The following is a 44667-nucleotide window of genomic DNA, read 5'->3' as shown; positions in this document are numbered from 1 at the left end:
GGCGATCAGCCCCGGCATGTCCTGGTCGAAGGCGATCGGATAGATGTCCTGGTACTTCTTCGGCGGGTTCTCGGCGTACGCGATGGAGCCGTCCGGGCGGTGCGCGAACCACTCGGGGTGCTTCTCCACCCACGGGTGGTCGGGGGAGCACTGGAGCGCGAAGTCCAGGGCGACTTCGAGGCCGAGCTCACCGGCCCGGCGCACGAACGCGTCGAAGTCGTCGAGCGTGCCGAGGTCCGGGTGGACGGTGTCGTGACCGCCCTCCGGGGAGCCGATGGCCCAGGGCACGCCGACGTCGTCCGGTCCGGAGGACAGGGAGTTGTCGGGGCCCTTGCGGAAGGTGGAGCCGATGGGGTGGATCGGCGGGAGGTAGACGACGTCGAAGCCCATCCCGGCGATGGCGGGCAGCCGTTCGGCCGCGGTACGGAACGTTCCGGAGACAGGCGGGGCGCCCTCCTCGACGACGGCACCCTCCGAGCGCGGGAAGAACTCGTACCAGGACCCGAAAAGAGCCCGCTGCCGCTCCACCAGCAGGGGGAGGTCGTGGGAGCGGGAGACCCGCTCGCGCAGGGGGTGACGTGCGAGGACCGCCTCCACCTCCCGGGCGAGCGCGGCCGCGAGGCGGGCGGCCGGGGGGCGCGCTTCGTCCTGCAGCGCGTCGGCCGCGGCCAGCAGGACCCGCCGTTCCCGCCCCGCCGGAACTCCGGCCGCCGCACGCTCGTACAGCAGCGCGCCCTCTTCGAGCATCAGCCCGGCGTCGATACCGGCCGGGACCTTGATCTCGGCGGAGCGCCGCCAGTCCCGCACGGGATCCGCCCAGGCCTCGACGTGATACGTCCAGTGCCCCTCGGCGTCCGGAGTGACGTCCGCGCCCCACCGGTCGCTGCCCGGGGAGAGCTCCCGCATCGGTGTCCAGGGGCCGCGGCGGCCACCGGGTCCGAGCAGCACGACGTTGGCGCCGACCGCTCCATGGCCCTCGCCGAAGACGGTGGCCGTGACCTGGAAGGTCTCACCCGGGACCGCCTTCGCGGGGCGCCGGCCGCAGTCGACGACCGGGTGGACGTCCAGGACGGGCACGGAGGGGGACGTGGGCACGGCGAGGGACGTGGGCACAGAGGGGGACGTGGGCACGGCGGCGGAATCAGGGGTCGTCTGTGGAGCTGACGTCATCGGTCCCTCCTCCGCCGGGCTTGCGTGCAGTCGGTCTGTCCCGCAGGTGCCGCGCGTCGTCACAGGCCCCGGGCGACCGGGGGCGGCTTCGGCCTGCGCGTGGCTCGCGGACGCAGGAAGAGCTCGGCGGCGTCGGCGGCCACCCGCGCCTTGGACTCACCCATCAGCACACACAGCGTGTACGCCGTGTCCTCGAAGCGCATGCGCACGGCGAGGTCGGCGGGGTGGGCGAGCAACCGCCGCTCCCACGACCGGTACTGACGCAGGTGCCGTGCGACCTCGGCTCTGGCAGGCAGCAGCATCACGCTGGTCACCTTCCTGTTGAACCTTCTGACTCATGGTGCACGTGCGAGCACCGAGCGTCCTGTTGGGAATTCAACTACCCAGTTGCCGCTCGTCTCGTGTTGCGCGGATGGAGTAGTGCTCTCACTCTGAGACTGACTCAGAAGCGATCAGTGCTCACGCTTCGTGTTCGGGGCTCGGTCGGTCAGACCGGGGCGGGGCGAAAAAGCTTCGCCGAGAGGAGCCAAGCGCAATGAAATCCGCGATCCCCTGCTACTACCACCTCGATGTCGAGGTCAGCTCGGAGAGGATCGACCAGGTCAGGCGCATCCTGACCGCGCATCTCCGGCACTGGGGGCTGGAAGTTCTCGTCGAATCCGTCTGCCACTGCACCGGAGTGCTGCTCCGCGAGATCGATGAGTACGGAGCCGACAAGAAGACCGTCGTGGAGATGTGGTGGAGCGGGCAGCACCTCATCACCGCCGTGTCGGACAACAACCGGGACCTGCCCGAGCGGCACTACGGGCCGCAGGGCTGTCTCACGCAGATCGCCGCCCTGAGCGACGGCTGGGGCAGCTTCCCGGCGACCAACGGCAAGATCATCTGGTTCTCCCGCCGCGCCCGGGCGCCCGAACGCGCCCCGCTGGCCCCTGCGGCACCCTCCCCCAGCCTGCGCGAGGCGCTGGAACTGCCGCGCGAGGTACGCCACGCCGTCCTCGCGAACCCGGACGAGGCGGAGGCCCCGGTACCCGCCACCGCGGGTGTCCCGGCCGCAGTGGCCACAGCGGCCGCCGCGAGCGCCCACGGACCGGGTCACGGACCGCGTCACGGACTGCGGCCGGACGAGATCCGGACGAGGATGGCGGAGAAGGAACCCGCGGTGTGAACGCCGGACACGCGTGAACGCCGTATCCGTGGAGACGTGACGCGCCGGCCGCGACCGCCCGAGTGAGCGGCCGCGGCCACGCGCCGCTCCCACGTCCGACCCCCAGCCCTTCGGTACGGAGGCAGTTGCGTGCGCACCTGGACCGGCGCCCCCTTTCCCCTCGGAGCCACCTACGACGGCGAAGGCACCAACTTCGCCCTCTTCAGCGAGATAGCCGACCGGGTCGACCTCGTACTGGTCGACGACGACGGCACGCACCAGAACATCACCCTCACCGAAGTCGACGGCTTCGTCTGGCACTGCTACCTGCCGGGGGTCGGCCCCGGCAGGCGCTACGGCTACCGGGTGCACGGCCCCTGGGACCCCGCCGCGGGCCACCGCTGCAACCCCGCCAAGCTGCTCCTCGACCCCTACGCCAGGGCCATCGAGGGCCAGACGGACAACCACGCCGCCCTCTTCGAGCGCGCGCCGCAGGGGCCGGACCCCGCCGACAGCGCGGGACACACCCCGCTCTCGGTGGTCACCGACCCGTCCTTCCCCTGGGAGGACGACAGGCCGCCGCGGCGCCCGTACGCGGAGACGGTCGTGTACGAGACGCACGTGCGCGGCCTCACCCGCACCCACCCCGAGGTCCCCGCCGAGCTGCGCGGCACCTACGCGGGCCTCGCCACCGACCCGGTCATCGACCACCTCACGTCTCTGGGCGTGACCGCGGTCGAGCTCATGCCGGTCCACCAGTACGTACAGGACGGCTTCCTGCGCGACCGGGGCCTGTCCAACTACTGGGGCTACACCTCCATCGGCTTCTTCGCCCCGCACAACGCCTACGCGGCGCACGGCTCACGCGGCGAGCAGGTCACCGAGTTCAAGTCCATGGTCAAGGCGCTCCACCGGGCCGGGCTCGAAGTGATTTTGGACGTGGTCTACAACCACACAGCGGAGGGCAACGAGAACGGCCCCACGCTCGCCTTCCGCGGCATCGACAACGCGTCGTACTACCGCCTGGCGGAAGACGATCCGGCGCACTACTTCGACACCACCGGCACCGGCAACAGCCTGCTGATGCGCCACCCCAACGTCCTGCAGCTCATCATGGACTCGCTGCGGTACTGGGTCACCGAGATGCACGTCGACGGATTCCGTTTCGACCTGGCGGCCACCCTCGCGCGGCAGTTCCACGACGTGGACCGCCTCTCGGCCTTCTTCGACCTGGTCCAGCAGGACCCGGTGGTCAGCCGCGTCAAACTCATCGCCGAGCCCTGGGACGTCGGCGACGGCGGCTACCAGGTCGGCAACTTCCCGCCCCTCTGGTCGGAGTGGAACGGCAAGTACCGGGACTCCGTACGGGACTTCTGGCGCGGCGCCGACCACTCGCTCGCCGAGTTCGCCTCCCGGCTGACCGGCTCCTCCGACCTGTACCAGCACGACCGCCGCCGCCCGCGCGCCAGCGTCAACTTCGTCACCGCGCACGACGGCTTCACCCTGCGCGACCTGGTCTCGTACGACGAGAAGCACAACGAGGCCAACCAAGAGGACAACCAGGACGGCGAGAGCGTGAACCGCTCGTGGAACTGCGGGGTCGAGGGGCCCACCACCGACGAGGCGGTCCTCGAACTCCGCGCGCGCCAGCAGCGCAACTTCCTGGCTACCCTCATGCTCTCGCAGGGCATACCGATGCTCGCCCACGGCGACGAACTCGGCCGCACCCAGCAGGGCAACAACAACGCCTACTGCCAGGACAGCGAGATCTCCTGGATCGACTGGGACCTCACCGACGCGCAGCGCGACCTGATCGGCTTCACCAGCCGCGCCATCCACCTCCGCCTCGCCCACCCGGTGCTGCGGAGGCGCCGCTTCTTCCGGGGGGACACCGCCACCCACGAGAACCAGCCGCTGCCCGACCTGGTGTGGCTGCGGCCCGACGCGCGCGAGATGACGGACCAGGACTGGCAGTGGCCCGACGCGCACGCCGTCGGCGTCTTCCTCAACGGCGACGCCATCGCGGAGCCCGACGCGCAGGGCAGGCCCGTCGTCGACGACTCCTTCCTCCTCCTGCTGAACAGCCACCGAGAGCCGATCGTCTTCCACCTGCCGGCCGCCACGTACGGCGAACGCTGGACGACCCGCATCGACACCACAGACCCCGAGGGGATCGCCGACGAGGTCGAGCACAAGGCGGGCGGGGAGGTCGCCATGGGACCCCACAGCCTGCTCCTGCTCTCCCGGCCCGCCCGCGGAATCCCCGGCCGGGCCGTCACCAGTTGATGCCCGCCGCCACCGGCAGGTGATCACTGCCGGTGGCCGGCAACACCCACGAACTCGCCGGCTCCACGCCACGGACCAGGATCTGGTCGATCCGCACCACCGGGAACCGCGCGGGCCAGCTGAAGCCGAAGCCGCCCCCGGCCGCGTCCTGGACCGAGCGCAGCTGTTGGGTGAGACCGTCGAACGCGCGGTCGTCCGTGGTGCCGTTCAGGTCGCCGAGCAGCACCACCCGCTCGTTCCGCTCGGCGGCGACGGCCTTGCCGAGCGCCTGCGCGCCCCGGTCCCGGTCGGCCGTCCCGAAGCCCGTCCGGGGGCTGACCCGTACGGATCCCAGGTGGGCGACGTACACGGCGAGGGGCCCGTGGTCCGTGGCCACCGTGGTGCGCAGGGCCCGGGTTTCGGCCATCCTCGCCGCGACCGGCTTGGTCTTCGCGAGCGGCCCGTAGTCCGTCGCGGTGTCGACCGGCCGCGTGCCGGCCAGCGGCAGCCTGCTCCACAGTCCGACCGTGCCCCGCACCGCGTGGTGCGGATACGCCCTCGCCAGCTCCTTCTCGTACGTACCCCGCGCCTGCGGGGTCAGCTCCAGCAGCGCCAGCATGTCCGCGCCGGAGGCGGCCAGGTCGCGGGCGGTGCCGACGGGGTCGGGGTTGTCGGCGCCGACGTTGTGGCTGACCACGGTGAGGTCACCGGCCGGCCGGGACGCGCCGCCGAGCAGCCCGCCGAGCGGCCCGCCGAAGAGGCTCAGCCACACCGTGACCGGCAGCAGCAGCGCGACCGCGGCGGAGGCCGAGCGGCGCCACACCGCCCCGGCCAGCAGCACCGGGACGAACAGGCCGGACCACGGCAGGAAGGTCTCCAGGAGGCTGCCGAGATTCCCGGCCCGGTTGGGGACCTTCTCGTGCAGCAGCATGAGCAGGCCGAGCAGCACCGCGATCGCCGCGAGGACGGGGCCGCGCCGCCACGGCCCCGGCCGGGAGGCGACGCGGGCGTCCGCCGTCTCCTGCCGGGTCACCGCCGCATCCTCGGGTCCTGGGTGGGATCGGCGTACATCCGCGGGCAGCGGGAACCGATCGCCTCGGTGCGCAGTTCGTAATGCCAGGGTTCGTTGCGGTAGATCTGGCACAGTCCGTACGCGGAGCCGTGCTCAGACAGCCATGCCGTCGCGTCGGAGCGCCCGATGTCGACCGCGTCGCCCGACACATGAGGCGACGTCGCCGCGGTGGCCACCCAGCGGGCGGCCTCCTCCTCGGACCCGTACTTGGCGACCGCCTCGCGGAAGAGCCGGTCCTGGTCCTCCGGTGAACGCCGGCCGCTGTTGACGTGGAACTCGACGCCGTCGTCCGAGGCGGCCGACGCGGCTCGGCGGAGGGCGTCGAGCAACTCCGGATCGAGCCCGGCCGACCCGCTGAGGGAGGGCCCGGCGGAGAGCGAGGAACGCCAGGACTTCGGTGCCTCGTGGCCGGGGGCTGCGAGAAGCACCGCCGAGACGACCACTGCTGTGATCATGGCGGCGACCAGCAGGCCGACACCGAGGAGCCGACGCGGTCCGCGGAGCGTTGTCCGTGCTGAGGGCTGGGTTCGATTCATGCCGCCAGTCAAGGCAGCGCGGTGTTGCCGAGGCGTATGCCGTTTTCGATACGCCGACGATATGCGCGGGCTCGTAGCCTCGGACCATGCGTGTACTGATCGTGGAGGACGAGCCCTACATGGCGGAGGCCATCCGCGACGGCCTCCGCCTCGAAGCGATCGCGGCCGACATCGCTGGTGACGGTGGCACCGCCCTGGAGTTGCTGAGCATCAACACCTATGACATCGCTGTCCTCGACCGGGACATCCCCGGCCCCTCGGGCGACGAGGTCGCCACACGCATCGTCGCCTCCGGCAGCGGCATGCCGATCCTCATGCTCACCGCCGCCGACCGGCTCGACGACAAGGCCACCGGGTTCGGACTCGGCGCCGACGACTACCTCACCAAACCCTTCGAACTGCGCGAACTGGTGCTCAGACTCAGAGCACTCGACCGCAGGCGCGCGCACAGCAGACCGCCCGTGCGCGAGATCGCGGGCCTGCGCCTGGACCCGTTCCGCCGCGAGGTGTACCGGGACGGCCGCTATGTCGCGCTCACCCGCAAGCAGTTCGCCGTGCTCGAAGTCCTCGTCGCCGCCGAGGGCGGTGTCGTCAGCGCCGAAGCACTGCTGGAGCGGGCCTGGGACGACAACGCCGACCCGTTCACCAACGCCGTGCGCATCACCGTCTCGGCGCTGCGCAAGCGGCTCGGCGAACCCTGGGTCATCGCCACCGTGCCCGGCGTCGGCTACCGCATCGACGCGCGCCCGGACGGGGAACCCCGTGACTAGCGCGGCCAGGCGGCCCGGACTGAGCGTCCGCCTCAAACTCACCCTCAGCTACGCCGGGTTCACCCTGCTCGCGGGAGCCCTGCTGCTCGCCGCCGTGTGGGTCTTCCTCCTGCAGTACGTGCCCGACGACTGGGACCGTCGCATGCTCCACGAGAACCCCAACCGGCAGCTCCTCGTGCGCACCTTCGCCCCGGCGGCGGCCGTGGCGATGGTGTTCCTGCTGGTGTTCGGGCTCGTGGGGGGCTGGCTCCTCGCCGGCCGCGTACTCGCCCCGCTGACCCGCATCACCCACGCCACACGCCTGGCCGCCGACGGGTCGCTCGCCCACCGCATCCGGCTGGAAGGCCGCAAGGACGAGTTCCGCGAACTCTCCGACGCCTTCGACGGCATGCTGGAACAGCTCGAAGCGCACGTCGCCGAACAGCAGAGGTTCGCGGCCAACGCCTCGCACGAACTGCGCACCCCGCTGGCGATCTCGAAGGCACTGCTCGACGTGGCCCGCACCGATCCCCACCACGACACCGGCGAACTCGTCGACCGCCTCCACGCCGTCAACACCCGGGCCATCGACCTCACCGAGGCCCTGCTCCTGCTCAGCCGCGCCAACCAGCGGTCCTTCACCCGGGAACACGTCGACCTCTCCCTCGTCGCGGAAGAGGCCACCGAGACCCTGCTCCCGCTCGCGGAGAACCACGGCGTCACCATCGAGACCTCCGGCGACATCGCCCCCACGACCGGATCGCCGGAGCTCCTGCTGCAGCTGGCCACGAACCTCGTGCAGAACGCGATCGTCCACAACCTGCCCGACCGGGGCACCGTCCGGGTCCACACCGGCGTCCGCCCCACGACGGTGGTGCTCACCGTCGAGAACACCGGCGAGCCCCTCACCCCCCAGCTGGTCTCAACCTTCACGGAACCCTTCCAGCGCGGCACCGAGCGCACTCACAGCGACCATGCGGGCGTCGGCCTCGGCCTGGCCATCGTCAGCACCATCACCCGGGCACACGACGGAACCCTCACCCTCACCCCCCGCCCTGCGGGCGGAATCCGCATCACCGTGGAACTGCCCGCGACACCCCCGGCGGCACCCCCCGCGGGATGACCCGTTGGCCCGCCCCTGGCGCGCCGGAGAGCATGCCGACTGGGCCATTGGCCCACTCGTGCGGGTTCCGGTTGAGCCGGACGGCGACCAGATGGTCTGATGGTCATGTCGATGGCGCTGCGGACTCCGTGGCGCCTTCTTTGTGTCTGTTTGCCGAGAGGGGCGGGAAGCTGTGCTGAAGAGGGTGTTCGTGGCTCCGGATCCGGGGCGGCTTCGCTTGCGCAGCGCCACACGCGCTGTCGTCGGCATCTCCTTGGCCGTGGCCGTGTGCGGTCTGGCCGGACACTCCCTCTCCGCGGCCATCGTCGGAGGGCTCGCGGCGCTGCTCGCGCTCTTCACCGTCACCGACCCGACCGTGCGCGGCCAGGCGGTGACGACCGCCCTGCTGCCCGCGGTGGGCTTCCCCGTGCTGGCCGTGGCCGCCGGACTGCACGACTACCCCCTGGCGAGGGACGCGGCCTTCCTCGCCGTGGTCGGAGCGGGCGTCTACGCACGGCGCTGGGGACCCCGCGGCCACGCTCTCGGGGTCTTCGCCTTCATGATGTTCTTCGCGGCCCAGTTCCTGCACACGGTCCCGGCCCAACTCCCCGAGCTGTACGCCGCCGTACTGCTCTCCCTGTGCGCCTCTTCGACGGTGCGGTTCGGCCTGTGGTGCTACGAGCGGGGCCGCCCGGCGGCGCCTGTGCCCGCGCTGTCGCAGGGGCGAGGCCTCGCCCGGGTGACCACGCGGCAGGCCGTGCAGGCCATGGCAGGAGTGGCGTTCGCCCTCGGGGTCGGACAGGCGTTGTCCGACCAGCGGTGGTACTGGGCGGTCGGCGCCACATGGTGGGTGTTCGTGAACACCGTGTCGCGCGGCGAGACCCTGGTGCGCGGCTTCCGCCGGGTACTGGGCACCGTCCTGGGCATCGTGGTCGGCTTCGCCGTCGCCCTCCCGGTACAGGGGGCGGCCGTGCCGACCGCCCTGGTCGTGGCGGCGAGCGTCTTCGGGATCTTCTACACGGCGGCCGTCTCCTACAGCTGGATGATGTTCTTCGTGACCGCGATGGCCTCCATGCTGTACGGGCTGCTCGGGGTCCTGGACGCGTCGCTGCTGGTGCTGCGCGTCGCGGAGACCGCCGTCGGTGCGCTCGGAGCCGTGCTCGCCGTCCTGCTCGTGCTGCCGGTGACCACCCACGCGGTCACCGACGAATGGATCCGCCGCGCCCTGCACTGCGTGCACGCCTGCGCCGCCGAGACCGCGGCCCGCCTCGCCGGAACCCCGGGAGCGGACCCCGGGCCGCGCGTGGCCGAGCTGGAGGTGCTGCTCGCCCGCGTGCGGCTGGCGGTCTCCCCGCTGGTGCACCCGCTGCACTACAGCAGCGAGAGGAAGGCGCGGGCTCGCGAGGTGCTGGCGCTGCTCGACACCTGCGCACAGGAGGTGCGTTCCCTCGCCGCCGCGGCGTCGGACCCCGTCGCCTCCCACGACGACCGTCTCTCGGCCGCCTGCTGGCGGGTGGAAGTGGCGGTGGAGGCGCTGACGTCCCCGACCGGCTCCCGCCGGGCGGGCGAGCCCCAGCCGCCCGTCCCGCACGCCGCCGGACACCACCCGGCCCTCACCCACCTGCACGGCCTGGAGCGGGCGCTCGCGGCGATGGCCGTGCCCCTGCAGAGGCAGGAACCGGCGTAGCGGACCGCTCCGCGTCAGGCCCGGCACGTGGCCCCGGAGTCTCCAGAAGTAAGGTGCGACCGGACCCGCACGTCCCGCGTACGCACGATGAGGAGGCGATGGTGCTCGGAAAGGGCACGTGGTTGCTCGTGGCCGTGATGAGCGTGGCCTGCCTGGTGTTCGTCGGCCCCAGCGCGCCGAAAGGTGTTCCCTTCGGCAGGCCACTGCCCGTTCACGCGGTCAAGGACATCGTGCCGAACAGGGTCATGACGTGGAACATCTGCAACCCCTGCGAGGAGAGCAACGCCGACCGGGCCGCGGAGATCGCCACGTACGCGCCCCAGGTCATCGGCCTGCAAGAAGCGTGCACGCGTGACGTCGAACAGATCCGGGACTACCTGAAGCGCTTCTACGGCCTGGCCTACCACGTCGAGTACGGGACGGTTCTCCGGGACTGGGGCCGCTGCGGGGGAGTGCCGTGGAGCCCGGGCGCCTTCGGGCAGGCGCTTCTCTCGGCGGCACCGATGGCGGACCCCGTCGGCGTGGAGTACCCGGACGGCGGGTCGGAGGACCGCGGGTACATGGCTGTCACCACGACGGTGGGCGGCCGGCCCGTCCGGGTCTTCAACACCCACCTCGCCCAGCGGCGTCAGGAAGCCGTCAGGGCGGAACAGGTCGGCGTGCTCGCCGGGGCCGTCGCCCGGCACGACCGCGCCATCGCGCTCGGCGACTTCAACGCCGTGCCGGACGCGCCCGAACTCGCCCGGATGTGGGCCGTGACCGAGGGCACGGGCTCCCGGTGCCGTCCCGCGACCGCCGCCACCTGCGAGCCGACCACCGACTGGCTCAGCAAGTTCGACTACGTCTTCCTGCGAGGCGTCGCCCCGATCGACCACGACGTACGCCCCACCCCGTACTCGGACCACAACCTGCTGTACGCCGACGTGGACCCCGCCTAGGGAGCGGTGCCCGCGAGCGTCAGCCGCTGCCGTCGTCCGGATCGTTCTTCGAGGCGCGCCGCCCGCGCGTGACCGCGAGGACGCTGCCGGCGACGGCGATGACGGCGATGGCCAGGGCGATGCTGACGCCGCCCTCCGTGTCCCAGTACACGTCTTCCAGGCTGATCAGGAGCGCCGCCTCGTCGACGACGAGGGCCAGCCCCACGCCGTAGGCCAGCCCCATCCACGCGCGTGCCCGCGCCGAGCGTTCGGCGAGGCCCGCCGCGCCCACCACCGCGAGCAGCAGGATTCCCCACACGTAGTGGTGGATGTGCACGCCGCCGGCCTGCATGTCGCCGACGCCGGCCGCGTCGATGTGGATGAGCCAGGTGAGCAGACGCATTCCGCCGAAGGTGAGGGCGAAGCCCCACCAGGCCAGGACGAAGCCCCGGCGCTTCGGGGAGATGCCGGGCAGCAGACGCAGCCAGGGGGAGGGGCGTTCTCGGTGTCCGGACTCCGGGTGTCCGGAAGGCGCGTGGTCGGACTTCTCCGAGGGGTCCTCCGAGGACTTCATCCGGGCTCTCCCGCCTCTCCGGCCTCTCCCACCGTGAACTTCCCGATCAGTGCGGCCATGGCGTCCGGCGCGCTGTAGTGGGCCGCGTGCGCCGCGCCGGGAAGGTCCACCGCACGCCCGTCGGGGACAAGACCAGCCACCCGCCGCGTCCATGTGCCGGAGGCGATGGTGTCACCCGCTCCCCGTACGACGAGCGTGGGCGCGCGGACCCGGGCCAGGTTCACCTCGAACGACCCCGCCGCGTCCCGCAGCGCGTGGCGGAAGGACGCGGCGCAGCGCAGGGGGCCGGTCACCAGGTAGTCGAACGCGGCCAGCGACAGCAGGCCCAGCGGCTCTCTCGGGGCGTCCGCGACGAGCCGTCCGAACTGGCGCACGCCGGAGACCCCCGGTTCGAGCGCCGGACCGATCAGCACCAGGTGGCTCACCAGGTGAGGGTGGCGGGCGGCCAGGGCGGCGGCGACCTGGCAGCCGACCGAGTTGGCCACGAGCGGACCCGGGACCGAGGACAGCCGCCGGTACCGGCGGGCCAACGCGTCGGCCTGTCGTCCGACGCCGGGTGCGCGGCGCGCGGCGGCCCGCGAGCGGGCGTTGCCCGGCAGGTCCGGCACCAGCACGGTCGCCCCGCTCGCCGCCAGCCGCCGCGCGAGCGGCGCGAAGTACCGCCCCGAGAGCCCGAGCCCGTGCACGAGCACCGTGGCGGGCCGGCCCTCGCGCGGCGGAGGCCCGTATCCGCGGACGTGAAAGCCGAGGTCAGTCATGTGATCCACCTGCCCACCATGGCCTCCCGCATGACCCCGGGCCACTCCGGTGAAGCCGTCGGCCGCCGGGGGCGCGACGCCCCGCATCCGGATCGGCATGTGCACCGGGCACATCCACGGTGGATCAGCCCGCCCGCGGGGCAACTCCGCGGTCAACGGGCGAGAGGCCCTGGCGAGACCTCCGGTCACCCATTGGTCCAGACCGGCTGCTAGCGTCGGCCGCACGAGCGGCGCCTCGGATGCGGCGCCCCGGCGAGAGGGGAACTGGCAGTGGTCGTCGGCAGGCAGGCGGAGCGGGCGTACATCGGATCCTTCACCGCGGCCGGGGGGCCGGGCGTCGTCACCGCGGCCGTCGCCCCGGACACCGGCGCGCTGACCGTCCTCGGCGCCACGGACGCGGTCGCCGACCCGTCCTATCTGGCCCTCTCACCTTCCGGGAACACGCTCTACGCGGTCAGCGAGACCCCGGACGGCGCCCTCGCGGCCTTCCGGACCGCCGAGGAGACGGCCGAGCTCGCCGGGCCGCCCGTGCCGGTCGGTTCGGCGCCCACCCACCTGGCCCTGTACGACGGGCACGTACTCGCCGCCAACTACGGCTCAGGCAGCGTCACTGCCGTGCCGGTGGGCGCCGACGGCACCCTCGCCGCTACGGCGGCGAGCGAACTCCGGCACACCGGCTCCGGTCCGCACCCGCAGCGCCAGCAGGGCCCGCACGCCCACCAGGTCCTCGCCGACCCGAGCGGCCGCTGGGCGGTCAGCGTCGACCTCGGCACGGACTCCGTGCGCGTCTGCGCGTTCGGGGACGACGGCCTCACCCTGCACCGCGAAGTCGCGCTGCGCCCGGGCTCAGGCCCGCGGCACCTCGTCTTCCACCCGCGCGGCGACCGCGCGTACGTCCTGAACGAGCTGAGCCCCACCCTCACCGTCTGCGCGTGGGACGCCGCCGACGGTGCGCTCGGGCCGCTCGGTGAGCTGCCCGTCCTCGCGGAGACCCCGGAGGGGGACGCGTACCCCTCGGAGGTCGTCGTCGCGCCCGACGGGCGGTTCCTGTGGACCGCCACACGCGGCACGGACGTCATCTCGGTCATCGCGCTGGACGAGGAGGGCGACGCGCCGCGGCTGACGGCGACCGTGCCGTGCGGCGGACACTGGCCGCGCGACCTCGCCGTCGACCCCACGGGACGGCACCTGTACGCGGCGAACGAGCGCTCCGGAGACGTCACCTGGTTCACCGTCGACCAGGAGACCGGCATCCCGAGCCGGGCGGGCTCCATCGAGGTACCGGCCGCCTCCTGCGTGGTCTTCGGCTGAGGCGGCCCACACCCGCCGAGGTGCGTCGAGGTACGGCGATGGGCCCGCCCCCACATCGGGGCGGGCCCATCGGCACACAGGTGGAACGCCTCAGTGCACGGGCGCGCCCGAAGGCTGCTGCGGCGTGATGCCGAGCGTCGTCGTGTACTTGGCGAGCGCCAGCTTGCCGATCGCCGGGTACGCGCCGACCGGCTCGGCGACGGAGCAGCCCGCCTCCTTCGCGGCCGCGTCGAGCAGCGCGCCGTCGAGCTCGGGACCGATCAGATACGGCGCGAGCGCCAGCTGGGCGGAGCCCGAGCCGCGCAGCTGCTCGGCGGTCGCCGCGATGGCGCCCTCCTCGTCGAGCGCGGCGGCCATCACCGGCACCGCGAGCCGCGCGGCGAGCAGCATGCCGGTGATCCCGGCGGCCTGCACGGCCTCCTCGCCGCCGACCGTGGCAAGGACGATGCCGTCCGCGGCGGTCGCCACGGTGAACAGGCGGGCGCGGTCGGCGCGGGCGAGACCGGCCTCCGACAGCCGCACGTGCAGCGCCTCGGCGAGCAGCGGGTGGGGGCCGAGCACATCCGTCAGCTCGGCGGGGGCACGGCTGTCCATGACGGCCTGCCGGATACGGCGCATCAGCGCGCTGTCGGGGCCCGCGAGCAGCGGGACGACGACCGCGACGGGCCCGTCCGCCTGTGCGGCCTCCGCCACCTCGGCACCGGCCTTGCGCGCACGCTCCAGGCGGGCGGCGCGCTCGGCCGCCGCGCGCGCGAGCACGGACTGCAGCGAGGGGAACTCGGGGAAGGACGTGACGGTGGCGTCCTCCTCACCGTCGACGTAACCGATTCTGGCGTCGAGACCGGGCAGCTCGGAGCGGGCGATGCTCACGACTTCCTCGGCGAGGCCGCGCGTGGACGTGCTGGGGGCGCCCGGCACGGCGAGAACAAGTGCGGGCGCGCCCTCAGGAGCCGCGACGGGCTCCGGACGGCGGTGCCGGCCCGGCTGACGGGGGCGCGGCATTCGTACAGGCAGGCCGGATGCGGGCCCAGTGGGGGAGCTCATGCGCCCGCATGCTACTGGCTTGCGGGCCGTCCCTGTTCGGGGAGGGTGCAGGTGGGCGGTATAAGTCCGTTTTTGTCTGATGAATTACGTAGAGGTCAACTGTCGTCTTCACTGTGGACGGAGAGCATGCGCGCGTCGTGCGGCAGCCGCAGCCGGTCAGCGGCGATATCGGCCGCTATGCGCAGCGCCCCGTCCAGCGGGTCGCCGGCCGCGGGAACGTGCCGCGCGTGCGGCAGTTGTCCCGCGAGCTCGTCGCGCAGGGGTGCGAGCAGCGGCTCGCCCAGTTTGAACAGACCTCCGGTGAGGGCCACTTCGCACGCGTCCGCGGAGGGGCAGACGGCGGCCGCGGACTCGGCGATGTGACGGGCCGCGGCACGCAGGATGCCGCCCGCCACCGGGTCGTCCACCGCGCAGCCGGCCACCTCGGGCGCGAAGGAGGCGAGCATCGCGGGCCGGTCGGTACGGGGATAGAGCCGGGCCGGCAGATCCCCGGGCGGGCCGAACATGTCTTCGGCGCGCGCGAGGAGCGCCTTCGAACCGCCGGGTCTGCCGTCGTGCGCCCGCATCGCCGCGTCGAGTCCGGCGCGGCCGATCCAGGCGCCGCTGCCGCAGTCGCCGAGCAGGTGCCCCCAGCCGTCGGCGCGGTGCCAGGCGGTCAGATCCGTGCCGATCGCGATCAGGCCGGTGCCCGCCGCGACCACCGCGCCGGGGCGGTCGCCGAGCGCGCCCGCGTACGCGGTGACGGCGTCCGCGGCGAGCGCCGTGCGGCGCACCCCCAGGGTCCGCCCGAGCGCCGACGGCAGTTCGGCGCGGAGGTCGTCACCGAGGCTCGCCATGCCTGCCGCGCCGATGGCGACGGCCGTGATCCGCCCGCCGCCGGCCCGTTCGAGCAAGCCGCGCGCCATGGGCAGGAGTTGTTCCATGAGGTGCCCGGCGTCGATGCCACGCGGGCCGGTGCGCACGGGTTCCGCGGAGCGCACCGGGTCGGGGCGGCCCGTGCCCCGAGGCGCGTGCAGCGCCGCCCGCAGCCCGGAGCCGCCGGAATCGACGCCCAGCGCCCACTCGCCGGACGTCACGGCAGCCGCCAGTCCACCGGCTGCGCCCCCTGCTGGACCAGCAGGTCGTTGGCCCGGCTGAAGGGGCGCGAGCCGAAGAAGCCGCGGTCCGCCGACATGGGGGAGGGGTGCGAGGACTCCACCGACGGCAACTGCCCGAGCAGTGGCCGCAGATTGCGGGCGTCCCGCCCCCACAGGATCGACACCAGCGGCTTCCCGCGCGCCGCCAGTGCCCGTATCGCCTGCTCGGTGACCTCTTCCCAGCCCTTGCCGCGGTGGGCGGCCGGCTTGCGCGGGGCGGTGGTGAGCGCCCTGTTGAGCAGCAGGACGCCCTGCCGGGTCCAGGGCGTGAGGTCGCCGTTCGACGGCGGGGGCAGGCCCAGGTCGCTGCTCATCTCGCGGTAGATGTTGATGAGACTGCCCGGCAGCGGCCGCACGTCGGGGGCGACCGAGAACGACAGGCCCACCGCGTGCCCGGGCGTGGGATAGGGGTCCTGGCCGACGATCAGGACGCGGACGTCGTCGAAGGGCTGCTGGAAGGCGCGCAGGACGTTCGCCCCCGACGGGAGATAGGTGCGTCCCGCGGCGATCTCCGCGCGCAGGAAGTCCCCCATCGAGGCGATCCGTTCGGCCACCGGCTCCAGGGCCTCGGCCCAGCCGGACTCGACGATTTCATGCAAGGGTCGTGGTGCCACGGCGTCACCCTACTGCCGTAACGGCGGGGTCGATCAACCGATGGCCGCGGCCCGGACACAGAGCACGTCCGGCAGGTGGGAGGCGAGCTGCCGCCAGCTGTCGCCGTCGTCCGCCGACGCGTACACCTCTCCGTTGCGGTTGCCGAAGTAGAGGCCGGCCGGGTCGCAGTCGTCGCTGGACATGGCGTCGCGCAGCACCACGCCGTAGTGGTCGTCCTGGGGGAGGCCCGCGCTCAGCGGCTCCCAGCTGCTGCCCGCGTCCGCCGTGCGGTAGACGCGGCATCGGTGGTCGGCGGGGACGCGGTCGCTGTCCGCGGTGATCGGGAAGACGTACGCCGTGCCGCCGCGGTGCGGGTGGGCGACGGCGGCGAAGCCGAAGGTGGACGGCAGGCCCTCGCCGATGTCCGTCCAGTGCGCGCCCGCGTCGTCGCTGCGGTACACACCCCAGTGGTTCTGCAGATACAGCCGGTCCGGGTCGGCCGCGTCCCGCGCGACCTTGTGCACGCACTGGCCGAACTCCGGGTCCGGCTCGGGCAGGAACACCGCGGACACGCCGTTGTTCGACGGGGCCCAGCTCGCGCCGCCGTCCAGGGTGCGGAACACCCCGGCGGTCGACACCGCGACGGTCACGGCGCCGGCGTCGCGGGCGTCGGTCAGCACGGTGTGCAGGCCCTCTCCGCCGCCGCCCGGCTCCCACTTGGAGCGGGTGGGGTGCTCCCACAGCGGACGGACGAGCGAGAAGGACTCGCCGCGGTCCTCCGAGCGGTACAGCGCGGCGGGCTCCGTGCCCGCGAACACCACGTCCGGCTCGGCGGCCGACGGGTGCAGCTGCCACACCCGCTCCAGGGAGGCCCCGGTGTCCTTGGGGAACTTCACGGCCGGCTTCGCCGGCTCCGTCCAGGTGCGGCCGAGGTCGTCGGAGTGGAAGACGGAGGGGCCCCAGTGCGCGCTGTCACCGCCGACGAGGAGCCGGGGGGTGGGGCCGCGGGTGTCGATGGCGACGGAGTACACCGCCTGCGCGTTGAAGTACGGACTGTCGTCGAACTCCCAGGCGCCGCCTCGTCTGCGGCCGATGAAGAGGCCTTTGCGCGTGCCTACGGTCAGAAGTACTTCGGCCATCGTGGCCACCTCCGCGACGTCGTTGTCTCAGGTGTCCGTCAGTCTGCACCCCACCACTGACAGTCACCCTTCGACGTCGTGTTCCCGCAGGTCAACGCCGTGTCCTCAGCCCTTCGGCCCCGGCCCCGCGAGCTCTCCGGCCACCTCCGCGATCGCCGCGGGACCCACCCGGCAGCACCCGCCGACCAGCCGTGCCCCCGCCGACCGCCACCCCGCGACCTGCCCGGCCGCGGACCGGGCGGGGCCCCGCCAGGCCCTGGCCTCCGCGTCCCACCTCTCACCGCTGTTCGGATAGACGACCACCGGCTTCCCGGTGACCCGCGCGGCGAGCGCCACCGCGGCGTCGGCGTCCCGCGGATCGCAGCAGTTCACGCCGACCGCGATCACCTCGTCCACGTCGGCGGCGAGCGCGAACGCCTCGTCCAGGGGCTGGCCCGCGCGCGTGTGCGTGCCCGCGACGCTGTACGACAGCCAGGCCGGTACCCCGAGGCCGCGCACCGCCCGCAGCAGGGCCCGCGCCTCGTCGGCGTCCGGGACCGTCTCCAGGGCCAGGACGTCGGGTCCGGCCTCGGCGAGCGTTTCGAGCCGCGGCCGGTGGAAGCGTTCCAGCGCGTCCACGGAGAGGCCGTACCGCCCCCGGTACTCGGAGCCGTCGGCGAGCATCGCCCCATAGGGTCCCACCGACGCGGCCACCCACACCTCACGCCCGAGCCCGGCACCGGCGCGACGCGCCAACTCCACGCTCCGGCACAGCAGTTCGCGCGTGCGGCCCGCGTCGATGCCGTGCCGCGCGAACCCCTCGTACGTCGCCTGGTAGCTTGCGGTGATCGCGACCTCCGCACCCGCCTCGTAGTACGCGCGGTGGGCGGCCTCGACGGCTTCCGGCGCGTCGGCGAGCAGCCGCGCGGACCACAGGGCGTCGCTCAGGTCGTGCCCCGCGGCCTCCAACTGGTTGGAGAGGCCTCCGTCGAGCACGACCGGGCGCTGAGCGAGGGCGTCGGCGAGTCTCATACCGCCGACGCTAGCCGAGGCGCCGTCGACGGGAAGTGGCAGGCCACCTCGTGTCCGGCCCCGTTCGGTGTGCTGACCTGCGGTTCGACCGTGGCACACACCTCCTGGGCGACGGGGCAGCGGGTGCGGAAGCGGCAGCCGGACGGGGGCTTCGCCGCGGAGGGTGTCTCACCCTCCAGAGGTGTGCGGCGCGTGCCGGGCGCGGCCTCGGGGTCGGGCAGGTTGACGGTGTCCAGGAGGCCGCGCGTATAGGGGTGCAGCGGATGCGCGTACACCTGCTCGGCCGGGCCCGACTCCACGAGCTTTCCGAGATACATCACGCCGACGGTGTCCGCCAGATGGCGTACGACGGCCAGGTCGTGCGAGATGAACAGGTAGGTCAGGCCGCGCTCGCGCTGCAGCTCCCGCATCAGGTTGAGGATCTGCGCCTGCACGGACACGTCGAGCGCGGACACCGGTTCGTCGGCGACCACCAGGTCGGGCGAGAGCGTCAACGCCCTTGCCAGACCGATGCGTTGGCGCTGGCCTCCGGAGAACTCGTGCGGGTAGCGGTGCACGGCGCCGCGCGGCAGGCCGACGGCGTCGAGGAGTTCCGCGACCAGTTTCTCCTGCTCGGTGCGGTGGCCGACGCCCTGGATGACGAGCGGTTCGCGCAGGATGTCGCCGACCCGCATGCGCGGGTCCATCGCCGCGGTGGAGTCCTGGAACATCAGCTGGACGCGGCGCCGGTGCGCGCGCCGCTGTGCCCGTGTCATCCGCGACGGGTCGGCACCCTCGAAGCGCACCGCGCCGCCCGTCGGCTCCTCCAGGCCCGCGACGATCCGCCCGAGCGTCGTCTTCCCGCACCCCGACTCGCCGACCATGCCGTACGTCTCGCCCTTGCGGACCGACAGCGACACCCCGCCGACCGCGCTGACCGTGCCCCGCCCGCGCGAGAACGCGCCACCCTTCAGCGGGAACTCCTTGACCAGCGCGTCGACTTCGAGGAGCACGGCACCCGGGGCGGCGGTGGCGGGCACGGCCGCCGGAACCACCACGTCGTCCTCGGAGACGGCCTCCTCCGGCACCGGGTGGAAGCACGCGAACCGGTGCGCCGCGCCGCGCACGCCGTCGTCCGTGAGCGGCGGCTCCTCGGCACGGCACCGGTCCGTGGCGAAGGTGCAGCGCGGCGCGAAACGGCAGCCCGTGGGGCGTACCGTCAGGTTCGGGGGCAGGCCGGGGATCGTGTGCAGTTCGGTGCCGCTGTCGGCGGCCCGCTCGGGCAGCGCGGCGAACAGCGCCTCGGTGTAGCGGTGGCGCGGACGTGCGAACAGGTCACGGACGGCCGCCTGTTCGGCGACCCGGCCCGCGTACATCACCGCCACCCGGTCCACCCGGTTGGCGATCACGCCCAGGTCGTGCGTGACCAGGATCATCGCCATGCCGAGCCGGGTGCGCAGGTCGTCGACGAGCTCCAGGATCTGGTGCTGCGTCGTCACGTCGAGGGCCGTCGTCGGCTCGTCGGCGATCAGCAGTTTCGGCTCGCAGACCAGCGCCATGGCGATCGCCACACGCTGCCGCATGCCGCCCGACAGCTGGTGCGGGTACGCCTTCATGCGCTCGGCGGGCTGTGGCATGCCGACGAGGCGCAGCATCTCCTGGGCGCGCGCCCGGGCCTCCTTCCCGCCGATGCCGGGGCGGTGCAGGAGCAGTGGCTCCGCCACCTGCGCACCGATGGTCATCGTCGGGTTGAGGGAGGTCAGCGGGGACTGGAAGACCATCCCGATGCTGTTCCCGCGGACGTCCTGAAGGACGGGGGCGGGGGCGGCGGCCAGATCCTGTCCGTCGAACAGGACGCGGCCGCCGGTGATGTCGCCGCCCGGCGGCAGCAGGCCGAGGACGCTCAGCGCGGTCATCGTCTTGCCGCAGCCGGACTCGCCGACGATGCCCAGGGCCTCGCCGGGGGCGAGGGCCAGGGAGACGCCGTCGAGGGCGTGGACGGTGCGTTCGCGTGAGGTGATGTCGACGCTCAGATCGTCGATGGTGAGCAGCGGCTCGGTCATCTCTCGGGTTCTCCCTTTGCTTCCGCGGCCGTACTTATTTCCGCAGCCGTACTTCGAACGCGTCCCGCAGTCCGTCGCCGATGAAGTTGAACGCGGCGACGACCAGCACGATCGCGATGCCCGGCGGGAAGATCAGCCACCAGTAGCCGTTCTGGGTGTAGGTGATGCCGGCGGACAGCATCGATCCCCAGTCCGCCGAGGGCGGCGGAATGCTCAGGCCGAGGAACGCGAGGTAGCTGACGTAGAGGATCGCGTCGGCGATCTGGAACGTGCAGTTGACGATGACCGTGCCGATCGCGTTCGGCACGATGTGCTTGAAGACGGCCCGCGTGCCGCCGCCGCCCATCATCCGCATGGCCTGCACGTACTCGCGGTCGCGCAGCGCCAGCGCCTCGCCGCGCACCAGGCGGGCGGGGGACAGCCACGCCACCGCCGCGATGATCATGACGAGGACGCCCTTGCCGGGGGTGACGATCGCGGCGACCACGACGAGCAGGAACATCGCGGGGATGGCGAGCGCCGCGTCCGTGATCCGCATCATCGCGGCGTCGATCCAGCCGCCGAAGTAGCCGGAGACCGCGCCGTAGACGGTGCCGAAGAGCGTGGCGAGCAGGCCTGCCGCCAGGCCGATCTCCAGCGAGGTCCGCCCCGCGACCATCAGGCGGCCGAGCATGTCGTAGCCGAGGTCGGTGGTGCCGAGGAGGTGGCCGGAGCTGCCGGGCGGGAGGTTCGCCTGCGACAGGTCGGTGTGGACCTGCTCGGTGTCGTACAGCAGGGGGCCGAGGTAGCTGAACGCGAGCAGCAGGACCAGCACCACCACGCCCGTCAGGGCGAGCTTGTTGCCGGTGAACACCCGGAGCGTGCGGCGGGCGAGCGAGGGCGTGGCCCGCCCGGCGTCCTCGTGGCCCGGCGCGGTCGCGGGGGTGACGGTGGTGGTCATGCCACGCTCCGTATCCGGGGGTCGAGGACGGCGTACAGGATGTCGGTGAGCAGCGAGCCGACGACGGTGGCGACGCCGACGACGAGTGTCACACCGAGCAGGACGGGGAAGTCGGACCCCTGCGCGGCGTTCCAGAACAGCAGCCCCATGCCGGGGTAGTTGAACATCGACTCGACGACGAGGGCGCCGCTGAACAGCGTCGGCAGATAGAGGCCGAGGAGCGTCGCGAGGGGGATCAGCGCGTTGCGCAGGACGTGCCTGACCATAATCCGGCGGTTCGACTGGCCCTTGGCCATCGCCGTGCGGACGTATTCCTCGGTGAGGTTGTCGAGCACCGCCGAGCGCATGTAGCGGCTGAACATCGCGACGATGCCGAACGCCATGGTGACCACCGGAAGGATCAACCCCGTGAAGTCGCCGAGGAGTTCGCCGGCCGTCTCGCCCTGCGGGGCCTCCGCCGGGAGGATCGGCATGACCTGCGCGAACAGGATGATCATGATGAGGCCGAGGAAGAACACGGGCGTCGCGTACAGCAGGAAGGCGAGGCCCGTCAGCGCGTAGTCCGACGCCTTGCCGCGCCGTACGGCCTGCAGCAGCCCGAGCGGGACCGCGATGACCACGGCGAGCGCGGTGGACAGGACGGTCAGGAGCAGCGTCTTCGGCAGCCGCTGCTTCAGCAGGTCGAAGACAGGCGAGTTGAGCTTGAAGGAGTCGCCGAGATCACCCGTGAGCAGCCGCTTCAGGTACATCGCGTACTGCGTCGGAAGCGAACGGTCGTACCCCTGCTGGTGGTTGAAGTGCTCGATCTGCTGCGGCGTGCCCTTCGGGCCGAGGATGGCGCGGGCGGGGCCGCCCGGCAGCAGGTGCAGCAGTACGAAGACGATGACCGACACCAGGAAGAGGACGACGATCGCCTGGAGGAAGCGCTTGACCAGAAAGCCGGTGAAGCCGGTGAGGCCGGTGGAGCTGGTCACTTCTCGGCTCCCTTCTTCTTGACGTAGTACCAGTGCTGGGGCGCGAAGGTGACGGTCGGGTTCTGCTCGACCCCGCGCAGGTCGTTGCGGATCACCGAGACCTGGTACGCGGGGTTCGGCATCCACATGACGGGCAGCTGTTCGGCGAGGTACTCGCCGTACTCGTGCACGGGCTTCATGTCGGGGGAGTACTGCATGCCCCGGAGGATGCGGTCGGCCTTCTTGTCGCTGTAGTTGCCGAAGTTGGCGGACGCGCCCGTCGAGAAGAGCTGCTCACCGCTGGGGTTGAGCGGGTAGTACCAGCTGCCGGCCGTCCCGAAGAACGACATGTCCCAGTCGCAGCCGGGGTCCTTCGCCTCGCACGGCACGGAGTTGCCGAGCACCGAGTTCAACGGCTGCTGGCGCACGGTCAGGTCGATGCCGGCCTTGGACAGGGACGACTTCAGCTCCTGCATCATGTTCGTCGTCTCGGTCGACCCCGACTGGGAGAGCAGGGTCAGTTCGAGCGGGGCGTCCTTCTCGATGCCCTTGCCGCACCGGTCATGGTCCGTCCCGGGGCGTACGCAGCGTGCCGTGCCGTCCTTCGTCCGCCAGCCGTGGGCTTCGAGCAGCCGCCGGGCCTTGTCGACGGAGAACGGGTACTTGTTCTTCTCCATCCCGGGGGACAGGTACTGGCTCTTCGGTGTCACCGGCACCGGGCCGAGCGTCGGGGTCGCGCTGCCCTGCCAGATGACGTCGCTCATCGCCTTCTGGTCGACGAGGTGCTGCATGGCCTGCCGGATGTAGAGCTGGTCCATCATCGGGCCACCGTGCGTGGAGTTGAAGTTGTAGACGATGTACGTCGCCGCCCAGCCCTCCCACGGATCGACGCGGTACCCCTTGTCCTGGAACTTCTCCTTCTGCGCCAGCACCGACGGCGGGATGTAGCCGTAGTCGACGCCACCGGAACGCAGCACGTTGTACTCGGAGTCGGCCGTCGTGAACGGTTTGAAGACCACCTTGTCCAGGTGCGGGCGCTCGGACTCCGGGCCGGTGTACTTCTCGTTCGGCACGATGGTGACCTGCCCGCTGTCCCGCCAACCGGCCAGCTTCCACGGCCCGTTGACCGTGTGCCAGAGCGGGTCGGAGCCGTACGAGCCGAGGCTCTTCGCGTGTTTCGTCAGGCGTGCGAAGACCGCCTTGGCGCCGGCGGGTGTGCGGTCCCAGTCGCCGATGCGCCCACCGTCGGTCTTCGCGTCCCAGGCGTGCTGGGGGAGCGCGCGCAGCAGGGTGAGCTGGTTGGCCGTGAACCAGTCCGGGTTGTACGCACGCGTCAGGTGCAGCCGCACGGTGTGGGCGTCGAGCGTCTCGAACCGCTTGACGTTGTCCGGCATCGTGCCGACCGAGTAGCTGCCCCACTCGGCCTTGTTGGCCTTCACCAGGTGGAACCAGAACTCCAGGTCGCGGGCGGTGACCGGCTTCCCGTCGGACCACTCGACGCCCTCGCGCAGCGGCACCGTCACGGTCCTGTTGCCGTCGCCGTACTTCGGTTCGAGCCCCAGCGTGCCGGGCCCGTGCGTGGTCAGCTCGCCCTTCGCCTCGTCCTGCACGGCGTCGTACACCGGCGTGAACAGCAGTGAATTGATGCCGTAGTTGTACGAGGCACCATAGCCCGGCGCGCCGATCGGGAAGATCCAGTTGGGCGTCGCGGCGGGCGGCAGCGCCATCGTCGCCGTGCCGCCCTCGACGGGCGTGCCACCGGTCGGACCCATGTCGATGCGGCCGCCCTCGCGGGTGCATCCGGCGAGGGCCGCCGCGAGGACGAGCAGCGCGGCCGCCGCGCACCTGGCGGACCTGAATGAGCGCATGGCGATGGGCCTCCAAGGGGTACGGGGCCGGCCCGTGCCGGAGAACTCCGGGGCGGCGCCCGAACGCTAGGCCGGGCGTGAAAACCAAGTCAATAGCTTCCTTCGGCAAGAAGTGGAAAACCCGGCCGTGCTGGCCAACTTGGTTCACTCGAACCTAGAGTTCATGTCGATCTCGAACGAAGATTCCGAACCAACTGTTCTGAACCCACTGGGGGCGGCATGACCGAAGGACCACGCGGCGAGCCCGGCTCGGCGCAGCACATCGTGCACCTGGTCTCCTCGGGGGCGGCCACGTCCCGCGCCGACCTCGTACGCGAGCTGGGCCTCGCCCCCTCGACGGTCTCCCTGCGCGTGCAGGAACTCGTCGACGCCGGACTGCTCACCGAGTCCGGCGAGGGCGCGTCGCGCGGCGGCCGCAGGCCACGGCTGCTGCGCGTCGCCGCGCACGGGGGCGTCGCCCTCGCCGCGGACCTCGGCAGCCACCACGCGCGGCTCGGCGCCGTCGACCTCGGCGGCACCGTCACCGACGCCGTCGACCTGCCGCACGACATCACCGCGGGCCCGGAGTCCGCGGTGGACTGGCTCTGCGGCCAGGCCGAGACGCTGATCGCCCGCCAACGGGAACAGCGCCGCACGGTCCGCGCGTTCGGCGTCGCCTTCCCCGGCCCCGTGCAGCCCGCCACCGGCCTCGTCCTCAGCCCGTCCCGCATGCCGGGCTGGCACCGCTACCCGCTGCGCGACGTCCTCGGCGAGCGGCTCGGCATCCCCGTCACCGTCGACAACGACGCCACGATGATGGCCGTCGGCGAGCACCGCGTCGCACGCCCCGGCCTCGACCACCTCGTCGTCGTCAAGGCCGGACGCGGCATAGGCAGCGGCGTCATCTCCGCGGGCCGCCCGCACGACGGCGCCAACGGCAGCGCGGGCGACATCAGCCACGTCCGCGTCGACGCCGCGGGCGACCGCCCGTGCAGCTGCGGCAACATCGGCTGCCTGGAGACCGTCGCCAGCGGCGCGGCCCTGATCCGCGAACTCGCCCGGCACGGCGTCGAAGTGACCGACACCGCCGGCCTGCTGCGGCTCGTCGCGGACGGCGACCCGCAGGCCACCACCCTCGTCCGCACCGCGGGACGGCACATCGGCACGGTCCTGTCCGTCGTCGTCAACTTCTTCAACCCGCAGGCCGTGGCCCTCGGCGGCGTCCTCGCCACGGCCGAACCCCTGGTCGCCGCCGTGCGCGGGGTGCTCTACGAACGCTGCCTGCCCCTCGCCACGGCCGACCTGGAGATCACCACCACCGTGACCGGCGTGGACGCGGGCCTGCTCGGCGCGGGCCTCACGGCGCTGCGCCGCCACCTCCCGACCGCCTCGGCCCCCGCCCCCGCATTCCAGGAAGAGAGCGCACCCGCATGACCTCCTCCGCGCACCGTCGCCGCCTGCGCATCGGCATCGGTGGCATCGGCATCGAGTCGTCCACGTTCTGCCCGCACCGCTCCACCACCGACGACTTCCGCCGGACCCGCGGCCAGGAACTCCTCGACCGCTACACCTGGACGCGGGCGGACTCCGATCTCGCGGACACCGTCGAATGGGTGCCCCTGCTGCACGCCACCGCACTGCCCGGTGGGCCGGTGGAAGCGGAGTCGTACCTGACGCTGAAGGACGAACTGGTCACGCGCATACGGGCGGCGGGCCCGCTCGACGGCCTCGTCCATGACATCCACGGTGCGATGAGCGTCATCGGCCTCACCGACGCCGAGGCCGACCTCACCGAAGCCGTCCGCGCGGCCCTCGACTCCGTCGGCACTCCGGACGGCACGGGACGGCCGATGATCTCCGCCGCCATGGACCTGCACGGCAACGTCTCGCGCCGCTTCGCCGAGCCGGTCGACCTGCTCACCGCCCACCGCCTCGCCCCGCACGAGGACGCCTGGGAGACCCGCGAACGCGCGGCCCGCAACCTCGTCCGCTGCCTCCTCGACGGCACCCGCCCGCACCGCGCCTGGGTACAGGTCCCGGTCCTCCTGCCCGGCGAGAAGACCAGCACCCGCCTCGAACCCGCCAGGTCCCTCTACGCCTCCCTCGCCGAGATCGAGCGGCTGCCCGGCATCCTCGACGCCGCGCTGTGGGTCGGTTACGCCTGGGCCGACGAACCCCGCTGCCGGGCCGCCGTCGTCGTCACCGGCGACGACGCCCAACGCGCCGTCGCCGAGGCCGAGAAGCTGGCCCGCCGCTACTGGGACGCGCGCCGAGACTTCGTCTTCGTCGGCCCGACGGGCTCCGCCGAGGAGTGCGTCGAGCAGGCGGTGAACTCGTCCGCGCGTCCCTTCCTGATCAGCGACTCGGGCGACAACCCGACGGCGGGCGGCGCGGGCGACCTCGCGTACATGCTCGGCAAGCTGCTGGAGAACGACGCGGTCCGCGACGGCCGGGTCAGCGCGGTCCACCCCGGCATCACCGACCCGGCCGCCGTCGCCCACTGCTTCGCCGCGGGCGTGGGCGCGGAGGTCACACTGAGCGTCGGCGGCAAGGTCGACACGAACCACGGCGGACCGTACGAACTCACGGGCACCGTCGTCGCGTTGCAGCGTGCCACCGACCGGAAGGACCGCGCGGAGGGCGGCGCGTACGACCGCGGTGTCGACATGGCGGCCGTGCGCAGCGGCGGCCTCACCGTCATCCTCGTCGAGCGCCGCAAGGCGTTCCACACGCTCGCCGACTTCATGGGCCCGGCGGAGGGCGGCCTAGGCATCGACCCCCGTACGTACGACCTCGTGGTCGTGAAGATCGGCTACCTGGAGCCCGAACTCCACGACATGGCGGCCGACTGGCTCCTCGCCCTCACCCCGGGCGGCGTCGACCAGGACCTGCCGCGCCTCGGCCACCATCGGGTGGAGCGGCCGCTGTACCCGTTCGACGAGGACGCCTACGACGGCGGGACGCCCGACCTGACTGCCGCACTGCTCACCCCCGTAGCGCAAAGGAGCTCCCTGTGAAGCGTGCTGCCACCTTGTCCGCACTGGTCTGCCTGCTGGCCGTCACGGCCGCCGCCCCCGCCTCCCCCGACGCGGCCCGCCGGCCGGACGGCCACCACGCGCGCAGCCTCTTGGACACCGTCCCGAAGAGAGGCGTCCTGAAGGTCTGTACGACCGGTGACTACGCCCCCTTCACGAAGCTGGACCCCGCCGACGGGACGTACAGCGGCGTCGACATCAAGATGGCGCGGGACCTCGCGAAGAGCTTGGAGGCCGAGCCGGAGTTCACCGCGACGACCTGGGCGAACCTGACCGAGGACGTGGCGGCGGGACGCTGCGACATCGGCGTCGGCGGCGTCTCGATCACCCTGCCGCGGGCCCGCCAGGTCTACTTCAGCGAGCCCACGCGCGAGGACGGCAAGACCCCGATCGTGCGCTGCGCCGACAAGGCGAGGTTCGGGGCGGGCACGCTCGCGGACATCGACAGGCCGGGCACGACCGTCGTCGTCAACCCCGGCGGCACGAACGAGCAGTTCACCCGGGCGAACATCGAGCGGGCCACGATCAAGCTGCACCCGGAGAACACCACGATCTTCCAGGAGATCATCGAAGGACGGGCGGACGTGATGATGACGGACGCGAGCGAGACGCTCTACCAGTCGAAGATCCACCCCGAACTGTGCGCCCTCCACCCCGACAAGCCCTTCACCTTCTCCGAGAAGGCGTACGCGATGCCGCGCGGCGACGACGAGTTCAAGGCGTACGTCGACCAGTTCGTGCACCTCGCGACGCACGACGGGACGTACGCGAAGTACGAGGCCGAGTGGATGAGGTGAGCGCGCGCGGGCTTTTCCCGGGGCAGGGCGGGGGTACCCGGCGCCCATGACGTATCTCAGCGTGGAACAACTGGCAGCCGTGCCCGGGGGCGGACTCGCACCGTTCCTGACCGGACTGGGAATCGCCGTCCTACTGGTCTGGGCCGTGTGGTTCGGGATCCGGGTCCGCGGCAGGGAACAGCGTCCGCCGAAGCCGCAGGAGCAGCCGCGGCTGCCCGCCGAAGGCCCCGTCGGGGCGGTGGTGGAGCACCGCGAGCCCGACGAAGTCCCCCGCGACGGCGGCAGGCTGACCCCTCATCAACTGAAGGGGTCGGGCAACGTCGCCTCCAAGCGGAGCGACGACCAGCGGCGCCGGCGCTGGAACCGGGGGAGCAGCGGCGCCTTCGGCAGCGGTGGCCCCGGCACGCGCGGCTGAGACCGCGGCGGGCCGTGCGGTCCCTGCGGTCAGGTCCCCGACACGGGCCCCGTCACGGTCGGTCCCGTGATGGCGCGGTCCGCGGCAACGTCACGTCGCCGCGGATCGCGCCGACCGGGCCGACCGCGCGGACCTGGTGGACCGCTCCGGCCGCTCCGACCGCGTGGACCGCTCCGGCCGCGTCGACCGCTCCGGCCGTGTCGACCGTTCAGACCGTTCCGACCGAGCGGACCGCGCCGACCGGGCCGAGTGCGACCACTGCGCCTTTCTCCGCAGGTCAGCCCGCTCCTCCGTGCAGGTCCCGCCCCACACGCCGGTCTCCCCGGCCTTGAGCGCCCAGGCCAGGCACTGCACCCTCACTTCGCAGTGGGCGCAGACTTCCTTGGCGGCGGCGGTGTCCCGCGCGGCGGGTCCCGTCGTGCCGACGGGGAAGAACAGGTCAGGATCCTCTTCGGTGCAGGCGGCCTTCTCCAGCCACTCCATGCTCAACAACTCCATGCCGGCGCGGGTTCCCAGGGCCAAAGCCCGGAAACCGGGTGTCGTTTGGGCGGGGCGGCGCGGGGGACCCGGTCACCATGACCGTCCACAAGAACGCCGTGCTCGTACTGGACTGTTCGGAGCCCGAGAGGCTCGCCGAGTTCTATGCCGGACTGCTGGGCGCCGAGGTGCGGTTGAGCAAGGACCCCGACTACGTGGAGATCACCAACGAGAACGGGGTCTGTCTGGCCGTGCACCGGGAGCGCGACTACATTCCGCCGAGCTGGCCCCGTCCGGAGGACTCGCAGCAGGCACACGTGAGGATCATGGTGGCCCGGCACGACATGGACGAGGCCGAGCGCGAGGCGGTCGGTCTCGGCGCGCGGCCCGTGGACACGAAGGACAACAACGGGCCCCGGGACACCCGCACTTATTCCGACCCCGCAGGGCACTCCTTCACGCTGGCCGCCGTCCCCGAGTGAGCCCGGATTGATTGCGGGGCCCGTCCACGGGCACCCGGTGGGTCCGAACACAGTGACGAATGGACCCGACCAAGGGGCAGTGATGGAGATTTCGGGACTCATCAGCGCGATTCTGATCGGCGCCGTCATCGGCATTCTGGGCAGGCTCGTCATACCCGGGCGGCAGCGCATCGGTCTGCTGTGGACGATCGTCGTCGGCATCGTGGCGGCGCTCATCGGCACGGCCGTGGCGGCGGGCCTGGGTGTGGCCGACACCGACGGCGTGGACTGGGGCGAGTGGCTCATCCAGATCGCTCTGGCCGCCCTCGGCGTCGTGGCCCTCGACCGCGTGAAGCTGCGCCGCTGAACCCCCGGGTCCGCCTCACGGCAGTCCGCCTCACGGCTCCGTCCACCGGCACAGCAGCCGCAGGAACCCGATCAGCGTGAGCGGCCACAGGAAGGCGAAGGCCCAGATCACACCGGGGGCCGACGTGCGGATGCCGATCACGAGGAGCGTGCAGGACACGGTGGCGAAGAAGGCCACGGTGAGCGGGCGCGGCGTATGCGTGAGGACGGCGCGTACGCGGCGCCTGGCGCGCAGGAACCACATGCGGGTCTTGAGCCGGCGGTCGTTCCGCAGAGCCGCTTCCATCTCGTCGAGGATGCGCTGCTCGTGCTCCGGAAGCCGATCTGTCGACATCGTCGCCCCTCTTACGCAGGTGGAGATGGTCTGGTCCCCCGGGTGCCCAGGGCCGGAAGCGACTAACAGGACGGACCGGACAAGCGCTCGACCGTCCCGGCGACGGGCCCGCAACTCCCTCCGAGTATGCGTGACTTGACGTCTCTTGGCGTCGATTGATGCCTCTCGCATCACCCTCTGTGGCATCCTTGCCGTCCACATGTACCGCTCGGACGGGGGAGGGGTTCCGCTTGGTCGCGCAGTCGAAGCCCGTTCCGCCGGGCGGCGGGTCCGCCCAGGAGGGTGCGGACGGGCCGGGCGAAGACGGTGGGCCGGCGCCGGACCCCGAGGGCAGGCGCTACTTCACGGTGCTGTTCACCGTGCACCTCGTACTGATGCTCATCCTCGTCGCCATCGCGGTCATCGGCGACTCGGCGACCGCCCTGACGGTCGCGGGCGGCGGATTCATCGCGTACGTGTCCGCCATGACGCTCTACGCGCGCCGGGATGAGCGCAAGGAGGTCACGCAGCATCTGCTGGCGTTCCTCGCGGCGTTCACCGCGGCGGCCGTCATCGGGGGCGTCCTGTGGTGGGTCCTCGCGGCGCGGCCCGACGACGTCACGGGCGACGCACACCTGACGGGCGGCACGCTGGCCGCGGGCGCGACGGCGAGGCTCGACGTCAGCGCGAAGCCGGGCGGCAACGACGAGTTGAGGCTCTCCTTCACGGCACAGGACAGCGCGGCGGGCGAATCGCCGTGCCTGCGCATGGGCAAGCTGAGGTTCCAGGGAGAGGACGTCGCGGCCGAGGCGCCCGTCGACTTGAAGAAGAGGTTCAGCACGACCCTCACGCTCGACGACCCCGGCCCCGAGGTGTCGGTCGACATCCAGCTGGTCGGCAGCGCGAACTGCCGGGTCGAGCTGACACTGGAGAAGGCGGAGTACCACCGGTAGCCCAAGGAGAGTGCCAGAGTGCCCATGCCCGGCAGAACGCCGTCGTCCCGTCGAGTGCCGCGCCCTCGACTGCCCACCACATGCCTGCTGGCCCTCTCCTTGTCCACCCTGGTCGCCGCGTGCGGCGGCGGCGGTGGCACCGACGACGGGCCGGGCACCGCGTCGCCGTCCCCCACCGGCGGCTCCGCCGGCGGGAGCCATGCGTCCCTCTTCGAGAAGGAGACGCTCAACATCGCCGTCAAGAAGGGGCAGCCGGGCTTCAGCACACGCAGTGAGGAGGAGGACGACTTCGCCGGCTTCGAGGCGCAGTTGGTCCAGTTCCTCGGCAGTGACCTGGACTTCAAGTCGGCGGACTGGGACGTCCAGTCCCGCAATCGCGAGAAGGTGCTGCGGGAGCGCAGCATGGACCTGGTGGTGGCCACGTACTCGATCACTGAGCCCCGGGACAAGAAGATCGACTTCACCGCCCCCTACCTCAAGACCTACCAGGGCGTGCTCGTCCGCGAGAAGGAGAAGGGCATCAACAGGCTGGCGGACGTCGACGGCAAGCGGGTGTGCAGCGTGCGCGGGTCCACCGGCGACCCCGAGAGCGAGCAGGACGACAAGGCGAAGAAGTCCGTGCGCGACGCCCTGGGCCCGAACGTGGTGGCCGAACTGCGCAACAGCTACAAGACGTGCGTGAAGGACCTCACGCGGGGCAACTTCCACGCCGTCTGGACCGACAAGATCATCCTGGAGGGCTTCGCGCAGGACCCGCGGTACAAGAACGACGTGAAGGTGGTCCGCAGCATCACCGTCAAGAAGCTGCAGTTCTACGGAATCGGCCTGCGCGAGGGCCACGAGGCGGACTGCCGCAAGCTGAACGGCGCCCTCAAGCGCTTCCTCGACACCCAGTGGACGCTCGCCTTCCGTGCCCACTTCTCCGACATCACCGATCGCCTGGCCGACTTCGAACAGCAGTACAAGCCCACCGACGACGAGTTCGAGGCGCTCGCCGAGACGTCGTGCGGGGGCCAATAGGCCCCCGCTGACACGCTCGCTCAGACGGAGCGGTGGTACTGGTCCGGCACGTGCGCCTTGGCGCCGAGTTCGCGTGCCGCGCGCCGCGCCCACGAGGGGTCGCGCAGCAGCTCGCGGCCCAGCAGGACGGCGTCCGCCTCGCCGTTGGCCAGGATCTTCTCGGCCTGCTCGACTTCGGTGATCAGACCGACCGCGGCGACCGGCAGCTCCGTCTCGGCCTTCACCCGCGCGGCGAACGGGACTTGGTAGCCGGGCCCGACCGGGATCCTGACGCCCGCGGCGTTGCCGCCCGTGGAGACGTCGAGCAGGTCGATGCCGTGCTCCTTGAGGTCGGTGGCGAAGCGGACGGTGTCGTCCGGCGTCCAGCCCTCCTCCTCAAGCCAGTCGGTGGCGGAGATGCGGAAGAACAGCGGCTTGTCCTCGGGCCACACGGCCCGTACGGCGTCGACGACCTCCAGCGCGAAGCGCGTGCGGTTCTCGTACGAGCCGCCGTACGCGTCGGTCCGCCTGTTGCTGTGCGGGGAGAGGAACTCGCCGATCAGATAGCCGTGGGCGCCGTGGATCTCGGCGACGTCGAAGCCCGCGTCGAGCGAGCGCCGCGCGGCGGCGGCGAACTGCTCCACGACCTCGTGGATCTCCTCGACGGTGAGCTCCGTCGGCACGGGGTGCCGCTCGTCGAAGGCGACCGCGCTGGGCGCGACCGGCTGCCAGCCGTACTGGTCCGCGCCGACCGGGGCGCCGCCCTTCCACGGCCGGTCCGTCGAGGCCTTGCGGCCCGCGTGGGCGAGCTGGATCGCCGGGACGGTGCCCTGGCTCCGCAGGAAGTCCGTGACGCGGCGGAAGGCCGCGGCCTGGGTGTCGTTCCAGATGCCCAGGTCGTACGGGCTGATGCGGCCCTCGGCGCTGACCGCGGTGGCCTCGACGATGATCAGGCCGGTGCCGCCGGTCGCGCGCGCCGCGTAGTGCGCGAAGTGCCAGTCCTGCGGGGCTCCCGCCCCGGGCCCGTCGGGCGCCGCCGAGTACTGGCACATCGGGGGCATCCACACCCGGTTCGGGATGGTCAGCGATCGCAGGGTGTAGGGCTCGAACAGCGCGCTCACGGCGGGCTCCCATTCGTCGGGGCTGATGTGCTCCTCGTACGATAGACCTCGTAGTACGGCGGATGTCAAACTACGATGGCTCTCGTACAATGGCGCGCAGGGATCGCCCGGGGACCAAGCGCTCGGGGCGCACAGGACGAAGTGGAGCCGCCATGACGACCGCCGCCGCCGCGACCGGCAGCGCGAGCAGCAGGACGCTCGCCCACCCCGAGCCCGAGGAGATCCGCCTCGAAGCCGTGCTGCACGCCTTCGCCGATCCGATGCGGATGCGGGTGGTCCGGGAGCTGTCCCGGGAGGAGGGCGCGGCCGGACTCTCCTGTTCCTACTTCGAGCTGCCCGTCACCAAGTCCACGTGCACGCACCACTTCAGGGTGCTGCGCGAGAGCGGCGTCATCCGGCAGATCTACCGCGGCACGGCCAAGCTGAACGTGCTGCGCCGCGACGACCTCGACGCGCTCTTCCCCGAGCTGCTCGACAGCGTCCTGGCCGCGGCGGCCCGCCAGGCCGACCGCCTCGGCGAAGAGGGCTGAGAGCCTGTCTTTGAACCCCCGTCGTTCGCGCGGAGCGCGGGCGTGCCGGGCGTCGGGGCGCAGGCGGGGGTTCAAAGACAGGCTCTGAACCGGCCCGGCCGGGGGCACGCCCCCACGGTCCGGGGTCAGCGCCCCGGGACCCCTCGTGCCGCCTCCCGCAGCCCTTCCCAGTCAGGGATCTTCACCACGCCGCGGCCGAGGGAGCGGCCGAGGTCGGCCTCCGCGCGTTCGATGGCCAGCCAGCCCGGCCACTCGACCGGGCACAGGCCCGCGGCGCGCAGGGCCGTCAGGGGGTCCTCCGGAAGCTGCCGCCGGGCGAGGGCGGGGGCGTCGTCCAGCAGGGACTGGACCGTCTCCTTGGAACACGGGCGGTTCGTGCCGATCACGCCGGTGGGGCCGCGTTTGATCCACCCCGCCACGTACTCGCCGGGGGACGGCGCGCCGTCGCGCAGCACCCTTCCCGCCGCGTGCGGCACCGTGCCCCGGTCCGCGTCGAACGGCAGCCCCTCCAGGGGCACTCCGCGGTACCCGACCGAGCGGAGCACCAGCTGCGCGGGGATGTCCTCGTACTGCCCCGAGCCCGTCACCCCGCCCTCGCCGTCCGGCAGCGTGCGCTCGAACCGGGTCAGGGCGACGCGGCCCGCCGCCCCCGCCGTCAGGGAGACCGGCCGCAGGAAGAAGCGCAGCCTGAGCCGCCGGGCCAGGCCCCGCGTCGGGCGCTCGGCCCAGCCGCGCAGCACCTCCACGTTGCGACGGCTCGCGGCGGGCAGCCCCGAAGGGTCGGTGTACGCCGGGTCCAGCGCCAACTCCGCCGGATCCACCACGACTTCGGTGTCCGGCAGCGCGCCGAGCTCCCGCAGCTCCTTGGTGGTGAACCGCGCCTGGGAGGGCCCGCGCCGCCCCACCATGGACACCTCACGCACCCCGCTGCCGGCGAGCACGCCGAGCGGCGCGTCCGGCATGTCGGTGGGCAGCAGTTCGGCGGCGCCGCGGACCAGCATGCGGGCCACGTCCACCGCGACGTTGCCGACGCCGATGACGACGGCGGACTCCACGTCCCGTACGAACCCGTCCTGCGCGTATCCGTCCGTCAGCGCGTCCGGGTGCGCGCTGTACCAGGAGACGAACTCGGTCGCCGAGCAGCTGCCGGGGAGGTCCTCGCCGGGCACCCCGAGCCTGCGGTCCGCCGCCGCGCCGACGCAGTAGACCACCGCGTGGTAGAGACCGAGCAGCCGGGCCGGGGTGAGGGCGCCGGAGCCGATCTCCAGGGAGCCGAGGAAGCGGACGCGCTCGTGTTCAAGGACCGTGCGCAGATTGTTCTGCAGGGACTTGATCTTCTCGTGGTCCGGCGCCACCCCGTAGCGCACCAGGCCGTACGGGCACGGGAGCCGGTCGAGAACGTCGACCCGCACGTCCGGCACGCGGTCCTGCTGGACGAGGGACTGTGCGGCGTACACCCCGCTGGGGCCCGAACCGACGACGGCGACCTGCAGCACTGTGGTGCTCCTTCCGCGAGGCGCGCTCGGGACGGTTTCAGGATCGCACCGGGAGCCGCGCGATGTCAGGGGTGCGGACGACGTCACCCCATTTCGCGCATCCTGCCGATCTCGCTCGACTGCTGCGCCACGACGTCGTTCGCCATCTCCTCGACCTGGATGTTGTTGCCCTCGGAGAGCACATCCGTGGCCATCGTGACCGCCCCGCTGTGGTGCGTGATCATCAGCTTCAGGAAGAGCTGGTCGAACGCCTCGCCCTGCGCGGCGCGCAGCTGCTTCAACTGCGCGCCACTGGCCATGCCTGGCATCGTCGCGTGATCGTGCCCCGCGTGCCCGCGCGGGCCGCCGTGCTTCTTGAGCCAGCCCTTCATCGCGCCGATCTCCGGGCGCTGCGCCGCACTGATGCGCGACGCCAGCCGCTTGACCTTGCTCGATCCGGCCCGCTCCGGGGCCAGTTCGGCCATCCGCAGGGCCTGGCCGTGGTGCACGATCATCATCTGCGCGTAGGTGAAGTCGGCCGTGTTGGGGGAGTCGTCCTCGGATCTCTGCCGTGCGGCGTCCTTCGCGGACATCGTCGCCGCGGTCTCGCCCGGCTTGCCCGGCGCGATCACCGAAGGGCCCGGTGACGCCTCGCGTCCGGCGTCGGACCCGCCGCCCGTGCCGGAGTCGCACCCCGCGAGGACGAGGGCCGCGGCGGCCACGAGCGCGGCGACGGCGGACGTACGACGGCCGGGCACGGCGACCTCCTGTGGCACACGGGCGAGTACAGGTCCGTTCACAAGTCCGGTCAAGAGTCGGCTCCCCCCTGTTGATATGTGCATGATGAGCACGATACTGCGGGTGTCCGTGACCCGTTCCCCTGCGAACGGCGACAAGGGAGGACGCAGTGACCCTGTTGAGCAACCCCCGAACGCGGCGCAGACGGCTGGCGGTCGGCGCGGCGGCAGCCGGACTGCTGGCCGCGCTGCTGACCGCGGCGCCCGCGGGAGCCGTCCCCGATCCCGGTGACACTCCCGCCGCCCCCAAGAGCGTCTCCAAGAGCGACGCCGCACAGACCAGGGAGGCCATCGAGCGCGGCGAGATACCCGCGCCCGACGAGATCGCCCACTCGGACAACATCGAGCACCTGGCCAACATCCCCAAGGACGCGCTGCCCGGCAACAACACGGACCTCGCGTTCCAGGGCAAGTACGCCTTCGCCGGCAACTACGACGGCTTCCGGATCTTCGACATCAGCAACCCGAAGGCCCCCAGGACGGTGTCACAGGTCCTGTGCCCGGGCTCGCAGAACGACGTCTCCGTCTCCGGTGACCTCCTCTTCCTCTCCACGGACTCCTCGCGCAGCGACAACTCCTGCAACAGCACCACGCAGCCCGCGACGGAGAAGTCCTCCTGGGAGGGCATGAAGATCTTCGACATCAGCGACAAGGCGAACCCCAAGTACGTCTCCGCCGTCGAGACCGCCTGCGGCTCGCACACGCACACGCTGGTGCCGGAGCGCAGGAACGTCTACGTGTACGTCTCCTCGTACTCCCCGGACGCCGCGTTCCCGGACTGCCAGCCGCCGCACGACGGCATCTCCGTCATCAAGGTGCCGCGCAAGGCCCCGGAGCGGGCCGCGGTCGTGAACTTCCCCGTCCTCTTCCCCGGTGAGGGACCCGACGGCGGCGGCAACCCGGGCGGGCCCACCAACCCGGGCGTCCGCAAGACCAGCGGCTGCCACGACATCACCGTGCTGCCCTCCGAGGACCTCGCGGCGGGCGCCTGCATGGGCGACGGCATCCTCTTCTCCATCGAGGACCCGGAGAACCCGAAGATCATCGACCAGGTCCAGGACAACACCAACTTCGCGTTCTGGCACTCGGCGACCTTCAACCAGAAGGCGGACAAGGTCGTCTTCACCGACGAGCTCGGCGGCGGTTCCGGCGCCACCTGCAACGCGGCCGTCGGCCCCGACCGCGGCGCCAACGGCATCTACGACATCCGGGGCAAGGGCGACAAGCGCAAGCTGGTCTTCAAGAGCTACTTCAAGATCCCCCGCCACCAGGCGGACACCGAGAACTGCGTGGCCCACAACGGCTCGCTGATCCCGGTCAGGGGCAAGGACCTCATGGTGCAGGCCTGGTACCAGGGCGGCGTCTCCGTCTGGGACTTCACCGACTCCAGGAAGCCCAAGGAGATCGGCTACTTCGAGCGCGGACCGCTCTCCACCGACAAGATCACGACGGGCGGTTCCTGGTCGGCGTACTACTACAACGGCCGCGTCTACTCCAACGACATGGCCAAGGGCCTCGACGTCCTGAAGATCAACGACAAGCGGACGGAACCCGCACAGCGGGTCCGCCTGCACGAGCTCAACGTCCAGACGCAGCCGGACTACTTCGACTGACCGACCAAGGAGGTCCCGCCGGGTGGTGCGCCGCCAGGCGGGACGCCGAGCTCCCAGTCGAGCTCGTACCGCTGGAACAGCTCGGCCCGCAGCGTCACCAGCGGCATCGGCGCCCCGGGGATGAGCAGCGCGAAGACCGCGCCCATCAGGAGCGCCCGCAGCAGCGGATAGTCCCGGTCCACGTCGTGCGATCCGTACCGCACGACGGTGTCGCGCAGCAGCTCCGCGAGCCGCTGCTGCTCCGGGCACTGCACGAAGCCCTCCGCCTGGAGGATGCCCGCCATGTGCGTCCGCATGAGCAGCGGCTCGTCGAGGGCCAGACCCAGGATCGCGTCGACCGCCCGCGCCATCCGCTCGCGCCCGTCGTCGGTGCGCGGCTCCCGCTCCAGCGCCGCGTCCAGCGTGCGGTGCATCAGCCGGTGCACCGCGGACTGCAGCAGCTGGCGCTTGCCGGGGAAGTAGTACGACACCAGGCCGCGGGCGGCGCCCGCCCGGTCCGCGATGTGGCCGAGCGTCGTGGCCTCGTACCCCCGCTCGCCCACGAGCTCCACCGTCGCCTGCAGCAGCCGCTCCCGGGAACGTCTGCGCAATTCTTCATTGACCGATGGGCTACGCGGGGACATTCTGTAACTCCTGCGTTGACTGGCTCCGAGCCAATATACTCAGTGCGTCCCGAGGCGGCGTCTCGACAGAGACCTCGCGCGGGTCGTTGGAGCCTGGGGCAGGCAGCACCGCGGGGGAGTGTTGCCTGCCCACAGGCGTGCGCCCGTGCGGCCGTCCGTCATCCGACGAGGCCGAGCACGGGGCGCAGGGCGCCCGGCCGCCGGTCCACCGGCAGATGGTCGACGAAGTGCACCGCGCACCCCAGCGCCGCCGCGCCCCCGTCGGCTCCCCGGTCGTCACCGACCATGAGGGCGTCCCGCGGGTCGACCCCGAGGGCGTCACAGGCCGACGCGAAGAGGCGCGGGTCGGGCTTCTGGATCTCGTGTTCGTACGACAGGACGTACGCGTCGACGTACGGGTCGAGGCCATGGGCGCGGAAGACGGGCCGCGGGTCCCAGCCGATGTTGCTGACCACCGCGACGCCGACACCCCGCTCCCGCAGCCCGGTCAGCACCTCCGGCGCGTCGGCGTAGGGCTGCCACGCCGGAGGCGTCATGTGCCGCTCGTACAGCGCGTCGTACAGCCGCGGATCGGGCAGCGGCACCTGACGGGCGAGGCCTGTGTACGTGGCGCGGTGCAGCTCCGCGCTCCGGTCGCGGACCGCCCACGCCTCGGCGAGGTGCCCGGGCACGGCGACGGGGTGCGCCCCGCCGGGCAGCGCGCCCGCCCTCTCCAGCGCCGCGGCGGCCGACCCCGACTCCTCGTCGGGCCACGCCACTTCGAGCTCGCCGAGCACGGCCCGCAGCCAGGAGTCGGCCGACTCGACCCGGAACAGCGTCCCGGAGAAGTCGAAGAGCACGCCCTTGATCGTCATGTGCGGAATCCTCCGAAGCGCCGAGGGGAAGAACGGTCAGTCCGTGGCGTGCGTATCGTCCGTGTCGTGCGTGACGTCCGGGGTGCGCCCGCCGGGTCCGTACGCGTGCGTCGCGACGGTCAGCGCCACCGTCATGGCTCCGAGCAGCCAACCGCCCACGACGTCCGAGGGCCAGTGCACACCGAGCCAGATCCGGGTCAGGCCGACCCCGACGACGGAGACCGCGGCGAGGGCAAGGCCGGTACGCCACAGGGCGGGGCCCGCGCCGTGCACGCGCAGCAGCCACAGGAGCAGTCCGCAGACGAGCGCCGCGGTCATCGCGTGCCCGGACGGGAACGCCGCGTAGTGCGCGGAGTCCACCGGGTCCGGCCACACCGGGCGCGGCCGGTCGACCGCGGCCTTGAGCCCCTGCTGCACCGCCGACCCGATCAGGCAGGCACCGGCGACCCAGAGCGCGAGCCACCGCGCCCCGCGCACCGCGAGCCAGACCACCACCACCGCGATCAGCGCGCGCATCGTCCACGGGTCCCACACCCAGTCGGTGAGGATCCGGCTGACCCGCGTGGTACCGGGGTCGTCCACCGCCCAGCGGTGAGTGGTGCGCGCGATGTCGTCGTCGAGCGAGAGCAGGGGCCGCCACTCAAGCCCGACGAGGAGGAGCAGCAGGAGCGACGGCACGCCGAGGGCCGCCGCGGTGAGGGCGGCACGGGAGCCGGGCGGTCGGGTCGGGGAGTCGGGGGGCGCGGGGTACATGCATTGATCCTCGCCGACGGGGCGGGGCGGGGGCCATCCCGGGGGCGGGACGTGTGCGCGTCGGCCCGCCCGACACCGGTCCGCGGCCCCAGGGTGGGTCTCTCGGATCGGCCCGGGCCCGCGGCGCCTGGCACGGCGCCTCGCGGCGTTGTCACATCACCCAGGGACACCCGGGGCGCGGGCTGTCCGGACCGATCGCAATGGACACGCCTCAGCCCAGCGCGCGCAGGCCCGGTACGAACGTGACGAGGACGGGGATCACCGGGACGAGCGCCGCCGTCGCCGTCAGGCGCAGCCTGCGTCCCGCGGTGAGGCGGGGGCGGGCGGCGAGCAGCCGGTGCACGCGCTGCGGGACGTGCGCGTGGTGGGCCGGGCAGGGGCCGAAGACGCCGCGGTCCTCGTTGAGTTCGACCAGGGCGAGGGCGATCGTCAGACGGCCGAAGCGGCGCGACGCCACGTCGTCCGCGGCGAGCTCCACCAGACGGTGCATCTCCGCACGGAACGCCGCGAAAACCCGCACCTGCGGAAACCCGACGGCCAGCGCGTCCGAGCAGTGCAGCAGCCAGTCGTGCCTGGCCTGCGCGTGCCCCTGCTCGTGCGCGAGGACGGCGTCGAGCTGACGGCCCTTCAGGCGGCGCAACGCGGCGGTGGTGATGACCAGTTGAGGCGCCTGGCCCGGCAGCCACCAGGCGTCGGGGCGCTCGCCCTCCAGGACCACGAGACGGTTGCTCCCCGGCTCCTCACCGGGCAACAGCGGCGAACGCACGAGCAGTTCGGAGCGCCGGCCGGACCGCCGGGCGCGCGCCCGGGCGATCTCCCGGGTCAGCATGACCGCCGTCCACATGCCTCCGCAGGCCAGCGCCACGGCGGTCGCCGCGGCCCAAGGCCCGGGTGCCTGAAGGGCGTACGCCTCGACCACGCCGTGCGGCGCGGGAGCGAAGACGTGGCCGCGCACGGCCTGCCACGCGGCGGCGGCGCTCAGCGTCATCGAGAGCGCGCAGCAGAGCAGGACACCCGCCACGACGCACTGCCAGGCCCACAGCGCGACCACGGGTTCGCGCTCCGGCCAGTCGGCCCGCGCGAGCATCCGGGGGGCGACGACAGCGGTCAGGGCGCCCAGCAGCAACAGCGCGACGGGGACCATCATGCCGCCCAGCCTATGAGGGTTGGCTACCCGAGGGTATGGGCTGCCATCCCAAGTGACGCACGCCACGGCCGACACGGGCGCATCTCACGTACGAGTGACGACCACGGATCCCGTGCCACGGCGGCGTTAGTGTGCGGACGGTGATCGAGACCATCGTGTTCGACGTGGGGGAGACCCTCACCAAAGACGACCGCTACTGGGCAGCCTGGGCGGACTGGCTGCAGGTGCCGCGCCACACCCTCTCCGCGCTCGTCGGCGCCGCCGTCGCGCAGGGCGGCGACGCCGCCGACGCGCTGCGGTTCGTCAGCCCGGACATGGACATCGCCTCCGCCCACCACGCCCGCGAGACCGCGGGCCGCGGCGAGCACCTGGGCGAGACCGACCTCTACGCGGACGTGCGGCCCGCCCTCGGCGGCCTCCAGAAGCTGGGCGTCCGCGTCGTCGTCGCGGGAAACGGGACGCCGCGCGCGGCCGAACTCCTGCGCGACCTCGACCTGCCCGCCGACCTCGTCGTCACCTCGGGCGACTGGGGCGTGGCCAAGCCGGATCCCGCCTTCTTCACCCGCGTGCTCGAAGTGGCGCAGGCCGGGCCGCAGGAGACCCTGTACGTCGGCGACCACCCCGCGCACGACGTGTTCCCCGCCAAACGGGCGGGGCTGCTCGCGGCCCACATCCGGCGCGGCCCGTGGGGGCACTACTGGGCGAACGACCCGGCCGTCGCCGACGCGGTGGACTGGCGCATCGACACCCTCACCGCGCTCGCGGCGCTGATCGACCAGTGAGGGCCCGGGCGCGGGCGGCCGCTACAGCGTGAGCAGCATCGCCACCATCCCGATCCCCATCGACAACCGGCACGCCAGCGCCAGCTCGGGCCGGTCCACCCACCCGAGCACCGCGCCACCGCCCCCCGCCGAGGCGACCGCCCGCGGCGCCAGGCGCGCCCCCGACCACAGGACGTACCCGGCGAAGTAGAGCAGGAGCGTGCCGGTGAGGAGCGGGACGCCGGTCCCGCCGTGCCCCGCGTGCGCGCCGGGTGCCGTGGCCATGGTCACCGACATGTAGACCATGGCGGACGCGCCGACCAGGTGGTGGAGGTGGTGCCGGTTCGCGCGGGCCGCCCACACGGTGTGCAGCGCGGCCGCGCCGAACACCGCGGCGTAGACCAGCCACGCCCAGCGCGGCGGCGCGACCACGGCCGCGGGCACGGCCATCACCGCCATCCCGAACCCCATGAGCGCCTCACCGCCGGCCGTGCGGCGCTGTTCCTCGATCCGGCTGCGCATCCGCAGCAGACAGTAGGCCCCGGTCGCCGCGCAGAGCGCGACGAGCAGCCAGGCGGCCTGTGCCGGTCCGTGCACCGCACCCTCCCCCTGTAGACGGTGTCGTCGGGTCGATGCCCGGGGCCGCCGGGCCGTACGCGAGCGCACAGGGGTGCAAGGGGAGCGCGGGGGAGCGGCCCGGGGGCGCTCCGGACCCAGATCATTTGCAGGTAAAACACTTGCTAACCTTTTGGGTATGAGCAGTACGCCGCCGTCCCTGAACCCGTCCCCGAACCCATCCACCCGCCCCGCCCGCGTCCGCCGGCTCCCGCTCGCCGGTGTGCTGCGCCCGGGCAAACCGTCCGACATCTGGTTCAAGCCCGCCACCAGCGTGGTCGTGGCCAACGCGGCACCGAACCTGACGCTGCTCGCCCTCGGGCGGCTCGACCTGGTGATGTACACGATGGCCGGGTCCTTCTGCGCCCTGTACACCCACAACCTCCCCTACGCCGCCCGCGCCCGGGTCCTGGCCGGCGTCGTCGCGGGGATGGCCGCGAGCGTCGCCGTCGCCCTGGTCACCGCCTCACTGACGAGCTCCGCCGCGATCCTCGTCGCGGTCGGCGCGCTGCTCGCCGCCGCCCAGAAGACGCTCTGCGACGCCACCCGCGTCGGACCGCCCGGCCACCTGATCTTCACCTTCATCAGCTCCGCGAGCCTCTTCGCGCCGCAGACCCCGGGCCAGGTCCCCGGCCACCTCGCACTGACCCTCGCCGGCGGCGCCCTGGCCTGGCTCGTCGGCATGGCACCCGCCCTGCTCCGCCCGCACGGACCCGAACGCCGCGCCACCGCACGCGCCCTGAACGCCGCAGCCGCGTACGCGCAGGCCGCGCGCGCCGACGCCGAAGGGCCCGGCACCGAGCGGGCCCGCGCCGCCGCGGCCGGCGCCGTGCACGCCGCCTGGCAGTCGCTGCTCGCCACCGGGCCCCGCACCACCGCGGCCCGGCGCGCCCTCTCCTGGCTCGTCGTCCGCGCCGAGGAAGCCCTCGCCGCGCCCGCCGCGGCGGACCCCGCCGCACTGCGCTCCTGGGCGGCAGGGTTGCGCGGTACGGGCGCCGTCCCGCGCCCCGGCGGCGTCCACCCCGGCGAGGACGACGAACTCCTCGGCCTCGACGCCGAGCTCGCCGCCCCGAAGGTTCCGCTGTGGCGGCGGCTCGCCCCCGGCTCCCCGCTGCTGCCCATCGCGCTGCGCACCGCCGTCGGCTGCGCCCTCGCCGGATACGCCTCTCTCGCGCTCGGCATCGGCCGCCCCTACTGGGCCCTGGTCACCGCGGCCTCCCTCTACCAGGCCAACCTCACCCTCACCTGGAACCGGGGCGTGCAGCGCGTGGTCGGCAATCTCGTCGGGGTGGGCGCCTTCGCCGCCATCGCGCCGTTCGCCCACCTGGGCCACGCCGAGCTCATCGTCAGCTGCCTCGTCCTCGCCTTCGGGGCGGAGGCGCTGATCACCCGCAACTACTGGCTCGGCAGCGTGTGCGTGACGCCCATGGCGCTGCTCGTCACCGAGTTCGCACGCCTCCAGGAGCCCGGCGAACTGATCCTCGACCGCGTCGTGGACACCCTCGTCGGCGCCGTGCTCGGCGTCGCGGCCGCGGTCCTCGTCACCAACCGGCGCGCCGCCGACCACATCGAGCGGGCCATCGAGGCCGCCGACCGGGCCAGGGAGCAGGCCGAGGCCGGGCTCGCCGGGGCCGGCGCGGTCGAACCCGCGCGGCGCCGCCTCACCGCCGCCCTCGTCGAACTGCGCGCCGCCGCCGACGCGGCGGCCGGCGAATGGTGGCAGCGCGCCCTGCCCGAACAGCGGGTGCTCGACGCCGAGCGCGCCGGACACCGTACGCTCGCGGCGATGGTCCGCCGACCCACTGGTCAGCGCGGTGAGAACGGTCAGGGCACGCGGCCCCGCGCGGAAGCCGCCGACGCCTGGGAGGGCGCACGAGCATGACGACGGAGAACGGCCCGGTGGCCGGCCCCGGTGGGGACACCGTGGCCGCGGTGGTGCGGCAGTGGCGGGCGGTGCGGCCCGACATCGACACCGGACCCATGGAGGTCATCGGCCGCATCAACCGCTGCGCGGCACTGCTCCAGCAGGCCGAGGACGCCCCGCTGCGCCGCGCGGGCCTGACCCGCGCCGAGTTCGACCTGCTCGGGGCGTTGCGCCGGACCGGCCACGAACTGACACCCGGTGAGCTGGCCCGCGAGACGTTCTCCTCCGGCGCCGCCGTCACCAAGCGCCTCAAACTGCTCCAGGAGAGGGAGCTGGTCGACCGGCGCGCCGACGCACGGGACCGCAGGGTCGCCCACGTCGGCCTCACCGAGGCCGGGCGCGACCTCGTCGACGCGATCCTGCCCGAACAGCTCGCGTACGAGACCGTCGTACTGTCCGTCCTCGACGGAGCCGGGCAGGGACAGCTGAGCGGGCTCCTCGGGGAGCTGCTCGCCCAGCTGGAGGGCCGCCTCGGGGTGCGCCGGGGCTGAGAGCCTGTCTTCGAACCCCCGCCTGCGCCCCGACGCCCGGCACGCACGCTCGCCGCACGGCGCCCCAGGACAGGTGGCTCCGCCACATGACCTGGGGCGCCGCACGCCGATCGCACGCACCGAACGCCGCTGCGCCCGCGCTCCGCGCGAACG

At 72.5% G+C, this 44667-nt stretch carries 45 protein-coding genes; 20 read left to right on the top strand and 25 right to left on the bottom strand.

Going from position 1 to position 44667, the window contains the following annotated elements; translation table 11 throughout:
- Both AB0H82_RS34415 and AB0H82_RS34410 read right to left on the bottom strand, forming a co-directional pair.
- Positions 1–1170, bottom strand: a 1170-nt coding sequence (locus tag AB0H82_RS34415) for a maltotransferase domain-containing protein (protein WP_362999458.1), incomplete at its 3' end; no start/stop codon positions are given.
- 59 nt (positions 1171–1229) lie between these two features.
- Positions 1230–1472: a DUF5133 domain-containing protein gene (locus AB0H82_RS34410; protein ID WP_362999460.1), complete on the bottom strand. Its 243-nt coding sequence runs from the start codon at positions 1470–1472 to the stop codon at positions 1230–1232.
- A 233-nt stretch (positions 1473–1705) separates the two neighbouring features.
- Between AB0H82_RS34410 and AB0H82_RS34405 the strand changes: the two genes are divergently transcribed.
- Both AB0H82_RS34405 and glgX read left to right on the top strand, forming a co-directional pair.
- A complete protein-coding gene (locus tag AB0H82_RS34405) occupies positions 1706–2338 on the top strand; it encodes a pep a2 (protein WP_362999457.1) in 633 nt (210 codons plus the stop codon).
- A 129-nt stretch (positions 2339–2467) separates the two neighbouring features.
- Positions 2468–4603, top strand: coding sequence for a glycogen debranching protein GlgX (gene glgX / locus AB0H82_RS34400; protein ID WP_362999456.1), 2136 nt, complete (start codon positions 2468–2470; stop codon positions 4601–4603).
- Here the strand turns inward: glgX and AB0H82_RS34395 are convergent.
- Positions 4593–5615 carry an endonuclease/exonuclease/phosphatase family protein gene (locus AB0H82_RS34395; RefSeq protein WP_362999455.1) on the bottom strand — a complete coding sequence of 341 codons (1023 nt, stop codon included), beginning with the start codon at positions 5613–5615 and terminating at the stop codon, positions 4593–4595. The two genes, glgX and AB0H82_RS34395, sit on opposite strands and share 11 nt — an antisense overlap.
- Complete coding sequence (locus tag AB0H82_RS34390) at positions 5612–6190, bottom strand: M15 family metallopeptidase (protein WP_362999454.1); 579 nt, start codon at positions 6188–6190, stop codon at positions 5612–5614. Before AB0H82_RS34390 ends, AB0H82_RS34395 begins: the two co-directional genes overlap by 4 nt.
- 86 nt (positions 6191–6276) lie before the next feature.
- Between AB0H82_RS34390 and AB0H82_RS34385 the strand changes: the two genes are divergently transcribed.
- The 4 genes from AB0H82_RS34385 to AB0H82_RS34370 all read left to right on the top strand — a co-directional run bounded on the left by AB0H82_RS34385 (position 6277) and on the right by AB0H82_RS34370 (position 10666).
- Positions 6277–6960, top strand: coding sequence for a response regulator transcription factor (locus tag AB0H82_RS34385; protein ID WP_362999453.1), 684 nt, complete (start codon positions 6277–6279; stop codon positions 6958–6960).
- 19 nt (positions 6961–6979) lie between these two features.
- Complete coding sequence (locus tag AB0H82_RS34380; RefSeq protein WP_362999459.1) at positions 6980–8062, top strand: HAMP domain-containing sensor histidine kinase; 1083 nt, start codon at positions 6980–6982, stop codon at positions 8060–8062.
- Between the two features lie 172 nt (positions 8063–8234).
- A complete protein-coding gene (locus AB0H82_RS34375) occupies positions 8235–9728 on the top strand; it encodes an FUSC family protein (protein ID WP_362999452.1) in 1494 nt (497 codons plus the stop codon).
- Between the two features lie 98 nt (positions 9729–9826).
- Positions 9827–10666, top strand: a complete 840-nt coding sequence (locus AB0H82_RS34370) for an endonuclease/exonuclease/phosphatase family protein (protein ID WP_362999451.1) — start codon at positions 9827–9829, stop codon at positions 10664–10666.
- Positions 10667–10685: 19 nt separating this feature from the next.
- On the opposite strand, the gene AB0H82_RS34365 is transcribed toward AB0H82_RS34370, so the two are convergent.
- Complete coding sequence (locus AB0H82_RS34365; RefSeq protein ID WP_362999450.1) at positions 10686–11219, bottom strand: hypothetical protein; 534 nt, start codon at positions 11217–11219, stop codon at positions 10686–10688.
- Positions 11216–11977 (bottom strand): alpha/beta fold hydrolase, encoded by a 762-nt coding sequence (locus tag AB0H82_RS34360; protein WP_362999449.1) that lies wholly within the window; start codon positions 11975–11977, stop codon positions 11216–11218. The genes AB0H82_RS34365 and AB0H82_RS34360 overlap by 4 nt, the downstream gene beginning before the upstream one ends.
- Positions 11978–12247: 270 nt before the next feature.
- Here AB0H82_RS34360 and AB0H82_RS34355 point away from each other — a divergent pair, with 270 nt between their 5' ends.
- Positions 12248–13288, top strand: coding sequence for a lactonase family protein (locus AB0H82_RS34355; RefSeq protein ID WP_362999448.1), 1041 nt, complete (start codon positions 12248–12250; stop codon positions 13286–13288).
- A 90-nt stretch (positions 13289–13378) separates the two neighbouring features.
- On the opposite strand, the gene AB0H82_RS34350 is transcribed toward AB0H82_RS34355, so the two are convergent.
- The 9 genes from AB0H82_RS34350 to AB0H82_RS34310 all read right to left on the bottom strand — a co-directional run bounded on the left by AB0H82_RS34350 (position 13379) and on the right by AB0H82_RS34310 (position 24015).
- Positions 13379–14332, bottom strand: coding sequence for a hypothetical protein (locus AB0H82_RS34350; protein WP_362999447.1), 954 nt, complete (start codon positions 14330–14332; stop codon positions 13379–13381).
- A gap of 95 nt (positions 14333–14427) precedes the next feature.
- Complete coding sequence (locus AB0H82_RS34345) at positions 14428–15408, bottom strand: BadF/BadG/BcrA/BcrD ATPase family protein (protein ID WP_362999446.1); 981 nt, start codon at positions 15406–15408, stop codon at positions 14428–14430.
- Positions 15405–16082, bottom strand: coding sequence for a uracil-DNA glycosylase (locus tag AB0H82_RS34340; RefSeq protein WP_362999445.1), 678 nt, complete (start codon positions 16080–16082; stop codon positions 15405–15407). Before AB0H82_RS34340 ends, AB0H82_RS34345 begins: the two co-directional genes overlap by 4 nt.
- A gap of 33 nt (positions 16083–16115) precedes the next feature.
- Complete coding sequence (locus AB0H82_RS34335; RefSeq protein WP_362999444.1) at positions 16116–17201, bottom strand: exo-alpha-sialidase; 1086 nt, start codon at positions 17199–17201, stop codon at positions 16116–16118.
- Between the two features lie 105 nt (positions 17202–17306).
- Positions 17307–18212 (bottom strand): homocysteine S-methyltransferase, encoded by a 906-nt coding sequence (mmuM, locus tag AB0H82_RS34330; RefSeq protein ID WP_362999443.1) that lies wholly within the window; start codon positions 18210–18212, stop codon positions 17307–17309.
- Complete coding sequence (locus AB0H82_RS34325) at positions 18209–20254, bottom strand: ABC transporter ATP-binding protein (protein WP_362999442.1); 2046 nt, start codon at positions 20252–20254, stop codon at positions 18209–18211. The genes mmuM and AB0H82_RS34325 overlap by 4 nt, the downstream gene beginning before the upstream one ends.
- Positions 20255–20288: 34 nt before the next feature.
- Complete coding sequence (locus AB0H82_RS34320) at positions 20289–21194, bottom strand: ABC transporter permease (protein WP_362999441.1); 906 nt, start codon at positions 21192–21194, stop codon at positions 20289–20291.
- Positions 21191–22168, bottom strand: a complete 978-nt coding sequence (locus tag AB0H82_RS34315; RefSeq protein WP_362999440.1) for an ABC transporter permease — start codon at positions 22166–22168, stop codon at positions 21191–21193. The genes AB0H82_RS34320 and AB0H82_RS34315 overlap by 4 nt, the downstream gene beginning before the upstream one ends.
- A complete protein-coding gene (locus AB0H82_RS34310) occupies positions 22165–24015 on the bottom strand; it encodes a peptide ABC transporter substrate-binding protein (RefSeq protein WP_362999439.1) in 1851 nt (616 codons plus the stop codon). The genes AB0H82_RS34315 and AB0H82_RS34310 overlap by 4 nt, the downstream gene beginning before the upstream one ends.
- Before the next feature lie 219 nt (positions 24016–24234).
- Here AB0H82_RS34310 and AB0H82_RS34305 point away from each other — a divergent pair, with 219 nt between their 5' ends.
- The 4 genes from AB0H82_RS34305 to AB0H82_RS34290 are packed head-to-tail and all read left to right on the top strand — an operon-like array spanning position 24235 to position 28241.
- Positions 24235–25428: an ROK family transcriptional regulator gene (locus AB0H82_RS34305; protein ID WP_362999438.1), complete on the top strand. Its 1194-nt coding sequence runs from the start codon at positions 24235–24237 to the stop codon at positions 25426–25428.
- Positions 25425–27011, top strand: coding sequence for a M81 family metallopeptidase (locus tag AB0H82_RS34300; protein ID WP_362999437.1), 1587 nt, complete (start codon positions 25425–25427; stop codon positions 27009–27011). Before AB0H82_RS34305 ends, AB0H82_RS34300 begins: the two co-directional genes overlap by 4 nt.
- Positions 27008–27826: a transporter substrate-binding domain-containing protein gene (locus AB0H82_RS34295; RefSeq protein WP_362999436.1), complete on the top strand. Its 819-nt coding sequence runs from the start codon at positions 27008–27010 to the stop codon at positions 27824–27826. Before AB0H82_RS34300 ends, AB0H82_RS34295 begins: the two co-directional genes overlap by 4 nt.
- 46 nt (positions 27827–27872) lie before the next feature.
- Positions 27873–28241, top strand: a complete 369-nt coding sequence (locus AB0H82_RS34290) for a DUF6479 family protein (protein ID WP_362999435.1) — start codon at positions 27873–27875, stop codon at positions 28239–28241.
- 90 nt (positions 28242–28331) lie between these two features.
- Here the strand turns inward: AB0H82_RS34290 and AB0H82_RS34285 are convergent, their stop codons facing one another.
- Positions 28332–28739, bottom strand: a complete 408-nt coding sequence (locus tag AB0H82_RS34285) for a WhiB family transcriptional regulator (protein WP_362999434.1) — start codon at positions 28737–28739, stop codon at positions 28332–28334.
- Positions 28740–28816: 77 nt separating this feature from the next.
- Here AB0H82_RS34285 and AB0H82_RS34280 point away from each other — a divergent pair, with 77 nt between their 5' ends.
- A complete protein-coding gene (locus tag AB0H82_RS34280; RefSeq protein ID WP_362999433.1) occupies positions 28817–29200 on the top strand; it encodes a VOC family protein in 384 nt (127 codons plus the stop codon).
- Between the two features lie 82 nt (positions 29201–29282).
- Positions 29283–29546, top strand: coding sequence for a GlsB/YeaQ/YmgE family stress response membrane protein (locus AB0H82_RS34275; RefSeq protein WP_362999432.1), 264 nt, complete (start codon positions 29283–29285; stop codon positions 29544–29546).
- Between the two features lie 30 nt (positions 29547–29576).
- On the opposite strand, the gene AB0H82_RS34270 is transcribed toward AB0H82_RS34275, so the two are convergent.
- Entirely contained in the window at positions 29577–29879 is a 303-nt protein-coding gene (locus AB0H82_RS34270; protein ID WP_362999431.1) for a DUF3040 domain-containing protein, read from the bottom strand.
- 230 nt (positions 29880–30109) lie between these two features.
- Between AB0H82_RS34270 and AB0H82_RS34265 the strand changes: the two genes are divergently transcribed.
- Together AB0H82_RS34265 and AB0H82_RS34260 are read left to right on the top strand one after the other, a co-directional pair.
- Positions 30110–30811 (top strand): hypothetical protein, encoded by a 702-nt coding sequence (locus AB0H82_RS34265; protein WP_362999430.1) that lies wholly within the window; start codon positions 30110–30112, stop codon positions 30809–30811.
- Positions 30812–30835: 24 nt separating this feature from the next.
- Complete coding sequence (locus AB0H82_RS34260; RefSeq protein ID WP_362999429.1) at positions 30836–31831, top strand: transporter substrate-binding domain-containing protein; 996 nt, start codon at positions 30836–30838, stop codon at positions 31829–31831.
- Positions 31832–31851: 20 nt separating this feature from the next.
- On the opposite strand, the gene AB0H82_RS34255 is transcribed toward AB0H82_RS34260, so the two are convergent.
- A complete protein-coding gene (locus AB0H82_RS34255) occupies positions 31852–32931 on the bottom strand; it encodes an NADH:flavin oxidoreductase/NADH oxidase (RefSeq protein WP_362999428.1) in 1080 nt (359 codons plus the stop codon).
- 152 nt (positions 32932–33083) lie between these two features.
- Between AB0H82_RS34255 and AB0H82_RS34250 the strand changes: the two genes are divergently transcribed.
- On the top strand, positions 33084–33461 hold the full coding sequence (locus AB0H82_RS34250) for a helix-turn-helix domain-containing protein (protein WP_362999427.1): 378 nt from the start codon (positions 33084–33086) through the stop codon (positions 33459–33461).
- Positions 33462–33586: 125 nt separating this feature from the next.
- Here AB0H82_RS34250 and AB0H82_RS34245 read toward each other — a convergent pair whose 3' ends face one another.
- A complete protein-coding gene (locus AB0H82_RS34245) occupies positions 33587–34957 on the bottom strand; it encodes an FAD-dependent oxidoreductase (protein ID WP_362999426.1) in 1371 nt (456 codons plus the stop codon).
- 83 nt (positions 34958–35040) lie between these two features.
- Complete coding sequence (locus tag AB0H82_RS34240; protein WP_362999425.1) at positions 35041–35712, bottom strand: DUF305 domain-containing protein; 672 nt, start codon at positions 35710–35712, stop codon at positions 35041–35043.
- Between the two features lie 131 nt (positions 35713–35843).
- On the opposite strand from AB0H82_RS34240, the gene AB0H82_RS34235 reads away from it, so the two are divergent.
- Complete coding sequence (locus AB0H82_RS34235) at positions 35844–37346, top strand: hypothetical protein (protein WP_362999424.1); 1503 nt, start codon at positions 35844–35846, stop codon at positions 37344–37346.
- Here the strand turns inward: AB0H82_RS34235 and AB0H82_RS34230 are convergent.
- The 4 genes from AB0H82_RS34230 to AB0H82_RS34215 form a co-directional block, all read right to left on the bottom strand.
- Positions 37334–37969, bottom strand: a complete 636-nt coding sequence (locus AB0H82_RS34230) for a helix-turn-helix domain-containing protein (RefSeq protein ID WP_362999423.1) — start codon at positions 37967–37969, stop codon at positions 37334–37336. The genes AB0H82_RS34235 and AB0H82_RS34230 overlap by 13 nt on opposite strands.
- A 158-nt stretch (positions 37970–38127) precedes the next feature.
- Positions 38128–38823: an HAD family hydrolase gene (locus AB0H82_RS34225; protein ID WP_362999422.1), complete on the bottom strand. Its 696-nt coding sequence runs from the start codon at positions 38821–38823 to the stop codon at positions 38128–38130.
- Positions 38824–38859: 36 nt separating this feature from the next.
- On the bottom strand, positions 38860–39576 hold the full coding sequence (locus AB0H82_RS34220) for a phosphatase PAP2 family protein (protein WP_362999421.1): 717 nt from the start codon (positions 39574–39576) through the stop codon (positions 38860–38862).
- Between the two features lie 211 nt (positions 39577–39787).
- Positions 39788–40723: a M56 family metallopeptidase gene (locus AB0H82_RS34215; protein WP_362999420.1), complete on the bottom strand. Its 936-nt coding sequence runs from the start codon at positions 40721–40723 to the stop codon at positions 39788–39790.
- A 140-nt stretch (positions 40724–40863) separates the two neighbouring features.
- Here AB0H82_RS34215 and AB0H82_RS34210 point away from each other — a divergent pair, with 140 nt between their 5' ends.
- Positions 40864–41505, top strand: a complete 642-nt coding sequence (locus AB0H82_RS34210; protein ID WP_362999419.1) for an HAD family hydrolase — start codon at positions 40864–40866, stop codon at positions 41503–41505.
- 21 nt (positions 41506–41526) lie between these two features.
- Here AB0H82_RS34210 and AB0H82_RS34205 read toward each other — a convergent pair whose 3' ends face one another.
- On the bottom strand, positions 41527–42081 hold the full coding sequence (locus tag AB0H82_RS34205; protein WP_362999418.1) for a DUF5134 domain-containing protein: 555 nt from the start codon (positions 42079–42081) through the stop codon (positions 41527–41529).
- Positions 42082–42238: 157 nt separating this feature from the next.
- On the opposite strand from AB0H82_RS34205, the gene AB0H82_RS34200 reads away from it, so the two are divergent.
- Both AB0H82_RS34200 and AB0H82_RS34195 read left to right on the top strand, forming a co-directional pair.
- Positions 42239–43981 carry an FUSC family protein gene (locus tag AB0H82_RS34200; RefSeq protein WP_362999417.1) on the top strand — a complete coding sequence of 581 codons (1743 nt, stop codon included), beginning with the start codon at positions 42239–42241 and terminating at the stop codon, positions 43979–43981.
- Positions 43978–44514 (top strand): MarR family winged helix-turn-helix transcriptional regulator, encoded by a 537-nt coding sequence (locus tag AB0H82_RS34195; RefSeq protein WP_362999416.1) that lies wholly within the window; start codon positions 43978–43980, stop codon positions 44512–44514. Before AB0H82_RS34200 ends, AB0H82_RS34195 begins: the two co-directional genes overlap by 4 nt.
- Positions 44515–44667: the final 153 nt, after the last annotated feature.

The organism is Streptomyces sp. NPDC050732 (assembly GCF_040654255.1).
In the GTDB taxonomy this organism is placed as follows: Bacteria; Actinomycetota; Actinomycetes; order Streptomycetales; family Streptomycetaceae; genus Streptomyces.
This window is presented reverse-complemented; position numbering and strand designations above follow the sequence as displayed.

Excerpts from the sequence above, each read along its gene's own strand:
- AB0H82_RS34410 (WP_362999460.1), bottom strand. The coding sequence starts at position 1,472 with ATGCTGCTGCCTGCCAGAGCCGAGGTCGCACGGCACCTGCGTCAGTAC.
- AB0H82_RS34405 (WP_362999457.1), top strand. The coding sequence starts at position 1,706 with ATGAAATCCGCGATCCCCTGCTACTACCACCTCGATGTCGAGGTCAGC.
- AB0H82_RS34390 (WP_362999454.1), bottom strand. The coding sequence starts at position 6,190 with ATGAATCGAACCCAGCCCTCAGCACGGACAACGCTCCGCGGACCGCGT.
- AB0H82_RS34385 (WP_362999453.1), top strand. The coding sequence starts at position 6,277 with ATGCGTGTACTGATCGTGGAGGACGAGCCCTACATGGCGGAGGCCATC.
- AB0H82_RS34370 (WP_362999451.1), top strand. The coding sequence starts at position 9,827 with ATGGTGCTCGGAAAGGGCACGTGGTTGCTCGTGGCCGTGATGAGCGTG.
- AB0H82_RS34365 (WP_362999450.1), bottom strand. The coding sequence starts at position 11,219 with ATGAAGTCCTCGGAGGACCCCTCGGAGAAGTCCGACCACGCGCCTTCC.
- AB0H82_RS34360 (WP_362999449.1), bottom strand. The coding sequence starts at position 11,977 with ATGACTGACCTCGGCTTTCACGTCCGCGGATACGGGCCTCCGCCGCGC.
- AB0H82_RS34350 (WP_362999447.1), bottom strand. The coding sequence starts at position 14,332 with ATGAGCTCCCCCACTGGGCCCGCATCCGGCCTGCCTGTACGAATGCCG.
- AB0H82_RS34335 (WP_362999444.1), bottom strand. The coding sequence starts at position 17,201 with ATGGCCGAAGTACTTCTGACCGTAGGCACGCGCAAAGGCCTCTTCATC.
- mmuM (WP_362999443.1), bottom strand. The coding sequence starts at position 18,212 with ATGAGACTCGCCGACGCCCTCGCTCAGCGCCCGGTCGTGCTCGACGGA.
- AB0H82_RS34325 (WP_362999442.1), bottom strand. The coding sequence starts at position 20,254 with ATGACCGAGCCGCTGCTCACCATCGACGATCTGAGCGTCGACATCACC.
- AB0H82_RS34320 (WP_362999441.1), bottom strand. The coding sequence starts at position 21,194 with ATGACCACCACCGTCACCCCCGCGACCGCGCCGGGCCACGAGGACGCC.
- AB0H82_RS34310 (WP_362999439.1), bottom strand. The coding sequence starts at position 24,015 with ATGCGCTCATTCAGGTCCGCCAGGTGCGCGGCGGCCGCGCTGCTCGTC.
- AB0H82_RS34305 (WP_362999438.1), top strand. The coding sequence starts at position 24,235 with ATGACCGAAGGACCACGCGGCGAGCCCGGCTCGGCGCAGCACATCGTG.
- AB0H82_RS34300 (WP_362999437.1), top strand. The coding sequence starts at position 25,425 with ATGACCTCCTCCGCGCACCGTCGCCGCCTGCGCATCGGCATCGGTGGC.
- AB0H82_RS34290 (WP_362999435.1), top strand. The coding sequence starts at position 27,873 with ATGACGTATCTCAGCGTGGAACAACTGGCAGCCGTGCCCGGGGGCGGA.
- AB0H82_RS34285 (WP_362999434.1), bottom strand. The coding sequence starts at position 28,739 with ATGGAGTTGTTGAGCATGGAGTGGCTGGAGAAGGCCGCCTGCACCGAA.
- AB0H82_RS34280 (WP_362999433.1), top strand. The coding sequence starts at position 28,817 with ATGACCGTCCACAAGAACGCCGTGCTCGTACTGGACTGTTCGGAGCCC.
- AB0H82_RS34275 (WP_362999432.1), top strand. The coding sequence starts at position 29,283 with ATGGAGATTTCGGGACTCATCAGCGCGATTCTGATCGGCGCCGTCATC.
- AB0H82_RS34270 (WP_362999431.1), bottom strand. The coding sequence starts at position 29,879 with ATGTCGACAGATCGGCTTCCGGAGCACGAGCAGCGCATCCTCGACGAG.
- AB0H82_RS34260 (WP_362999429.1), top strand. The coding sequence starts at position 30,836 with ATGCCCGGCAGAACGCCGTCGTCCCGTCGAGTGCCGCGCCCTCGACTG.
- AB0H82_RS34250 (WP_362999427.1), top strand. The coding sequence starts at position 33,084 with ATGACGACCGCCGCCGCCGCGACCGGCAGCGCGAGCAGCAGGACGCTC.
- AB0H82_RS34230 (WP_362999423.1), bottom strand. The coding sequence starts at position 37,969 with ATGTCCCCGCGTAGCCCATCGGTCAATGAAGAATTGCGCAGACGTTCC.
- AB0H82_RS34225 (WP_362999422.1), bottom strand. The coding sequence starts at position 38,823 with ATGACGATCAAGGGCGTGCTCTTCGACTTCTCCGGGACGCTGTTCCGG.
- AB0H82_RS34220 (WP_362999421.1), bottom strand. The coding sequence starts at position 39,576 with ATGTACCCCGCGCCCCCCGACTCCCCGACCCGACCGCCCGGCTCCCGT.
- AB0H82_RS34215 (WP_362999420.1), bottom strand. The coding sequence starts at position 40,723 with ATGATGGTCCCCGTCGCGCTGTTGCTGCTGGGCGCCCTGACCGCTGTC.
- AB0H82_RS34200 (WP_362999417.1), top strand. The coding sequence starts at position 42,239 with ATGAGCAGTACGCCGCCGTCCCTGAACCCGTCCCCGAACCCATCCACC.
- AB0H82_RS34195 (WP_362999416.1), top strand. The coding sequence starts at position 43,978 with ATGACGACGGAGAACGGCCCGGTGGCCGGCCCCGGTGGGGACACCGTG.